At 71.7% G+C, this 55,872-nt stretch carries 55 protein-coding genes and 1 pseudogene (2 of these 56 running past the window's edge); 20 read left to right on the plus strand and 36 right to left on the minus strand.

Translation table 11 applies throughout. The features are described from left to right. From UW392_RS55790 to UW392_RS55805, 4 genes are all read right to left on the minus strand, one after another. Positions 1-78, minus strand: partial view of an Lrp/AsnC family transcriptional regulator gene (locus UW392_RS55790; RefSeq protein ID WP_320783153.1) — the 5' end (the start) only. The gene continues 378 nt to the left of window position 1, outside the view; only the first 78 of its 456 coding nucleotides appear in the window; its start codon is at positions 76-78; its stop codon lies beyond the left edge, outside the window. Between the two features lie 74 nt (positions 79-152). Continuing rightward, entirely contained in the window at positions 153-836 is a 684-nt protein-coding gene (locus UW392_RS55795; protein WP_320783154.1) for a UbiX family flavin prenyltransferase, read from the minus strand. Positions 837-894: 58 nt separating this feature from the next. After that, complete coding sequence (mqnP, locus tag UW392_RS55800) at positions 895-1,800, minus strand: menaquinone biosynthesis prenyltransferase MqnP (RefSeq protein WP_320783155.1); 906 nt, start codon at positions 1,798-1,800, stop codon at positions 895-897. Beyond that, the gene (locus tag UW392_RS55805; RefSeq protein WP_320783156.1) at positions 1,797-3,248 is read right to left on the minus strand and encodes a menaquinone biosynthesis decarboxylase; all 1,452 of its coding nucleotides are present in this window, start codon (positions 3,246-3,248) and stop codon (positions 1,797-1,799) included. Before UW392_RS55805 ends, mqnP begins: the two co-directional genes overlap by 4 nt. Before the next feature lie 68 nt (positions 3,249-3,316). On the opposite strand from UW392_RS55805, the gene UW392_RS55810 reads away from it, so the two are divergent. Beyond that, the gene (locus UW392_RS55810) at positions 3,317-3,634 is read left to right on the plus strand and encodes a PLD nuclease N-terminal domain-containing protein (protein WP_320783157.1); all 318 of its coding nucleotides are present in this window, start codon (positions 3,317-3,319) and stop codon (positions 3,632-3,634) included. Between the two features lie 47 nt (positions 3,635-3,681). On the opposite strand, the gene UW392_RS55815 is transcribed toward UW392_RS55810, so the two are convergent. Next, complete coding sequence (locus UW392_RS55815; protein WP_320783158.1) at positions 3,682-5,568, minus strand: protein kinase domain-containing protein; 1,887 nt, start codon at positions 5,566-5,568, stop codon at positions 3,682-3,684. A gap of 130 nt (positions 5,569-5,698) precedes the next feature. Here UW392_RS55815 and UW392_RS55820 point away from each other — a divergent pair, with 130 nt between their 5' ends. Further along, a complete protein-coding gene (locus tag UW392_RS55820) occupies positions 5,699-6,193 on the plus strand; it encodes a hypothetical protein (protein WP_320783159.1) in 495 nt (164 codons plus the stop codon). Between the two features lie 15 nt (positions 6,194-6,208). Here UW392_RS55820 and ccsB read toward each other — a convergent pair whose 3' ends face one another. From ccsB to hemL, 7 genes are all read right to left on the minus strand, one after another. Next, complete coding sequence (ccsB, locus tag UW392_RS55825) at positions 6,209-7,309, minus strand: c-type cytochrome biogenesis protein CcsB (protein ID WP_320783160.1); 1,101 nt, start codon at positions 7,307-7,309, stop codon at positions 6,209-6,211. After that, positions 7,306-9,045: a cytochrome c biogenesis protein ResB gene (locus UW392_RS55830; protein ID WP_320783161.1), complete on the minus strand. Its 1,740-nt coding sequence runs from the start codon at positions 9,043-9,045 to the stop codon at positions 7,306-7,308. The genes ccsB and UW392_RS55830 overlap by 4 nt, the downstream gene beginning before the upstream one ends. Before the next feature lie 4 nt (positions 9,046-9,049). Then, complete coding sequence (locus UW392_RS55835; protein ID WP_320783162.1) at positions 9,050-9,826, minus strand: cytochrome c biogenesis CcdA family protein; 777 nt, start codon at positions 9,824-9,826, stop codon at positions 9,050-9,052. Between the two features lies 1 nt (position 9,827). After that, a complete protein-coding gene (locus UW392_RS55840; protein WP_320783163.1) occupies positions 9,828-10,460 on the minus strand; it encodes a TlpA disulfide reductase family protein in 633 nt (210 codons plus the stop codon). A 77-nt stretch (positions 10,461-10,537) separates the two neighbouring features. Beyond that, positions 10,538-11,821: a hypothetical protein gene (locus tag UW392_RS55845; protein ID WP_320783164.1), complete on the minus strand. Its 1,284-nt coding sequence runs from the start codon at positions 11,819-11,821 to the stop codon at positions 10,538-10,540. A 155-nt stretch (positions 11,822-11,976) separates the two neighbouring features. Next, positions 11,977-12,675, minus strand: a complete 699-nt coding sequence (locus tag UW392_RS55850) for a histidine phosphatase family protein (protein WP_320783165.1) — start codon at positions 12,673-12,675, stop codon at positions 11,977-11,979. Continuing rightward, on the minus strand, positions 12,672-13,991 hold the full coding sequence (hemL, locus tag UW392_RS55855) for a glutamate-1-semialdehyde 2,1-aminomutase (RefSeq protein WP_320783166.1): 1,320 nt from the start codon (positions 13,989-13,991) through the stop codon (positions 12,672-12,674). Before hemL ends, UW392_RS55850 begins: the two co-directional genes overlap by 4 nt. A 625-nt stretch (positions 13,992-14,616) precedes the next feature. Here hemL and UW392_RS55860 point away from each other — a divergent pair. Next, positions 14,617-15,054, plus strand: a complete 438-nt coding sequence (locus tag UW392_RS55860) for a hypothetical protein (protein WP_320783167.1) — start codon at positions 14,617-14,619, stop codon at positions 15,052-15,054. A gap of 470 nt (positions 15,055-15,524) precedes the next feature. Here the strand turns inward: UW392_RS55860 and UW392_RS55865 are convergent, their stop codons facing one another. The 4 genes from UW392_RS55865 to UW392_RS55880 all read right to left on the minus strand — a co-directional run bounded on the left by UW392_RS55865 (position 15,525) and on the right by UW392_RS55880 (position 19,598). Then, positions 15,525-16,952 carry a HAMP domain-containing sensor histidine kinase gene (locus tag UW392_RS55865; RefSeq protein WP_320783168.1) on the minus strand — a complete coding sequence of 476 codons (1,428 nt, stop codon included), beginning with the start codon at positions 16,950-16,952 and terminating at the stop codon, positions 15,525-15,527. 3 nt (positions 16,953-16,955) lie between these two features. Then, positions 16,956-17,687, minus strand: coding sequence for a response regulator transcription factor (locus tag UW392_RS55870; RefSeq protein ID WP_320783210.1), 732 nt, complete (start codon positions 17,685-17,687; stop codon positions 16,956-16,958). A gap of 175 nt (positions 17,688-17,862) precedes the next feature. Next, positions 17,863-18,489, minus strand: a complete 627-nt coding sequence (locus tag UW392_RS55875; RefSeq protein WP_320783169.1) for an FMN reductase — start codon at positions 18,487-18,489, stop codon at positions 17,863-17,865. Continuing rightward, positions 18,486-19,598, minus strand: a complete 1,113-nt coding sequence (locus UW392_RS55880) for an LLM class flavin-dependent oxidoreductase (protein WP_320783170.1) — start codon at positions 19,596-19,598, stop codon at positions 18,486-18,488. The genes UW392_RS55875 and UW392_RS55880 overlap by 4 nt, the downstream gene beginning before the upstream one ends. A gap of 190 nt (positions 19,599-19,788) precedes the next feature. Between UW392_RS55880 and UW392_RS55885 the strand changes: the two genes are divergently transcribed. Continuing rightward, positions 19,789-20,124, plus strand: coding sequence for a YnfA family protein (locus tag UW392_RS55885; protein ID WP_320783171.1), 336 nt, complete (start codon positions 19,789-19,791; stop codon positions 20,122-20,124). A 205-nt stretch (positions 20,125-20,329) separates the two neighbouring features. Further along, positions 20,330-21,091 (plus strand): SDR family NAD(P)-dependent oxidoreductase, encoded by a 762-nt coding sequence (locus UW392_RS55890; RefSeq protein WP_320783172.1) that lies wholly within the window; start codon positions 20,330-20,332, stop codon positions 21,089-21,091. A gap of 25 nt (positions 21,092-21,116) precedes the next feature. Here the strand turns inward: UW392_RS55890 and UW392_RS55895 are convergent, their stop codons facing one another. Then, on the minus strand, positions 21,117-22,310 hold the full coding sequence (locus UW392_RS55895) for an RtcB family protein (protein WP_320783173.1): 1,194 nt from the start codon (positions 22,308-22,310) through the stop codon (positions 21,117-21,119). A 217-nt stretch (positions 22,311-22,527) separates the two neighbouring features. Here UW392_RS55895 and UW392_RS55900 point away from each other — a divergent pair, with 217 nt between their 5' ends. The 3 genes from UW392_RS55900 (at position 22,528) to UW392_RS55910 (ending at position 25,799) form a co-directional block, all read left to right on the plus strand. Continuing rightward, on the plus strand, positions 22,528-23,409 hold the full coding sequence (locus UW392_RS55900; protein ID WP_320783211.1) for a DUF3558 domain-containing protein: 882 nt from the start codon (positions 22,528-22,530) through the stop codon (positions 23,407-23,409). Positions 23,410-23,526: 117 nt separating this feature from the next. Continuing rightward, positions 23,527-24,366, plus strand: coding sequence for a DUF3558 family protein (locus UW392_RS55905; protein WP_320783174.1), 840 nt, complete (start codon positions 23,527-23,529; stop codon positions 24,364-24,366). Positions 24,367-24,503: 137 nt separating this feature from the next. Further along, entirely contained in the window at positions 24,504-25,799 is a 1,296-nt protein-coding gene (locus UW392_RS55910; RefSeq protein WP_320783175.1) for a DUF2637 domain-containing protein, read from the plus strand. Between the two features lie 106 nt (positions 25,800-25,905). Here the strand turns inward: UW392_RS55910 and lysS are convergent, their stop codons facing one another. Continuing rightward, on the minus strand, positions 25,906-27,729 hold the full coding sequence (lysS, locus tag UW392_RS55915) for a lysine--tRNA ligase (RefSeq protein WP_320783176.1): 1,824 nt from the start codon (positions 27,727-27,729) through the stop codon (positions 25,906-25,908). 102 nt (positions 27,730-27,831) lie between these two features. Between lysS and argS the strand changes: the two genes are divergently transcribed. Then, positions 27,832-29,592: an arginine--tRNA ligase gene (gene argS / locus UW392_RS55920; protein ID WP_320783177.1), complete on the plus strand. Its 1,761-nt coding sequence runs from the start codon at positions 27,832-27,834 to the stop codon at positions 29,590-29,592. A 75-nt stretch (positions 29,593-29,667) separates the two neighbouring features. Here argS and UW392_RS55925 read toward each other — a convergent pair whose 3' ends face one another. After that, complete coding sequence (locus UW392_RS55925; RefSeq protein ID WP_320783178.1) at positions 29,668-30,633, minus strand: hypothetical protein; 966 nt, start codon at positions 30,631-30,633, stop codon at positions 29,668-29,670. A gap of 112 nt (positions 30,634-30,745) precedes the next feature. After that, complete coding sequence (locus tag UW392_RS55930; RefSeq protein WP_320783179.1) at positions 30,746-31,180, minus strand: peptidoglycan-binding domain-containing protein; 435 nt, start codon at positions 31,178-31,180, stop codon at positions 30,746-30,748. A gap of 213 nt (positions 31,181-31,393) precedes the next feature. Between UW392_RS55930 and UW392_RS55935 the strand changes: the two genes are divergently transcribed. The 3 genes and pseudogenes from UW392_RS55935 to UW392_RS55945 all read left to right on the plus strand — a co-directional run bounded on the left by UW392_RS55935 (position 31,394) and on the right by UW392_RS55945 (position 33,168). Continuing rightward, positions 31,394-32,206, plus strand: coding sequence for a peptidoglycan-binding protein (locus UW392_RS55935; protein WP_320783180.1), 813 nt, complete (start codon positions 31,394-31,396; stop codon positions 32,204-32,206). Continuing rightward, positions 32,203-32,388 (plus strand): annotated as a pseudogene (locus UW392_RS55940) (helix-turn-helix domain-containing protein); the annotation flags it as partial. The gene UW392_RS55935 and the pseudogene UW392_RS55940, both read left to right, overlap by 4 nt. Positions 32,389-32,658: 270 nt before the next feature. Next, positions 32,659-33,168, plus strand: a complete 510-nt coding sequence (locus UW392_RS55945) for a DUF2690 domain-containing protein (protein WP_320783212.1) — start codon at positions 32,659-32,661, stop codon at positions 33,166-33,168. On the opposite strand, the gene UW392_RS55950 is transcribed toward UW392_RS55945, so the two are convergent. From UW392_RS55950 to UW392_RS55960, 3 genes are all read right to left on the minus strand, one after another. Continuing rightward, complete coding sequence (locus UW392_RS55950; RefSeq protein WP_414497575.1) at positions 33,125-34,414, minus strand: PLP-dependent aminotransferase family protein; 1,290 nt, start codon at positions 34,412-34,414, stop codon at positions 33,125-33,127. The genes UW392_RS55945 and UW392_RS55950 overlap by 44 nt on opposite strands. Positions 34,415-34,490: 76 nt before the next feature. Then, positions 34,491-35,393 (minus strand): SAM-dependent methyltransferase, encoded by a 903-nt coding sequence (locus UW392_RS55955; RefSeq protein ID WP_320783214.1) that lies wholly within the window; start codon positions 35,391-35,393, stop codon positions 34,491-34,493. A 95-nt stretch (positions 35,394-35,488) separates the two neighbouring features. Then, complete coding sequence (locus UW392_RS55960; protein ID WP_320783181.1) at positions 35,489-36,829, minus strand: helix-turn-helix transcriptional regulator; 1,341 nt, start codon at positions 36,827-36,829, stop codon at positions 35,489-35,491. A gap of 209 nt (positions 36,830-37,038) precedes the next feature. Here UW392_RS55960 and UW392_RS55965 point away from each other — a divergent pair, with 209 nt between their 5' ends. Next, positions 37,039-37,719 (plus strand): DUF4232 domain-containing protein, encoded by a 681-nt coding sequence (locus UW392_RS55965; RefSeq protein ID WP_320783182.1) that lies wholly within the window; start codon positions 37,039-37,041, stop codon positions 37,717-37,719. A gap of 4 nt (positions 37,720-37,723) precedes the next feature. On the opposite strand, the gene hemB is transcribed toward UW392_RS55965, so the two are convergent. Continuing rightward, positions 37,724-38,719, minus strand: a complete 996-nt coding sequence (gene hemB, locus UW392_RS55970; RefSeq protein WP_320783183.1) for a porphobilinogen synthase — start codon at positions 38,717-38,719, stop codon at positions 37,724-37,726. 221 nt (positions 38,720-38,940) lie between these two features. Continuing rightward, entirely contained in the window at positions 38,941-39,369 is a 429-nt protein-coding gene (locus tag UW392_RS55975) for an ATP-binding protein (RefSeq protein ID WP_320783184.1), read from the minus strand. A 97-nt stretch (positions 39,370-39,466) separates the two neighbouring features. Here UW392_RS55975 and UW392_RS55980 point away from each other — a divergent pair, with 97 nt between their 5' ends. Next, positions 39,467-40,309: a helix-turn-helix transcriptional regulator gene (locus tag UW392_RS55980; RefSeq protein ID WP_320783185.1), complete on the plus strand. Its 843-nt coding sequence runs from the start codon at positions 39,467-39,469 to the stop codon at positions 40,307-40,309. Continuing rightward, on the plus strand, positions 40,306-40,509 hold the full coding sequence (locus tag UW392_RS55985) for a DUF397 domain-containing protein (protein ID WP_320783186.1): 204 nt from the start codon (positions 40,306-40,308) through the stop codon (positions 40,507-40,509). Before UW392_RS55980 ends, UW392_RS55985 begins: the two co-directional genes overlap by 4 nt. Before the next feature lie 37 nt (positions 40,510-40,546). Here UW392_RS55985 and UW392_RS55990 read toward each other — a convergent pair whose 3' ends face one another. Continuing rightward, positions 40,547-41,281 carry a TetR/AcrR family transcriptional regulator gene (locus UW392_RS55990; protein WP_320783187.1) on the minus strand — a complete coding sequence of 245 codons (735 nt, stop codon included), beginning with the start codon at positions 41,279-41,281 and terminating at the stop codon, positions 40,547-40,549. Between the two features lie 105 nt (positions 41,282-41,386). Here UW392_RS55990 and UW392_RS55995 point away from each other — a divergent pair, with 105 nt between their 5' ends. Together UW392_RS55995 and UW392_RS56000 are read left to right on the plus strand one after the other, a co-directional pair. Further along, the gene (locus UW392_RS55995) at positions 41,387-42,247 is read left to right on the plus strand and encodes an SDR family oxidoreductase (protein ID WP_320783188.1); all 861 of its coding nucleotides are present in this window, start codon (positions 41,387-41,389) and stop codon (positions 42,245-42,247) included. 103 nt (positions 42,248-42,350) lie between these two features. After that, complete coding sequence (locus tag UW392_RS56000; RefSeq protein ID WP_320783189.1) at positions 42,351-42,860, plus strand: excalibur calcium-binding domain-containing protein; 510 nt, start codon at positions 42,351-42,353, stop codon at positions 42,858-42,860. A gap of 61 nt (positions 42,861-42,921) precedes the next feature. On the opposite strand, the gene UW392_RS56005 is transcribed toward UW392_RS56000, so the two are convergent. From UW392_RS56005 to UW392_RS56025, 5 genes are all read right to left on the minus strand, one after another. Then, a complete protein-coding gene (locus UW392_RS56005; RefSeq protein WP_320783190.1) occupies positions 42,922-44,634 on the minus strand; it encodes a bifunctional uroporphyrinogen-III C-methyltransferase/uroporphyrinogen-III synthase in 1,713 nt (570 codons plus the stop codon). Then, on the minus strand, positions 44,631-45,590 hold the full coding sequence (gene hemC, locus UW392_RS56010) for a hydroxymethylbilane synthase (RefSeq protein ID WP_320783191.1): 960 nt from the start codon (positions 45,588-45,590) through the stop codon (positions 44,631-44,633). The genes UW392_RS56005 and hemC overlap by 4 nt, the downstream gene beginning before the upstream one ends. Next, a complete protein-coding gene (locus UW392_RS56015; protein ID WP_320783192.1) occupies positions 45,587-47,278 on the minus strand; it encodes a glutamyl-tRNA reductase in 1,692 nt (563 codons plus the stop codon). The genes hemC and UW392_RS56015 overlap by 4 nt, the downstream gene beginning before the upstream one ends. After that, entirely contained in the window at positions 47,275-48,036 is a 762-nt protein-coding gene (locus UW392_RS56020) for a redox-sensing transcriptional repressor Rex (RefSeq protein ID WP_320783193.1), read from the minus strand. The genes UW392_RS56015 and UW392_RS56020 overlap by 4 nt, the downstream gene beginning before the upstream one ends. A gap of 311 nt (positions 48,037-48,347) precedes the next feature. Further along, on the minus strand, positions 48,348-48,635 hold the full coding sequence (locus UW392_RS56025; RefSeq protein WP_320783194.1) for a glutaredoxin family protein: 288 nt from the start codon (positions 48,633-48,635) through the stop codon (positions 48,348-48,350). Positions 48,636-48,818: 183 nt separating this feature from the next. On the opposite strand from UW392_RS56025, the gene UW392_RS56030 reads away from it, so the two are divergent. The 3 genes from UW392_RS56030 to UW392_RS56040 all read left to right on the plus strand — a co-directional run bounded on the left by UW392_RS56030 (position 48,819) and on the right by UW392_RS56040 (position 52,312). Beyond that, positions 48,819-49,742 (plus strand): HAD-IB family hydrolase, encoded by a 924-nt coding sequence (locus tag UW392_RS56030; protein ID WP_320783195.1) that lies wholly within the window; start codon positions 48,819-48,821, stop codon positions 49,740-49,742. Positions 49,743-50,073: 331 nt separating this feature from the next. Beyond that, complete coding sequence (locus UW392_RS56035) at positions 50,074-50,853, plus strand: ECF subfamily RNA polymerase sigma factor, BldN family (protein WP_320783196.1); 780 nt, start codon at positions 50,074-50,076, stop codon at positions 50,851-50,853. Positions 50,854-51,073: 220 nt separating this feature from the next. Beyond that, the gene (locus UW392_RS56040) at positions 51,074-52,312 is read left to right on the plus strand and encodes a DUF5667 domain-containing protein (RefSeq protein WP_320783197.1); all 1,239 of its coding nucleotides are present in this window, start codon (positions 51,074-51,076) and stop codon (positions 52,310-52,312) included. Positions 52,313-52,424: 112 nt separating this feature from the next. On the opposite strand, the gene UW392_RS56045 is transcribed toward UW392_RS56040, so the two are convergent. The 5 genes from UW392_RS56045 to UW392_RS56065 form a co-directional block, all read right to left on the minus strand. After that, positions 52,425-53,480 carry a lysophospholipid acyltransferase family protein gene (locus tag UW392_RS56045; RefSeq protein ID WP_320783198.1) on the minus strand — a complete coding sequence of 352 codons (1,056 nt, stop codon included), beginning with the start codon at positions 53,478-53,480 and terminating at the stop codon, positions 52,425-52,427. 14 nt (positions 53,481-53,494) lie between these two features. Continuing rightward, on the minus strand, positions 53,495-54,556 hold the full coding sequence (locus tag UW392_RS56050; protein WP_320783199.1) for an NAD-dependent epimerase/dehydratase family protein: 1,062 nt from the start codon (positions 54,554-54,556) through the stop codon (positions 53,495-53,497). A 214-nt stretch (positions 54,557-54,770) separates the two neighbouring features. Beyond that, the gene (locus tag UW392_RS56055) at positions 54,771-54,869 is read right to left on the minus strand and encodes a 30S ribosomal protein bS22 (RefSeq protein ID WP_003948845.1); all 99 of its coding nucleotides are present in this window, start codon (positions 54,867-54,869) and stop codon (positions 54,771-54,773) included. 155 nt (positions 54,870-55,024) lie between these two features. After that, on the minus strand, positions 55,025-55,234 hold the full coding sequence (locus UW392_RS56060; RefSeq protein ID WP_320783200.1) for a helix-turn-helix domain-containing protein: 210 nt from the start codon (positions 55,232-55,234) through the stop codon (positions 55,025-55,027). 129 nt (positions 55,235-55,363) lie between these two features. Next, positions 55,364-55,872: the 3' portion of a phosphatase gene (locus UW392_RS56065; RefSeq protein WP_320783201.1), read on the minus strand. Its footprint extends 289 nt past the window's final position; 509 of the gene's 798 nt are visible here — the last part of the coding sequence; its start codon lies beyond the right edge, outside the window — the gene reads right to left on this strand; its stop codon occupies positions 55,364-55,366.

Consider the following 55,872-nt stretch of genomic DNA (forward strand, 5'->3'; position numbering starts at 1 on the left):
GAGGCGCCCCAGCTCGGCGTAGGAGGCCCGGCCGTTCTCCCGCAGGGCCTGGATGAGCTGCCTGTCCACCGCGTCCATGGATCGAAGCCTTCCGCTAAAAAGTCTGAACAAGGGAAAGTGAGGGTGGGGGACCTCGGAGTGAGGGCGGGCCCTCAGTCGGTGCGGGCGCCGCCGCCCAGCTCGCCCGACCAGCGGCGGTAGAGGCGGTGCGGCACGCCCGCCGCGTCGAGGACCCGGCCGGCGACGAAGTCCACCAGGTCCTGGATGTGGGTGGCGCCCGCGTAGAAGGCGGGCGAGGCGGGCACCACGACGGCGCCCGCGTCGTCCAGGGCGACCAGCTGTCTGAGGGTCTGCCCGCTCAGCGGGGCCTCGCGCACGGCCACGACCAGCCGCCGGCCCTCCTTCAGGGTGACGCTCGCCGTCCGTTGCAGCAGGTCCTTCGACAGGCCGAGGGCGACCCCGGCGACGCACGCCGTCGACGCCGGCACGATCAGCATGCCCTTGGTGGCGTACGACCCCGAGGAGGGTCCGGCCGCGAGGTCGCCCGCGCTCCAGTGCCGTACGCCGCTCAGGTCGACGCCGAAGGTGTCCGGCTTGCCGTCGGCGCCGCGGGCGAGCCACTCCCCCAGGTCGTCCCGCCAGTGGCCGTCCCGGAACGAGATGCCGGTCTCGTCCAGCAGGGTGAGCCGCGAGGCCCGGCTGACCACCAGGTCGACCGCTTCGCCGGCGGCGATCAGGGCCCGCAGGACAGCGGCGGCGTACGGGGTGCCGGAGGCGCCCGACACCCCTACGATCCAAGGCGTACGCGCCGTCTCTCCTGGCTTGGCTGGGTTCACGTCCCCGAGCCTAGCGGCATCGGCGGGGTGGGAACCTGAGCGGTCCCCCGCGCTCCGCTCAGACCGTCAGCCCCCGCACCAGGAGGTCCAGCAGCGCGCACACGAACAGCGCGATGCCGATGAACCCGTTGACGCTGAAGAACGCGCGGTTGAGGCGGGTCAGGTCGTTCGGGCGGACGATGGTGTGCTCGTAGAGGAACGCGCCCGCGACGATCAGCAGGCCCAGCCAGAAGAAGACGCCGGCGTCGGTGGCCAGCGCGTACCAGACGAAGAGGGCCGTGGTCACGGTGTGGCAGGCGCGGGCGCCCCAGATGGCGGCCGGGATGCCGAAGCGGGCCGGGACCGAGCGGACGCCGACCTGCCGGTCGGTCTCGACATCCTGGCAGGCGTAGATCAGGTCGAAGCCGCCGATCCAGATGCCGACCGCGAGGCCGAGGATCACCGCCTCCCAGGACCACTCGCCGCTGATCGCCAGCCAGCCGCCGATCGGGCCGATCGCCTGGGCGAGACCGAGGATGGCCTGCGGGAAGTTCGTGAACCGCTTGCCGTAGGGGTAGACCACCATCGGGATCACCGCGACGGGCGCGAGGGCGAGGCAGAGCGGGTTGAGCAGCGCCGCCGAGCCCAGGAAGATCACGACGGCGACGATCGCGCCGGTCCACGCGTGCTTCACCGACATGGCGCCGGTGACCAGCTCGCGGTGGGCGGTGCGCGGGTTCCGGGCGTCGATCTCCCGGTCGATGATCCGGTTGACGGCCATCGCGAAGGTGCGCAGGCCCACCATGCAGACGGTCACCAGGAGCAGCCGGCCCCAGTGGATGTTCTCGTCCCACATGTACATCGCGGTGAGCGAGGCGATGTAGGCGAAGGGCAGCGCGAACACGGAGTGCTCGATCATCACCAGGCGCAGGAACGCCTTGGTGCGCCCAGGCTGCCGCGGCAGCGCGGCGGAAGCCGACGTCACAGTCCGTACTCCTTCCAGCGGCGGTCGACCTTCGCCGCCGTCTCCGGGTCGGACAGCACCATGTCCGGCCAGCCCCCGTCCCGGGTGTACCCCTCCTCGGGAAGCTTCCTCGTCGCGTCGATGCCGGCCTTGCCGCCCCAGAACTGCTGGTAGGAGGCGTGGTCGAGGTGGTCGACCGGGCCTTCCACGACGGTGAGGTCGCGGGCGTAGTCCGTGTTGCCGAGCGCCCGCCAGGCGACCTCGTGCAGATCGTGGACGTCGCAGTCGGAGTCGACGACGACGATCAGCTTGGTCAGCGACATCATGTGCGCGCCCCAGATGGCGTGCATCACCTTCTGGGCGTGTTTGGGGTACTTCTTGTCAATGGAAACGATCGCACAGTTGTGGAAACCGCCCGCCTCCGGGAGGTGGTAGTCCACGATGTCCGGCACGATGATCTTCAGAAGCGGCAGGAAGAAACGCTCCGTCGCGCGGCCCAGCGGGCCGTCCTCGGTCGGCGGCCGGCCGACCACGATCGACTGGAGCAGCGGGCGCTTCCGCATCGTCACGCAGTCGATCTTCAGAGCGGGGAACGGTTCCTGCGGCGTGTAGAAGCCGGTGTGGTCGCCGAAGGGCCCCTCGGGGAGCATCTCGCCGGGCTCCAGCCAGCCCTCGATGACGACCTCGGCCTGCGCCGGCACCTGGAGCGGCACGGTCTTGCAGTCGACCATCTCGATCCGCTTGCCCTGGAGGAACCCGGCGAACAGGTACTCGTCGATGTCACCGGGGAGCGGCGCGGTCGAGGCGTACGTCACGGCCGGCGGACACCCGAAGGCGATGGCGACGGGGAGCCGCTCACCGCGCCGGGCCGCCACCTGGTAGTGGTTCCGGCTGTCCTTGTGGATCTGCCAGTGCATGCCGATGGTGCGCTTGTCGTGGCGCTGGAGGCGGTAGAGGCCGAGGTTGCGGACGCCGGTCTCGGGGTCCTTGGTGTGGGTGAGGCCGAGGTTGAAGAAGGAGCCGCCGTCCTGCGGCCAGGTGAAGAGGGCGGGCAGCCGGTCGAGGTCGACGTCGTCGCCGGTGAGCACGGTCTCCTGGACCGGCGCCTCCTTGACCTTCTTCGGCGGTACGTGCGTCATCGCGCCGAGCTTGCCGAACGCCTCGCGCACGCCGACGAACCCGTGCGGCAGCTCGGGCCGCAGCAGCCCGCCGATCTTCTCGGAGATGTCGGCGTACGACTTCAGGCCGAGCGCCTTGAGCAGCCGGCGGTCGGTGCCGAAGACGTTCATCGCCAACGGCATGTCCGAGCCCTTGACGTTCTCGAAGAGCAGGGCGGGGCCGCCGGCCTTGTTCACCCGGTCGACGATCTCCCCGACCTCCAGGTGAGGATCGACCTCGGCCTTGACACGCTTGAGGTCGCCCTCGCGTTCCAGTGCCCTGAGCAGGGAGCGAAGATCGTCGTAAGCCATGCCGTCCAGTATCCCCGAGCGGCTACGCTGGCCCCGTACCGCCCACCGCTTTCGCTGGAGAGGCCCCCATGCTGCGGGTGTTGATGTTCCTCGTGCCACTGGCGTTGAGCGTCTACGCGTTCATCGACTGCATCAGCACGAAGGACGCGGACGTCCGGCACATGCCCAAGGCGCTGTGGGCGATCCTCGTACTCCTCTTCCCGCTGGCCGGGTCCATCTCGTGGATCATCGCGGGCAAGAAGCGGCAGCCCGCCGCCGGGCCGGGACGGTTCCAGGCGGGCGGCGGCCGGTGGGTCGCCCCCGACGACAACCCCGACTTCCTGAACTCCCTCGACGAGAACAAGCGCGACCGGCGCGACCGGGACGAGGACCCCAAGGGCGACTGAGGCCCGGTCCCGCAGCGGGTTCCAGCGGGTTCTTGAGCGGCCCGGTCTCACAGCAGGCTTCTGATACGGGCGGGCACGAGCGCCCGGTCGAAGACCCGTACGTCCCGGACGGCGCCGGGGAAGAAGTCCCGCGGCTCGCCCTCCCAGGACGCCCGGCCGATCGCGAGTACCCCGTCGGCGGCGGTGGGGGCGGTGTCCTCCACCTCCGCCTCCTGGACGCCGTCGACGTAGAGCCGCAGCCTGCGGCCGGGGCCGTCGCAGACGCCGGTCAGGTGGGTCCAGACGCCCTGGGCGGGTTCGCTGCCGCCGAGGGCGCGCAGGCCGGGGCGGGAGAACGCCCAGCGCCGGTCGGCGCTTGAGTACTGCAGGTAAAAGCCGCTGGCGTTGGCGGCGTCCTGGCTGACGGCGGTCGCGAAGGTGCCGGGGACGGTGGCCAGCCGGACCCAGGCCGCGACGGTGAAGCTCTGTCCCTCGCCGGTCCTCAGCACGGGCCCGGCGGTGACGATCTGGCCGGTGGTCCCGTCGAAGGCCGCGCCGCCGCCGTCCTCGGCCAGCCAGGTGACGCCGGTCGCGGTGGCGTCGTGGCCGCCGGTGGCGTCCCGCGCGACCGTGCCCGTCGTCTCGTCCAGGGGCCAGTGCCCGACCAGTCCGGGCGGCGTCGCGGACGCGGTGGGCGAGGGGGTGGCCGTGGGCGACGTCCCGCCCCCGGCGCGGTCGTCGTCCGTGGCGGCCGACCGGTTGAGCCAGAACCCGGTGCCGACGCCCAGCGCGGCGAGCGCACCGGCCCCGGAGAGCAGGAAGGCCCGCCGGCTCCGGTCGGACCCGCCACCGCGCGCCCGCCGACGGCCGGACGACCGCGCGGGCGGCGGCGCGGGAGCGACCCTGGTACCCGGGTCGGCCGGCGCCACAGCAGTCGCAGGAGCCACAGGAGCGACGGAAGCCACGGGAGCCGCAGGACCCACGGGAGCCACCATCGTCGGCTGATGGTCGGCCTGCGGCGGCAGCGGCACGCCCGTCGACCGGTTGGCCGGCTGTTCCGGGGCTCCCCGGCCCGCGTACGACAGGACCGTCGGCGCCGCCGGTCCCGGCGGCCGCTGTCCGCCGTACGACAGGACCGTCGCGCTCTCGCCGCCCTGCGGGCCGAGGCGGGCGAGGATGGCGCGCGGGGTGGGGCGGGCCGCCGGGTCCTTGGCGAGACAGTCGGCGACGAGGGCGCGCAGCGCCGGGTCGCCGACGGCGGTGACGTCGGGGGCGCTGTGCACGACGCGGTAGAGCAGGGCGGGGGTCGGGCCGCCGCCGAAGGGGTTCCGGCCGGTCGCCGCGAACGCCAGCACCGCGCCGAGGCAGAAGACGTCGCTGGCGACGGTCACCTCGTCGCCGTTGACCTGCTCCGGGGACATGAACCCCGGGGAGCCGGCGACCTGGCCGGTCATGGTGATCGAGTCGGCCTCGACGCTGCGGACGATGCCGAAGTCGATGACGCGGGGGCCGTCCTCGGCGAGGAGCACGTTGGAGGGCTTGAGGTCGCGGTGGACCAGGTGCGCGCCGTGGATCGAGGTGAGCGCCTCGGCCAGTCCGGCGGCGAGGGCGGTCACCTCCCGGGCGTCCAGCGGCCCCCGCTCGGCGACCGCCTGCTCCAGCGACGGCCCGGCGATGTAGCTGGTGACCAGGTACGGCAGCGGCGCGTCGGGGTCGGCGTCGATGACCGGGGCGGTGAACGCGCCGCTGACCAGGCGGGCCGCCCGCACCTCGCGGCGGAACCGGTCGCGGAACTCGGGCCGGGCGACCAGTCCCGCGTGCACGAGCTTCACCGCGACGAGCCGGCCGCCCGGCGAACGCCCGAGGAAGACCTGTCCCATTCCGCCCGAGCCCAGTCGGCCCAGCAGCCGGTACTCCCCGACGGAGCGCGGATCGTCCGGCTCCAGCGCTGACACACATGCCTCCCCTGCCCTGCCGGGCAGGCCCAGCATAGGGGCTCCCACGAACCGTCCGCCCTCCCGCACTGTTACGGGCGCGATCTCTGGGCAACTCTCTGTGCACGAGGCGTTACAGAAGGAGCACGGAATGGAACCGGGATCGCTCGTCTACGACCTGCGGACGCACAGGGTCGGTGAGTACCGGGCGCGGGTGGGCCCGTACGTGCTGTTGCGCCCGGTCGGCGGTGGCCGGGAGTGGGAGGCCGATCCGGCGGAGGTCCGGGCGGCGACGCCGGAGGAGCGGCTGAGCGCGGGGGTGCGGGCGGCCAACGACCGGTCGGCCGCCGAGATCGCGGCGGCGGGGTTGCCGGTCGGGCACCGGGACGCCCGGTGGGCGCCGTTCACGATCGTGCCGGACGCGTCGGCGCGGCCGGAGTACGAGGCGCGCTGCGTCTCCGGGGAGGAGGCGGACTGCGGCGCGGGCTCGGGTGCCCGCCACAGTCCCTCGGACGTCGAGGAGTGGCAGCGGCGGCACACGCAGGAGACCCGGCACACCCGCTACCGCCGCAGCTTCGCGGACTACACGGTGCTGGAGGCGGACCGGCCGCCGGCCGGCGCGGACCGTACGGTGCCGCGCCGGTGACCGGTGCGGGAGCGGTCAGACCCCCGCGTAGGAGTGCTTGCCGGAGACGAAGATGTTGACGCCGTAGTAGTTGAACAGCCAGCAGCCGAAGGCGAGGAGGGCGATGTACGCGGCCTTGCGGCCCTTCCAGCCGGCCGTGGCGCGGGCGTGCAGGTAACCGGCGTAGGCGACCCAGGTGATGAAGGACCAGACCTCCTTGGGGTCCCAGCCCCAGTAGCGGCCCCAGGCGTCGCCCGCCCAGATGGCGCCCGCGATGATCGTGAACGTCCACAGCGGGAAGACGGCGGCGTTGACGCGGTAGGAGAACTTGTCCAGGGAGGAGGCGGCGGGCAGCCGGTCCAGGACCGAGACGGCGAAGCGGCCGGGGGTCCCGCCGGTGGCCAGCTTGTTCTCGTAGGAGTCCTTGAACAGGTAGAGGATCGTGCCGACCGCGCCGACGTAGAAGACCGCGCCGCAGAAGATGGCCGTGGAGACGTGGATGTACAGCCAGTACGAGTGCAGGGCGGGGACCAGCTGGTCGCTGGCGGTGTAGAGGACCGTGACGGCGAGGCCGAGGTCGAGCAGGACCGTGGTGATCAGCGGCAGGCCGAGCCAGCGGACGTTCTTCTTCAGCGCCAGCAGCACCAGGTAGACACCGACGGCGACCGTGCCGAAGGTGATGCTGAACTCGTACATGTTGCCCCACGGCGCCCGCCGCACGGACAGCGCGCGGGCGAGGACGCCGCCGAACGCGACGAGGAAACCGAGGACGGTGAGCGAGACGGCGATGCGGCCGTAGAGGTCGCCCTTCTCCGTGCCGCCGTGCGCGCCGGGGCCGTCGGGCACGTCGCGGGCGCCGGCCGCGGCCCGGACGACGACCTTCGGCCGCTCCAGTACGGCGGTGGAGCCGGCCTTGTTGACGGTGACGGCCGGGCCGGACTTCGCCTCGGCGCCCTCCTCGGTCAGCGCGGCGGCCGTCCGGCCGACCTTGCTGCGGCTGCCGAGGATCCACTCGGCGATGTAGGCGAAGAAGGCCAGGGTGTAGACGGCCATCGCGCAGTAGATCAGCGTGTTGCTGGTGCTCGCGAGGTTCTCGTTGGTCTCGGCGGCCAGCGTGGTCGCGTCGGCGAGAGTCACTTCTTCTCAGCCCTCTCGGCAGGTACGGCTGGGGTGTCGGGAGTGTCAGGGGTGTCGGGGGTGTCGGACGGTCGGGGTTCTTCCGGGGCCGCGGGCGCCCGGTCGTACAGGACCCCGGCGAGGTCGCCGAGTTCCTCGGGGAGCTTCGCGGACTCGCTGCGGCCGAGGCCGGCCATCTCCACGACGGTGACGCCGTCGGCGCCGCGCACGGCCCGCACCCACACCCGGCGGCGCTGGATGAACAGCGAGCCGGCCAGGCCGAAGATGGCGCCGACCGCGCCGACCAGTGCCCAGACGCTGCCGGGCTGCTCGGTGATCTGGAAGCCGGCCCACTCCTGGACGCCCTCGAAGGTGACCGACCCGGCGCCGTCCGGCAGGGTCATGGTCTGGCCGACGGAGAGCCGCTTCGCGAAGGGTTCGCCGTCGCTGTCCTCGTACTGCTCCAGATTGCTGGTGTCGAGCTGGTAGACGCTCTGCGGGATGCCGGAGTCGACGCCGAGGTCGCCGTGGTAGGCGTTGAGCGCGAGCCGGGGGTTCAGCAGGGCGGGGAACTGGGAGAACATCGTGCCCTCGCCCTCGCCTGCGAAGGTCGGCACGAACACGGCCGACAGGCCCAGCTGCTCCTTCTTGCCCTGGGCGTCGCGGTAGCCGTCCATGACCTTGATGGCGCCGGCGGAGGTCACGTTGTTGTCCTGGGGCAGCAGCGCGACGGCCTCGTGGTCCATCACGACCTTGCCCCGGCCGTCCTTGACTGTGACGACGGGCGCGTAGCCGTGGCTGACGAGGTACACCTTCGAGCCGTCGATGACCAGCGGCTCGTTGACCTTGATCGTGGTCTCCCGGTCCTTGCCGTAGGCGCCGACGCTGTAGTCGACGGTCGCCTGGTAGGTGCGGGGGGTGCCCTTGTTGGGGCCAGACGTCTCGTAGGTCCCCTTGAAATCCTTCAGGCTGAAGCTGAACGGGGCGAGGTTGTCCTGCGACCAGAGGCTGCCGGACTTGTAGTCGTCGTACTGGGTGAGGGTGTTGGAGAAGCCGTCGCCCTCCAGGACCAGCTTGTTGCCCTCGAACTTGAAGAGCTGGCCCCAGGCGAAGGCGATCAGCATCACGATCAGCGCGATGTGGAAGAGGAGGTTGCCGGTCTCGCGCAGATAGCCCTTCTCGGCGGCGACGGCGTCCCCGGAGACATGGGCGCGGAAGCGCCGCTTTTTGAGCAGCTTCAGCGCCTCTTCGCGGACCTGCTCGGGGTCGGCCCCGGTCCGCCAGGTGGTGTAGGCGGGCAGCCGGGTCAGCCGGCGGGGCGCGCGGGGCGGCCGGCCGCGGAGCTGGCCCACGAACTGCCAGGTGCGCGGGACGATGCAGCCGATGAGGGAGACGAACAGCAGGATGTAGATCGCGGAGAACCACACCGAGCTGTAGACGTGGAAGAGGCCGAGCTTGTCGTAGACGGGCGCGAGCGTCGTGTGGTCGCTGTGGAACTGCTCGACCTTGGTGGCGTCGATGCCGCTCTGCGGGATCAGCGAACCGGGGATCGAGCCCAGCGACAGCAGCAGGAGCAGCAGCAGCGCGACCCGCATCGAGGTGAGCTGCCGCCAGAACCAGCGGGCCCAGCCGATGACGCCGAGGGAGGGCAGGTTCGGCGCGTCCTCCTTGGGCGCGGTGGAGAGCTGGGAACCGGCGGCGCCGAGTTCCTGTTCCTCACCGGCCTGCCCGGCCTGGTCGGTGGTCGTCTTGCTCATCGCGTCAGATCCCTACAGTGAAGCCGTTGGACCAGGTCTGCATCTGCTGCACGATGCTGTCCCACGCGCCGGTCAGCAGCAGCAGCCCGGTCGCGATCATCATGGTGCCGCCGATCCGCATCACCCAGACGTAGTGGCGCTTGACCCAGCCGAACGCGCCGAGCGCCTTGCGGAAGGCGATCGCGGCGAGCACGAAGGGCACGCCGAGGCCGACGCAGTAGGCCACGGTCAGTATGGCGCCGCGCCCGGCGCTGGCCTGGCTGGAGGAGAGCGCGAGGACCGAGGCGAGGGTCGGGCCGATGCACGGCGTCCAGCCGATGCCGAAGAGCGCGCCGAGCAGCGGGGCGCCGATCAGTCCGGTCGCGGGCCTCTTGTGGAAGCGGAACTCGCGCTGGGTGAGCCAGGGCATCAGCCCCATGAAGAAGACGCCGAGGACGACCATGAGGACGCCCAGCACCTTGGTGAGGACGTCCCGCTCCTCCTGGAGCGTCTGGCCGAAGTAGCCGAAGAGCGCCCCGCCCGAGACGAAGACGACGGTGAAGCCGAGGACGAACAGGGAGGCGCCGATCGCCATCCGGCCGCGCCGGGCGTCGGCGAGGTCGGTGCCGGTGACGCCGGTCACGTAGGAGAGGTAGCCGGGGACCAGGGGCAGTACGCACGGCGAGAAGAAGGAGACGAGGCCGCCGAGGAGGGCGATCGGCAGGGCGAGCAGCAGCGCGCCGCTGCGTACGGTCTCGCCGGGGTCGGCGGCGAGCGTGGCGAGGGTGGCCGCTGGGGTCACGTCACTTCTCCGCCAGGACAGGCTTGATCATCTTGCGCAGCTTCTCCTCGCTGAGTGCCTGGAGGGTGCGCGCGGCGATCCTGCCCTCGCGGTCTATGACGAGGGTGGAGGGGATGGCCTGTGGGTTGAGGGTGCCCTTCTCGAAGCGGAGCATCAGCTTGCCCGTCGGGTCGTACAGGCTCGGGTAGCTGATCCCGTACTCCTTCTCGAAGGCCTTGGCCGGGCCGGTGGAGGTGTCGCGGGTGTTGATGCCGACGAACTGGACGCCCTCGTCCTTGACGTCGCCGTAGACCTTCTCGAAGTTCTTGGCCTCGGCGCGGCAGGGCGGGCACCAGGAGCCCCAGACGTTGAGGACGACGACCTTGCCCTTGTAGTCGGCGATGTCGAGCTGCCCGCCGTCGACGGTCTTGCCGGAGAGGTCGGGGACGTCGGCACGGTCGCCCTTGTCTACGGCGGCGATGCCGTTGGCGCCGGTGACGTAGTTGGTGTCGCCGCCGCCGCCCGAGGTCCCGCTGGAGCCGCACGCGGAGACGAGCAGCGCGCCGGCGACGGCGCCGACGGTCAGGGCGGCGCGGCGGCGGGCGCGGGCGGTGGTGCGGTTCGAGCGCAGGGGGGCTCTGCGGGCGGCACTCATGTGAAAAGTTTCGCATGTCCGTTCCGAGGATCTTGCGCACCCCCCTGGCACGGGCCCCGCCACCCCGAACCCGCACTTCAGGCCGTGGTCGGCGTGGCCTTGAGGAAGGTCTTCCAGCCGTCGGCCGGGGCGGTGCCGACCTCCAGGGTGCGCAGCCGCTCCAGCACCTCGGGCCGCTGCGCGTCGAGCCAGTCGGTGAACTGCCGGAAGGAGACCAGCCGTATGTCGCCGCCCTTCTCCCGCTCCCGCGCGATGTGCTTCAGCGCCTCCTCGACGGCGTCCATGTAGATGCCGCCGTTCCACTCCTCGAAGTGGTTGCCGACGAAGAACGGCGCCCGGTTGGTCTCGTACGCCCGCTTGAAGCCGGATATGTACGACTGGGCGGCCTGCTCACGCCACCCCGGGTAGTTGTGGGCGGGCGCCTTGGTGGAGTTGACGGACTGATTGGCGAGCATGTTGTAGTCCATCGACAGCACTTCGAACGAGTGCCCGGGGAAAGGTATCTGCTGGAGCGGCAGATCCCATATGCCGTTCTTCTTCACGGGCCACACCTGTCGCCCGCCGGGCGAGGAGGCGTCGTAGCGCCAGCCCAGCTCGCGGGCGGTGGGCAGCAGGTTCTCCTGGCCGAGCAGGCAGGGCGTGCGCCCGCCGACCAGTTCCTTGTCGTAGTCGAAGGGCAGGGCGGGCAGATCGGTCCACCCCGTGTGGGTCCGCCACTCGGTGACGAACTTCTTCGCCTGGTCGATCTCGCTGCGCCACTGCGCCGGCGTCCAGTCGGCGACCGAGCCGGACCCCGCGCAGAAGTGCCCGTTGAAGTGGGTGCCGATCTCGTGCCCGTCCAGCCAGGCGCGGCGGACGTTCTTCAGCGTCTCCTTGATGTGGCCGTCGGTGAGGTAGCCGATGTCGGAGGCGCCGCGCGGGTTGTTCGGCGGCTCGTACAGCCGCTGCTTCGACTCCGGCAGCAGGTACAGCCCGGAGAGGAAGAAGGTCATGTGCGCGTCGTGCTGCCCGGCGAGGTCGAGGAAGCGGGGGAAGAGGCCGTTGCCGACCTCGCCGGCCCCGTCCCAGGAGAAGACGACGAACTGCGGCGGCGCCTGGCCGGGCTCCAGCGGCTCGGCCGCTCCGGGCTGGTGCGGCTGCTTGCCGGTGTACTCCGTGGAGCCGTCCCCGATGGGGCGGACGGTCACGGTCGGCTTCGGTTCCGCGCTGCCGCCGGAGCCGGCCTCCGGCTTCAGCCCGTCCGCGTGGAGGGAGCCGCCGCCGCAGGCGGTCAGTCCGGCGGCCGCCGCGGCGCCCGCGCCGAGCCCGAGGGCTCCCCGCCGGGAGAAGGTACGGGTGAAGGTACGGGTGGAAGCAGGCATGACGGCCCCGTTCGTCGTTCGTCACGTTCTCTGTGGTCACCCGGTCAGAGGACGTGACGAACGGACGGGTTCCGGAAATACGTGCGGATAACGTAATGAACGTCACGAACCGCGACGTACGGAGCGAGGGGGCCGGGAGCGAGGAAGCCGGAGGTTCAGGCCCCGAACGCCTTGCCCTGCCCCTTCACCGGCTTGGCACCGGCGAGCAGGTGGGCGGGGACGAGATCGCGGGCCGGCTCCGAATAGCCGACGGAGACGATCTGGTCGCCCCGGTAGGTGAACGTCGTCAGCGACGCCAGCGTGCACTGCCGCTTGCGCGGGTCGTGCCAGAGGCGGCGCCGCTCGATGTACGACCGCACGATCCAGATCGGCAGCTGGTGGCTGACGACGACGGCCTCGTGCCCGCGGGCCCGGTCCTTGGCCGCGTCCAGCGCCGCCTTCATCCGGACGACCTGGTCGATGTACGGCTCGCCCCAGGACGGCTTGAACGGGTTGACGACGTGCTTCCAGTTGGCGGGCCGCCGCAGCGCGCCGTCGCCGATGCCGAAGGTCTTGCCCTGGAAGACGTTGTCGGCCTCGATGAGCCGCTCGTCGGTGCCGAGGTCGAGCCCGTGCTCCTTGGCGACCGGCGTCGCCGTCTCCTGCGCCCGCTCCAGCGGGGAGGCCACGACGTACGTCACGTCGCGCGGGGCGAGGTGCTCGGCGACCCGGTCGGCCATCCGCCGGCCCAGCTCGGAGAGGTGGTAGCCGGGGAGGCGCCCGTAGAGGACACCGGTGGGGTTGTCGACCTCGCCGTGCCGCATGAGATGCACGACGGTGATGTCACTGCTGTTGCTGCTGTTCACGTCGCTCATGCGCTGGTCGCCTCCGCCGCCGCGCGGGCCGCCGCCGGGAGGGCGTCGGCGATCCGCTGCACGGCCTGCTCGTCGTGGGCCGTCGAGACGAACCACGCCTCGAAGGAGGAGGGCGGCAGGCTGACGCCGCGCTCCAGCATGGCGTGGAAGAAGGCGGTGAAGCGGAAGGACTCCTGCGCCTTGGCGTCCTCGTAGTTCCGCACGGGCCGGTCGCTGAAGAAGACGGAGAACATGTTGGAGGCCGTCTGCACCTGGTGGGCGACGCCCTCCTTGGTGAGCGCCTGGCTCACGAGCCCTTGGAGCTGCTTCGAGACGGCGTCGATCGTGTCGTACGCCGCCTGGTCGAGGAGCCGGAGCTGGGCGAGTCCGGCGGCGGTGGCGACCGGGTTCCCGGAGAGGGTGCCGGCCTGGTAGACGGGACCGGCCGGGGCGAGGTGCCCCATGACGTCGGCGCGTCCGCCGAACGCGGCCGCGGGGAAGCCGCCGCCCATCACCTTGCCGAAGGTCATCAGGTCGGGGACGACGCCCTCGACCCCGTACCACCCGGCGCGGCTGGTCCGGAAGCCGGTCATGACCTCGTCGGAGACGAACAGCGCGCCGTTCGCGGCGCACAGGTCCTTCAGCCCCTGGTTGAAGCCGGGCAGCGGCGGTACGACGCCCATGTTGCCGGGCGAGGCCTCGGTGATGACACAGGCGATCTCGTCGGGGTGCGCGGCGAAGGCGGCGCGTACGGCGTCGAGGTCGTTGTACGGCAGGACGATGGTGTCGCTCGCCTGGGCGCCGGTGACGCCGGGCGTGTCCGGCAGGGCGAAGGTGGCGAGCCCGGAGCCCGCCGAGGCCAGCAGGGAGTCGACGTGACCGTGGTAACACCCGGCGAACTTGATCACCTTGGTGCGCCGCGTGAAGCCGCGGGCGAGCCGGATGGCGGACATGGTCGCCTCGGTGCCGCTCGACACCAGCCGCACCTGCTCCAGCGGCGCGACCCGCTCCACCATGGCCTCGGCGAGCGCGACCTCGCCCTCGGCGGGCGCCCCGAACGAGGTGCCGCGCGCGACCGCCTCCTGGACGGCGGCGATGACCTCGGGGTGGGCGTGGCCGAGGATCATCGGCCCCCAGGAGCAGATGAGGTCCACGTACTCGCGGCCGTCGGCGTCGGTCAGGTACGGGCCGGAGCCGGACACCATGAACCGCGGCGTGCCGCCCACCGCGCCGAAGGCCCGCACGGGGGAGTTCACGCCGCCCGGCGTGACGGCCGCCGCACGGTCGAACAGCGCCTGCGAGGCCGGTGCTTCGTATGGATATGCCAGTTCGCTCATGACCTGCGACTTCTCCGACCTTCTCGACCTTCTCCGACTTCTCGGACTCCGGCTGTGGGGGTGACCTCCTCAGGGTAGGCCAGCGGGCGGGGAGCGCCGGGAGGGGGAGTGAGCAGGGCGGGGCCTCCGCGACGTAAGAGGAGGTGCACGAGACGGAAGCGAAGCGTCGACGGGACGGACAAGGATGACCGATGATCGGACAACCGGTACCGCAGCTGTGACGTCTGCAAGACTGGGAGCGGACCGGAGCAGGCCGGAAGCCGGATAGGCCCAGTTCACACAGGGCGCGGGGACGGGGGCGGCCGGCCCCCTGCGGACAGATGTTTCACCGCACGTTTCGGCGGGCGGCCGTGGGGGAGGTCACTGACACGATGATCGGGTTGCGCGGCTGGGGCCACGCGTCCTAGAAAAGCAGTCGGGTGGAGATATGCATCGCGGTGGCGGACTGGGCGAGGGGACCGACGACCTGGGTCCTCGACGCGCCCGGCGGGGAAGGCACCGACGCGAGGCGGAGGAAACGACCGAAGCACGTCAGTCGCACGAGGCCCACGGCGGGCCGAACGAACCCGACCGGCTCGACCGCGGGGTCGGCCGGCCCGGGGCCGGGAGCAGGAATGGTGGTCGGGTGGGGGTGACGTACAAGTACTTCGGCGCGCCCGACGGCGCGACCGCGGCCCGCGTCCCGATCTCCATGCGCCCCGAGGAACTCGGCGGCGACGAGCTGGGCATGAACGGCATGTTCACGAAGATCAAGCCGGAGACGATGGCGGCGATGGTCCTCACCGGCATCGAGGGCGTCCCCCTGCACCGCGTCCCCCCGCTGGAGCTGGTCGTCCTCCACCCCGACTACGCGGTCGTCAAACTCCCGATGACGGTCGTCGACCCCCTGCGCGGCATCGGCGAGGAGGCCGTCGGCGCGGCGGCGTTCATCTGGTCGACGGTCCCGGACCGGGGCGGCCCGCGGGACGCGTTCAACGTCTACCAACTGCTCCACGAGTGGCAGGACTTCAGCCACCGGCTGCACGAGGCGGGACATCAGGCGTACTGCCTGGTGTGGCCCTGAGCCACCCGCCGGGCGCGGTCAGCCGCCCTGGCCGGCGCACCGCCCCCGCAGCCGGGCCGTCAGCCACGGCGCGTACCGCCGGTACAGCTCCTCGAAGGTGCGCCGGTCACCGCGACGGTGCGGTCGGGGTCGCCGTCGATGGTGTGGTCCATCGCCGTGATCTCCAGCTCGTCGGTACGGCAGCCGTCGGCCCCGTCGGTGCCGCCCTCCGGGCCGGAGCCGCTGCCCCCGGCCGCCCCCTGCTCGCCGCCGTCCTGACCGGAGCCGCTGCCCGCTCCCGCGCCGCTGTCGTCGGCGGAGGAGGCGGTGGACGCGGCCGACGGGTCGCTCTGTGCCGACGTACCGCCGTCGTCGCCGTCTGCGCGCTCCCCTCGGCTCAGCGGGTGCCGGAAGCGAGCGGACGAGGCGACGAGGCAGGAGGGGACGAGGCAGGAGGGGACGAGTGGCCGAGGTGGCGAGCGGAGGAGGCGTTACGCCGGCCCCCGGCCTACCGTGAAGCCGATCACCGAACCCCCGCCCTCCCGCCGGTACGCGAACGGCGCCCCGTCGTGGGCCAGCGCCACCTCCCGCACGATCGACAGGCCCAGCCCCGAACCGGGCCGGGAGCGGGCGTCGGCGGCGCGGTAGAAGCGGTCGAAGACCCGGCTCAGATCGTCGGCGGAGATCCCCGGCCCCCGGTCCAGGACCTCCACGCGGACGGTGCCCGGCCGGGCCGGTCCCGCGACGACGAGTTCGATCGGGGCGACCCCGTCCGGGTCGAACTTCGCGGCGTTCTCGACCAGGTTCGACAGCGCCCGCGCCAGCATCGCGGGCCGCCCCTGCGTGGTGGTGTCGCCGCAGGTCCGCACCGTGATCTTCCGGCCGGTACGGCGCCGGGCCGGCCCCGCGGCGTCGTACGCGATCTCCGCGACGTCGACACGCTGCGGCGGCTCGGCGTCGGACTGCCCGGCGGCGAGGTCGACCAGCTCGTTGACCAGGTCGGTCAGTTCCCGGGCCTCCTGGCCGAGGTCGGCGACCAGTTCCTCGCGGGCCGCCGGGGGCAGTTCGTCGATCCGCCGCAGCAGGGAGATGTTGGTCCGGAGCGACGTCAGCGGGGTGCGCAGTTCGTGACCGGCGTCCTGGACCAGCCGGCGCTGGTCCTCCTCGGACTGGGCGAGGCGGCCCAGCATCCGGTCGAAGGCGCGGCCGAGCCGGCCCACCTCGTCGAGGCCGTTCACCGGCACCTGGATGCCGAGCCGCCGGGTGCGGGCGACGTTCTCGGCGGCCGAGGTCAGCGCCACCAGCCGCCAGGTGATGCGCCGGGCCAGCCACCAGCCGAACAGGCCCGCGAGAGCCACCACCACGGCCATCAGGATCAGCGACTGGCGCTGGAGGGACCGCAGCAGGTCCTCGGTGTCGCTGAACTCCTGCGCCACCTGCACCGCGCCCCGGCCGTCGCCCAGGGCGACGGTGGCGATGCGGAACACGTCGTCGCCGACGTCGATGTCGTCGTGCTCGACCATCCGCCCGGCGCGCGCCGCACCGGCCGTCTCCCGGTCCGTGCCGGTGACCGGCAGCCGGGGCTCGGACGGGTCGGTGACGGCCCCGTCCGACCCGAGGACCTGCACGTCCGTACGGGCCGGGCGGACGATGTCGTGGCCGGGCGCGGCGGACGAGAAGTCCTCGGGGGTCATCCGCTGCTGCCGTACCTCGTCCCGCAGGTCCTGCACGACCTGGTCGAAGACGGTCTCCTGGTCCACGCGGACCAGCCGGGCGGCGGCGTTGTACGACAGCACGCCGACGAGGACCGTGACGACGGCCGTCACCGTCGCGAACGACACGGCGAAGGTGGTGCGCAGCGACGTCAGCCGGGGCCGCCGCCCGGCCCCGGCCGGCCGCGGCGGTTCCTCCTGGGCCACGGCTCAGTTCTCCCGCAGCACGTAACCCACGCCGCGCACGGTCTGGATGAGCTGCGGCGCGTCCGGCTCGTCGAGCTTGCGGCGCAGGTAACCGACGTAGACGGCGAGGTTCTTGGAGCCGGGACCGAAGTCGTAGCCCCAGATCCGGTCGTAGATGGTGGCGTGGTCGAGGACGACGCCGGCGTTGCGGACCAGCAGTTCCAGCAGCTCGAACTCGGTCCTCGTCAGCTCCAGCTCCCGCTCGCCGCGCCAGGCGCGGCGGGCCTGCGGGTCCATGCGCAGGCCGAGCGCCTCGATGTGGCGCTCGGTTCCGTCCGGCCCGCTCCCGCCGGGGTTCGGGGACGGTACGGGTTCCTCCGCGTACCCCTTGGCCGGTGCGGCGCCCGTACGCCGGAGCAGCGCCCGCAGCCGGGCGAAGACCTCCTCGACGTCGAAAGGTTTGACGACGTAGTCGTCGGCGCCCGCGTCGAGGCCGGCGATCCGGTCGGCGGTCTCCACCAGCGCGGTCAGCATGAGGATGGGGGTCGCGTCCCCCTCGGCGCGCAGCGCCCGGCAGACCTGGAGGCCGTCGATGCCGGGCATCATCACGTCCAGGACCAGGACGTCCGGCCGGCCCCGGTGGGCCTGCGCCAGCGCCTCGGCGCCGTCGGCGACCGCGGTGACGCGGTAGCCCTCCAGGGTGAGGGCGCGCTCCAGGGCGTTGCGGATGGCGCGGTCGTCTTCGGCGAGCAGCAGTGTCGGGGGCGATGTCGGGGGCACGCGACCAGTCTGCCAAGTCCGCGCGCCCCCGGCCGCGCCCGTACGCCTTCTTACCGGGCTCTCACCCGGGCTCTCACCCGAGCCGGTGCCCGCTTTCACCCGGGCCGGTGCCCGCCGCGCCCGAGCCGGTGGCGCGTTGCCCGGTCGGCGCTCACTCGCCGCCGCGCAGCGCCGCCAGCCGCTCCTCGAACGGGACGACCTCCTCGAAGGAGTCCCGGCGGGGCCGCCGCGGGGCCGCCGACAGCCCCGCCATCAGCGCGGCCAGTTCCTCCCCGGCCCGCTCGACGCGCCCGTCGAGTCCGGCGGCGCCCCAGTCCTCGGAGGCGGCGAAGACACCGGTCGGGACGACGACCGCCTTCAGGTAGGCGAAGAGCGGCCGCAGCGCGTGGTCGAGGACCATGGAGTGCCGGGCGGTGCCGCCGGTCGCGGCGATCAGCACCGGCTTGCCGGTCAGCGCGTCGGCGTCGGTGACGCTCAGCGCGTCGAAGAAGGACTTGAACAGTCCGCTGTACGACGCCGAGAACGTCGGGGTGACGACGATCAGGCCGTCCGCCCCGGCCACCGCGTCGAACGCGTCCGCCAGTTCCTGCTCGGGGAACCCGCTGGTGAACGTGTGCGCGATCGGCACGGCGAGGTCGCGCAGCTCGATCACCTGGACGTCGGCCGGCTGCGGCTCGGGCGCGGTGGCCGCCGGCGCGGCGACCGCGGCCAGGCGGTCGCCGAGCAGCCGGGTGGAGGACGGGACACTCAGTCCCGCGGAGACGACGACGAGCTTCACGCGTCCGCTCCTTCCTTGGCTTCCTTGGTCTTGCCGTCTGCGGCGGCGGCCAGCAGGGACGCGTGGTTCGGCGCGTCCGGCACGTTCGCGGGGCGGTCCTTGGCGAATTCCTTCCGCAGCACCGGCACGACCTCCTCGCCGAGCAGGTCGAGCTGTTCCAGGACGGTCTTCAGCGGCAGACCGGCGTGGTCCATCAGGAAGAGCTGGCGCTGGTAGTCACCGGCGTAGTTCCGGAAGCTCAGCGTCTTCTCGATGACCTGCTGCGGGGAGCCGACGGTCAGCGGCGTCTGCGCGGTGAACTCCTCCAGGGAGGGCCCGTGCCCGTACACCGGCGCGACGTCGAAGTACGGCCGGAACTCCTTCACCGCGTCCTGGCTGTTCTTCCGCATGAACACCTGGCCGCCGAGGCCGACGATCGCCTGCTCCGGGGTGCCGTGCCCGTAGTGGGCGTAGCGGTTGCGGTACAGCTCGATCATCCGCTTGGTGTGGTCGGCCGGCCAGAAGATGTTGTTGTGGAAGAAGCCGTCGCCGTAGTACGCGGCCTGCTCGGCGATCTCCGGGGAGCGGATGGAGCCGTGCCAGACGAACGGCGCGACGCCGTCCAGCGGGCGCGGCGTGGACGTGAACTGCTGGAGCGGCGTACGGAACTTGCCCTGCCAGGTCACGACGTCCTCGCGCCACAGGCGGTGGAGCAGGGCGTAGTTCTCGATGGCGAGGTTGATGCCCTCGCGGATGTCCTTGCCGAACCAGGGGTAGACCGGGCCGGTGTTGCCGCGGCCCATCATCACGTCCACCCGGCCGTCGGCCAGGTGCTGGAGCATCGCGAAGTCCTCGGCGATCTTCACCGGGTCGTTCGTGGTGATCAGCGTGGTCGAGGTGGAGAGGATCAGCCGCTCGGTGCGGGCGGCGATGTAGCCGAGCATGGTCGTCGGGGAGGACGGCACGAAGGGCGGGTTGTGGTGCTCGCCGGTGGCGAAGACGTCGAGGCCGACCTCCTCGGCCTTCTGCGCGATGGCGACCATGGCCTTGATCCGCTCACGCTCGGTAGGCGTCCGGCCGGTGGTCGGGTCGGGGGTGACATCGCCGACGGTGAAGATGCCGAACTGCATGGTCGCTCAACCTCCAAGTTGTTGACCGTTCAACTATAGCGGTGAACGACTGAGCCCACGACGTTATTCCGCCACTCCCAGCATGGCCGACGGCCGCCGGTGGCCGCGCCCCCGAGCGCCCGGCGGCTTGCCCGAGCGTGCACGGCAGGCGCACGCTCCCGCGCGCGGCGGTGATGGGAAGCTGGGCGGCATGCTGATCATCCGCTCCGCCGCCCTGTTCGCCGTCGCCGCGCTGTTCGAGATCGGCGGCGCGTGGCTGGTCTGGCAGGGCGTACGGGAGAACCGCGGCTGGCTGTGGGCGGCGGGCGGCGTCCTGGCGCTCGGGGCGTACGGGTTCGTCGCGACGTTCCAGCCCGACGCGCACTTCGGCCGCATCCTCGCGGCGTACGGCGGCATCTTCGTGGCCGGCTCGATCGCGTGGGGGGCGGTGGCGGACGGCTACCGCCCCGACCGATGGGACATCGCGGGGGCGGTGGTCTGCCTCGCGGGCATGGCATTGATCATGTACGCGCCGCGGGGGGAGTGACCTGCGGTCGGGGCGCACTCAGCAGGTCGGGAGCGCGTGCGGCGGATCGAGGGCGCGCGTACAAGATCGCGCAGTTCCCCGCGCCCCTGAAAGGGGCGCGGGGAACTGCGCGAGCAACCACGACGCACCCGCACTCGGGGCCGAAGCGCACCCCTCCTATCCTGACGAAACCCCTGCCCGCCCACCCCTCCCAGGAGCCCCTCCCATGCCCACCCCCTCCAAGATCGCCGTCGTGACGGGCGCGAGCAGTGGGATCGGTGCCGCCACGGCCCGGCAGCTCGCCGCCGCCGGCTACCGCGTCGTCCTGACCGCCCGCCGCAAGGACCGCATCGAGGCCCTGGCCGAAGAGATCACCGCGGCCGGCCACTCGGCGACGGCGTACCCGCTCGACGTCACCGACCGCGCCGCCGTCGACGAGTTCGCCTCCGCCTTCAGGACGGTCGGCGTCCTCGTGAACAACGCGGGCGGCGCACTCGGCGCCGACCCCGTGGCCACCGGCGACCCCGCGGACTGGCGCCGTATGTACGAGACGAACGTCATCGGCACCCTCAACCTCACCCAGGCGCTCCTCCCCCGCCTGGAGGCGAGCGGCGACGGCACGATCGTGATCGTCTCCTCCACCGCCGGCCACGGCACCTACGAGGGCGGCGCGGGCTACGTCGCCGCCAAGCACGGCGAGCACGTCCTCGCCGAGACCCTCCGCCTGGAGATCGTCGGCCGCCCGGTCCGCGTCATCGAGATCGCCCCCGGCATGGTGAAGACGGACGAGTTCGCCCTGACCCGCTTCGGCGGCGACACGGAGAAGGCGGCCAAGGTCTACGAGGGCGTCGCCGAACCCCTGACCGCCGACGACGTCGCCGACACCATCACCTGGGCCGTCACCCGCCCGCCCCACGTCAACATCGACCTGATGCTGATCCGCCCCCGCGCCCAGGCGTCGAACACGAAGGTGCACCGCGAGGCATGAGCAGGCCGGGCGCGCGCGGCGGGCGTCAGCCCTTCACGCAGACGACCTGCTTCAGCTTCGCCACGACCTCCACGAGGTCCCGCTGCTGCTCGATGACCTGCTCGATCGGTTTGTACGCACCCGGGATCTCGTCCACGACGCCGGAGTCCTTGCGGCACTCCACGCCCCGCGTCTGCTCCTCCAGATCCGCGGTGGAGAACCGGCGCTTGGCCGCGTTGCGGCTCATGCGCCGGCCGGCGCCGTGGGAGGCGGAGTTGAAGGACGCCTCGTTCCCGAGGCCCTTCACGATGTACGACCCCGTGCCCATCGAGCCGGGGATGATCCCGTAGTCACCGCTGCCCGCGCGGATCGCGCCCTTGCGGGTCACCAGCAGGTCCATCCCCTGGTACCGCTCCTCGGCCACGTAGTTGTGGTGGCAGGAGATCTCGGACTCGAAGACCGGCTTGGCCTTCTTGAACTCCTTGCGGACCACGTCCTTCAGGAGCGCCATCATGATCGAGCGGTTGTGCTTGGCGTACTCCTGCGCCCAGAACAGGTCGTTGCGGTACGCCGCCATCTGCGGCGTGTCCGCCACGAAGACGGCGAGGTCCCGGTCGATCAGGCCCTGATTGTGCGGCAGCTTCTGCGCGACGCCGATGTGGTGCTCGGCCAGTTCCTTGCCGATGTTCCGCGAACCGGAGTGCAGCATCAGCCAGACAGAACCGTCCGAATCAGTACATACTTCGACGAAGTGGTTGCCCCCGCCGAGCGTCCCCATCTGCTTCCCCGCCCGCTCCTGGCGGAACCTGACCGCCTCGGCGACCCCGTCGAACCGGTCCCAGAAGCCGTCCCAGCCGCCCGTCGCGAAGCCGTGCAGCCGACCCGGGTCCACGGGGTCGTCGTGCATGCCCCGGCCCACCGGGATCGCCTGCTCGATCTTCGAGCGCAGGCGGGAGAGGTCGCCGGGGAGGTCGTTCGCCGTAAGGGACGTCTTCACCGCCGACATGCCGCAGCCGATGTCCACCCCCACCGCCGCCGGGCACACCGCACCCCGCATCGCGATCACGGACCCGACCGTCGCGCCCTTGCCGTAGTGCACGTCCGGCATGACGGCCAGCCCCTTGATCCAGGGCAGCGTCGCGACGTTCCACAGCTGCTGCATCGCACCGCCCTCGACCGTCGCCGGGTCGGCCCACATCCGGATCGGCACCTTCGCGCCCGGCACTTCCACGTACGACATAACGACCCCATTCCCGCGGAACCACAACAGAAAGAAGAAAGCGCAAAAACTGGAGCCAGTGCTAACGAAAGGGATATCGGACCGGCATCCGCGGCAGCGCGTGCGATAGACATTGTCTCCAGCAGGGCCCCCCGCGCGGCAAGCGATTAACCAGCGGGGACACTGGACCACCGGCCGCATGGACCGGCCGCACGCCCCCGTCGAGAGGAGCCTGACCGTGCAGCGGAAGGCGTACGTATCCGGCACCGCCGCCCTCCTCGCGGCACTGCTGGCCGGCTGCACCGGAGGTTCCGGCGACGGCACGACGGACGACTCCAACCCGGACGGTTCCGGCACCACCTCGGCCGCGGCCCAGCCCGGCAAGTACCGCACCCTCCCCGAGCCCTGCGGCGTCGTCGGCAAGGACTCCCTCGACTCCCTCCTGCCCGGCATCCGGCAGCTCACGGACGAGGAGCAGCGCGCCAAGGCGTACGAGGGCGAGGCCACGCCCGCCTACGACAACGACCGCAAGGTCGGCTGCCGCTGGAAGGTCGACTCGGTGGACGCCACCGACCACCTCTTCGTCGACTTCGAGCGCGTCGTGTCGTACGACAACGCGGTCAGCGACGACAGCCAGGCGGAGCAGCTCTTCGCGACCAAGGAGGAGGACGCCGACCTCCCCGAGCCGACCGTCTCCGAGACCAAGCCGGTCGAGGAGTCGGTGGAGGAGTCCGTCAGCGCCTCCGGCAGCGACACGCCCACCGGTTCTCCCTCCTCGCCCCCCTCCGGGTCCGCCGGTTCTGCCGGTTCCTCTTCCCCGTCGGACGCCGCGTCCGGTTCCGCCTCGCCCGGCACGACCCCCGGCGCCACCCCCACCGACCTGCAACCCCGCCTCCTCGACGGCCTCGGCGACGAGGCGTTCCTCGACGACGCGCTCAACGACTCGGGTTCGACGGCCAAGCGCCGCACGGTGACTGTGGCGTTTCGCACGTCGAACGTCATCGTGACCATCGAGTACACCGAGCAGTCGGCCACGGTCGGAACCGTCCCCGACAGCAAGGAAATGCAGGACAGGGCCCGGAAACTCGCCTCCCGGCTGGCCGATTCGCTCAGCGGCTGACGCCCGGCCGCCCGTTCCCGCGCGCGTTCGTGAAGCTTTCGAAGAGGGACCGCACGGTTTCGCCACCGCGTACCGTGGCCCACCGGACCCGTTCCGAACGCCAAGTACACAAGTCTCATGAGTGAAGGAACCATGGAGCGACGAGTGCAGCGAGACCAGCGTGACGACCGACAGGCACAGCGTCTGAGCCGCGTTCTTGTCGGCGCGGCCGTCGTCCCCGTGATGCTGGTCGCCGCCGGCTGCTCCTCCGACTCCGGCTCCGGCTCCGGCTCCGGCTCGGACGAGTCCAAGTCCGCGGGCAAGGACGCCTCCGCCTCTGCGTCGGCGAGCCCGTCCCCCACCGTGCAGGCGGCGGCGTACGCCGAACTGCCGGACCCCTGCAAGGTGCTGTCGAAGAAGACGCTGAAGGACCTGCTGCCCAAGGGCGACTCAGGCAAGGAGGGTTCGTCCTCCGACACCGAGACGCGCGGCAGCTGCTCCTGGGACAGCCTCGACAACAACGGGGTCAAGGGCTCACAGTTCCGCTGGCTGAACGTCTCGACGCTGCGCTTCGAGTCGGACACCGCGCGCGGCGCCGCCGACGACCTGGCGCACACGTACTACGAGAAGCAGATCAAGGACGCCCAGAACACCGACGGCGCGAAGAAGGTCAAGAGCGACCTGTTCGCCGGGGCGGGCGACGAGGCGGCACTCGTCCAGTACGAGCTGAAGAAGAAGGAAGGCACCTTCAAGCAGCAGACCGTCGTCGCCCGCGTCGAGAACGTCGTCGTCACCCTCGACTACAACGGCGCCGGCCTGGCCGGAGACGAGTCCCCGGACGCCAAGGGCCTGGTGACGGACGCGAAGAAGGCGGCCAAGGAGGTCGTGGCCGCGGTGTCGGCCGCCAACGGCGACGGCGCCTCCGCGAGCGCGTCCCCCTCCACGTCCCCCTCCGAGTCCTCCACCAAAAAGGACTGAGCAAGGACCGACGAAGGACCGATAAGAAGCACCGGCGAAGGACCCGCAACGGGCGCTTCCCGCACCGGCCACCCGCCCTCCCGCACACATGTGCCACCCTGTAGCGCGCAACAACAGGCAACGGGAGGGGAACACGGGTGGCCGCGCCACTTCAGCTGACACGGATGCACCGAATCCTCATCGGGGTCGTTGTCTTCGGTGCCGTCATCATCGCCGGCATCGGCTTCGCCGGCTCCTACGCGGCCGTGCTCGACCTGGCCATGGAGAAGGGCTTCGGGAAGTTCAGCTACGTCTTCCCGATCGGCATCGACGCCGGCATCTGCGTCCTGCTCGCCCTGGACCTGCTGCTGACCTGGATCCGCATCCCCTTCCCGCTGCTGCGGCAGACGGCGTGGGTGCTGACGGCCGCGACGATCGCGTTCAACGGCGCGGCGGCCTGGCCGGACCCGCTGGGCGTCGGCATGCACGCGGTGATCCCGATCCTGTTCGTGGTGGCCGTCGAGGCCGCCCGGCACGCCATCGGCCGCATCGCGGACATCACCGCCGACAAGCACATGGAGGGCGTCCGCCTCACCCGCTGGCTGCTCTCACCGGTCCCGACCTTCCTCCTGTGGCGCCGGATGAAGCTGTGGGAGCTGCGCTCCTACGACCAGGTCATCAAGCTGGAGCAGGAGCGCCTCGTCTACCAGGCCCGGCTCCGCTCCCGCTTCGGCCGTGCGTGGCGCCGCAAGGCCCCGGTCGAGTCCCTGATGCCGCTCCGCCTGGCCCGTTACGGCGTACCCCTCGCCGAGACGGCCCCCTCGGGCCTCGCCGCGGCGGGCATCGAACCGGCCCTGCTGCCCCCGGCGCCCGCGCGGCGACAGCAGCAGTCCGCGCAGACCCCGGCGGCACCGGCCGCCGAGCAGCGCCGTGAGCTGGCCGGTCCGGGCGGAGCGCCCGGACCGGCCGGACCTGCCGGCCCCGCGGAGCAGCAGCCGCCCGTGGCGGACGAGGACAGCCCCTGGTTCAAGGCCCCGCTCCAGAAGGACTACCAGGGCGGCTACGACCCGACCTACGACCCGGCCGAGCAGTACGCGCAGTGGTACGAGGAGCAGGAGCAGGCGGACGAGTACCGGGAGCAGTTCGAGGAGGAGCCGCCCCCGCTCGAACCCTCGCCGGAGGAGACCGGCAGCTTCCCGATCCCGGTGTCGCCGGGCCGCACCCGCGAGCTGGGCGACGGTGGCGGCAACCCGGCCGAGGAGCCGACCGAGGAGGACTACTACCAGGTCTTCAAGAAGTCGATCTCCGGCAGCGGTTACCCGACGGAGCGGGAGTTCGGCGAGAACGTCGAGGCCGAGTTCGGCGTCGGGATCGCCCCGGAAGAGGCCAAGCGCATGGTCAACCGCTTCACCAACCGCTACAACGCGGAGCTGGAGGAGGACCACATCGCCTGACCGCGGTGCCTGACCGCAACACGGCACGCCGCGCCGCGGCACGGACATGGAGAGGGGGGCCTCCGAGGAGGCCCCCCTCTCCGTACGGTCGCCACGGCCGGTCAGGTCACTCCCCGAGCAGCACCCGCACCCGCTCCTGCCCCACCGCGAGCAGCAGCGTGGGCAGCCGGGGCCCGGTGTCGCGGCCGACGAGCAGCTTGTAGAGCAGCGCGAAGAACGTCCGCTGGGCCGTCTTGATCTCCGGCGGCAGCTCCTTGGGCGTGGCGTCGGCGGAGAACCCGGCCTGGACCTTGGGCACGCCGTACACGAGGTGGGTGAGCCCGTCCAGGGACCAGTGGTCGGCGAGGCCGTCGAGCAGCAGCCGTACGGACCGCGCCGACGCCTCGTCGAGGGAGTCGAGCAGCTCGGTGTCGGGCTTCTCCCGGACGATGGTCCGCTGGTCGGCGGGGACGTGGGTGTTGATCCACGCCTCGGCCTTGTCGTACCGGGGCCGGGCCTCGTCCAGCGAGGTCAGCGGGTCGGCCGGGTCCAGCTCGCTGAGGATGCGCAGCGCCTGGTCGGCGTGGCCGGCGGTGATGTCGGCGACGGAGGCGAGGGTGCGGTACGGCAGCGGCCGGGGCGTGCGCGGCAGGTCACCGGCGGCGGTGCGCACCGCACGGCCGTGCGCGGAGACGTCGGCGGGCAGCGCGCTGCCGTCGGCCACCTTCGCGTCGAGGCGGTCCCACTCGTCGTAGAGCCGCTGGATCTCCTGGTCGAAGGCGATCTTGAAGGACTGGTTGGGGCGGCGGCGGGCGTAGAGCCAGCGCAGCAGCTGCGGCTCCATGATCTGGAGCGCGTCGCCGGGGGTCGGGACGCCGCCCTTGCTCGACGACATCTTCGCCATGCCGCTGATGCCGACGAAGGCGTACATCGGGCCGATGGGCTGCTTGCCGCCGAAGATGCCGACGATCTGACCGCCGACCTGGAACGACGACCCGGGCGAGGAGTGGTCGACGCCGCTGGGCTCGAAGATCACGCCCTCGTAGGCCCAGCGCATGGGCCAGTCGACCTTCCAGACCAGCTTGCCGCGGTTGAACTCGTTCAGCCGGACGGTCTCGGAGAAACCGCAGACCGTGCAGGAGTACGTCAGCTCGGTGGTGTCGTCGTCGTAGGCGGTGACGGTGGTGAGGTCCTTCTCGCAGTTGCCGCAGTACGGCTTGTACGGGAAGTACCCGGCGGAGCCGGAGCCGCCGTCGTCCTCGGACGCCGCGCCGGAGCCCTCCTCGGCCTCCAGCTCGGCCGCGTCGACGGCCTTCTGCTGGGGCTTCTTGCCGGGCTTCTGCTTGGTCCGGTACTGGTCGAGGATCGCGTCGATGTCCGCGCGGTGCCGCATGGCGTGCAGAACCTGCTCGCGGTACACGCCGGAGGTGTACTGGGCGGTCTGGCTGATGCCGTCGAACTCCACGCCCAGCTCGCCGAGGGCGGCGACCATCGCGGCCTTGAAGTGCTCGGCCCAGTTCGGGTACGCCGAGCCCTCCGGGGCCGGGACGGAGGTCAGCGGCTTGCCGATGTGCTCGGCCCAGGTGTCGTCGACGCCGGGGACGCCGGCCGGGACCTTGCGGTAGCGGTCGTAGTCGTCCCAGGAGATCAGGTGCCGGACCTCGTGGCCGCGGCGCCGGATCTCGTCGGCGACCAGGTGCGGGGTCATGACCTCGCGGAGGTTGCCCAGGTGGATGGGGCCGGACGGGGAGAGGCCGGAGGCGACGACGATCACCGGAGCGGTGGCGGCCGGCGTTTTCGCGCCGGGGGCTCGGCGCTCCGATTCGGCGATGACCTCGTCCGCGAAACGGGAGACCCAGTCGGAGGTCTCGGTGCTCTGAGCCACGATCGGCCGTCCTTCTCTCTGCACAGGCTGCACGCGTGTCCGCACGGGGTGCGCGCGGGGTGACATTCCATTCTCACAGACCGGGTCGCGCTCGGGAAAACCGCTTTACCCCCCGTGAGAGACTGGACGGGTCTATCGATCCCCACGAGGAGAACGGCACACCTACCTATGGCTTCGGTCACGTCCCTCAGCGACTCCGTCCAGCAGCAGCTCAGCGCCGCCCTCTCCGCCGTCCGGCCGGAGGCGGCCGGCGCGGACCCGCTGCTGCGACGTAGCGACCGGGCGGACTACCAGGCCAACGGCATCCTCGCGCTGGCCAAGAAGGCGAAGGCGAACCCGCGGGAGCTGGCCGCCGAGGTCGTCTCCCACATCACCACCGGTGAGCCGATCGCGGACGTCGAGGTCTCGGGTCCGGGCTTCTTGAACATCACGGTCGCCGACCGGGCGATCACCGAGAACCTCGCCGCGCGGTACGCGGACGGCGACCGGCTCGGCGTACCGCTCAAGGACGACCCGGGCACCACCGTCATCGACTACGCCCAGCCGAACGTGGCCAAGGAGATGCACGTCGGCCACCTGCGGTCGGCGGTGATCGGCGACGCGGTCCGCGCGATCCTGGAGTTCACCGGCGAGACGGTCGTCCGGCGCCACCACATCGGCGACTGGGGCACCCAGTTCGGCATGCTCATCCAGTACCTGGACGAGCACCCGCACGAGCTGGACCACAGCGCCGGTGAGGTCTCCGGTGAGGAGGCCATGTCCAACCTGGACCGCCTCTACAAGGCCGCGCGGGTGCTCTTCGACTCCGACGAGGAGTTCAGGACCAGGGCCCGGCGCCGGGTGGTCGACCTCCAGGCCGGGGACGAGCGCACCCTCGCCATGTGGCAGAAGTTCGTGGACGAGTCGAAGATCTACTTCTTCTCCGTCTTCGAGAAGCTGGACATGGAGGTCCGCGACGCGGACATCGTCGGCGAGTCCGGTTACAACGACATGCTCGCGGAGACCTGCCGCCTCCTGGAGGAGTCCGGCGTCGCCGTCCGCTCCGAGGGCGCGCTCTGCGTCTTCTTCGACGACATCAAGGGCCCCGACGGCAACCAGGTCCCGCTGATCGTGCAGAAGTCGGACGGCGGCTACGGCTACGCGGCCACCGACCTCTCCGCGATCCGCAACCGCGTCTTCGACCTGAAGGCGGACACCCTCCTGTACGTGGTGGACGCGCGGCAGTCCCTGCACTTCAAGATGGTCTTCGAGACCGCCCGCAAGGCCGGCTGGCTGAACGAGGACGTCCGCGCCCACCACCTCGCCTTCGGTACGGTCCTGGGCGCGGACGGCAAGCCGTTCAAGACCCGGTCGGGCGAGACGATCCGCCTGGTCGACCTCCTCGACGAGGCCGTCGACCGCGCCTCCGCCGTCGTCCGGGAGAAGGCGCAGGACCTCTCCGAGCAGGAGATCACCGAGCGCGGCACCCAGGTGGGCATCGGCGCGGTGAAGTACGCGGACCTGTCGACGTCGGCGAACCGGGACTACAAGTTCGACCTGGACCAGATGCTGTCGCTCAACGGCGACACGTCCGTCTACCTCCAGTACGCCTACGCCCGTATCCGCTCGATCCTCCGCAAGGCCGGCGAGGCCCGCCCCGCCGCCCACCCGGAGCTGACCCTGACCCCGGCCGAGCGCGCCCTCGGCCTGCACCTGGACTCCTTCGCGGAGACGGTGGCGGAGTCGGCGGCCGAGTACGCCCCGCACAAGCTGGCCGCGTACCTCTTCCAGCTCGCCTCGCTCTACACGTCCTTCTACGACAAGTGCCCGGTCCTGAAGGCGGACTCGCCGGAGCAGGTGGAGAACCGCCTGTTCCTCTGCGACGTCACGGCGAACACGCTGCACCGGGGCATGGAACTGCTGGGCATCCGGACGCCCGAGCGGCTCTGACCCTCCTGCCGGACTGCCGGACAGCCGGACGCGCCCGCCGAGCGGCCCTCTTGGCCGCTCGGCGGGCGCGGTGGCTCAGGCGTAGTACCGGATCGTCCCCCGCATCCCCGCCACACTGCTCCCGCAGTGCTGCTCGTACTTCGCGGCGAAGTTCGTGACGACACCCGCGTCGTCCCGGACCAGCTTCAGGACCGTCAGCGTGCCGGTGGTGTCGGAGCAGGCGCGGCCGTTGCCCGCGACGCTGAAGCCGGCCACGCCCTCGCCGTCGGTGTTGGCGATGGGGTAGGTCCGTCCCGCCTCGAACTGCTCACCGGTGGGCGGGGTCATGAGGGCGGAGTAGCTCTCGCGGTTGCCCTCGACGTTGTACTGCAGGCCCCGGCCGCCGGCCCAGGGCCGCAGCCCGAAGATGCTCGTCGCCCCGGTGTGCCGCCCGCTCGCGCCCCGGCCGACGAAGTCGTCGGGGTCGCTGTCGTAGCTGTAGGACAGCGGCAGGGCGTTGTACTTGACGACACCCTTCAGCGCCGGCGCGGTCGCGCTGTCGCAGCGCTGCGTGTAGGCGGCGTCGAGAACGGTGACCTTCCCCGCCTCGTCGGTCTCGATCTGGTTGACCGAGAACCGGCCGTAGACGTCGTCGCAGTAACGGCCCTCGCCCGAGACGTCCAGCCCCGGGGCGCGACCGGTGCGGAGCGGGGCGCTCTCGACGTCCCGGTAGACACCCGGGCGCAGTTCCTCCCCCTTCGGCGCGGCGAGCGTCACCTCCCACCAGGTGACGTCCCCCTCGCTCTCCGCCCAGACCCGCAGCCGGAGTTCCTCGGCGTCACCGATGACCGTGATCTCCGCCGTGCCGGACGTGTAGGCGGCCGTGCCGCCCTGCCCGACGGAGTCACCGGCCTCGCTGGTGTGGCTGTACTTCGTCACGGCGACCGGTTGCCCGCCGGCCGCCCGCGCGGGTACGGAACCGGCCGCGGTGAGCGCGATCGTCGCGGTCAGCCCGGCCAGTCCGCCGAGGACCGCGTGTCTCCATCCGGTGCGAGTACGCACGGGTGGTTCCCCCTCCGTGAGACGGGCGCCCCTGACGGAGCGCCCGAACTGGTGTGTCACAACGACCAGTTGGCTATCCCACGTTTCTTCACACAAACCTCTGGAGTCGCCCTCAGCACACGTCGCGGTACAGATTGGCGAATTTCGCGAACGCCGCCTGCGTCGCCGGCCCGGCGACCCCGTCGACGTCGAGGCCCGCCTTGAGGTTCACGTTCAGCATCCGCTGCAACCCCATGACCGTGTTGGGGCCGACGATCCCGTCGATGTCGTCGTTGTACCAGTTGTGGTCGCGGAAGAACCGCTGCGCCGCCTTCCAGCTGTCGGAGCCGAGCAGCCCGTCGATCGTGCCCACCCGGTAGCCAAGGCCGCGCAACGCGCACTGCCAGTCCTTGGCCTGCGCCTTGCTGAGCCCCAGGTTGACCACCGCCAGCGGCGCCACCTGCGCACTCCCCGACTGCTGGACCGCCGTGGGCGCCGCCACCGCCGCGCCCACCGGCCCACCGGCGGCGATCCCGACTGCCGCGGTGACACCGACCAACGCCTTCACGAGAACTCGCATACTGTTCCGTTTCCCTCCGTACGACGTGCACTGGCCGGAACGAGACTGCCGGTCCCCCGCACCGTGCGACCACGGCCGGCGTCGATGTGACGGCATCCCGGGACGTCCCACCCACTGACCTGCTGGGACGCGGGAGGCCGAGTCGCTACCGTGGGACGCACAGCAGCGTCCGGTGGGGCAGCAGCGTCCGGTGGGGGAGACATGTCGCGTTGGAAGTCACTGCCCGCCGAACTCCACCCGCGGATACGCGCCTTGATCGCGCGGCTGCGCGCGGCCAAGGACCGTGGCGGACTGAGCACGCGCCGACTCGCCGCCGAGACCGGCTACAGCGCCCGCTCGTGGCAGCGCTACCTGAACGGCGGGTCACTGCCGCCCGCAGCGGCCGTCGAGGCACTGGCCCGGGTCACCGGCGACGACCCGGTCCGGCTGCTGGCGCTGCGCGAGGCCGCCGCCGAGCACTGGACGCGGGGGCGGCCGCTCCCCGCCGGTCCTGACGCCCAGGACGACCCGGCGGTCCCGCCCCCGCCCCCGCCCACCGAGCGCTTCGTGTACGGGCGTTACCCGCGGGCCCTGGTCACCGCGGGAGCCGCGGCCCTGGTGCTCTCCGTCTCGCTGGCGCTCGTGCTGGCCGTACGGCTCGCCGACACCCGCGAGCAACTCGCGCACGCGCGCGCCGACACGGTCGCGGCGGCCCCGGCCACCGTGTCGGCGTCCCTCGTCCCGGTCGTCTACCCCTGCCGCCCACGACGCGACGCCGACGGCGACGGCACCTGGTACGCCGGACTGAGCCGCACCAGCACCGCCATCCTCGCGTACACCCACGTCGGACCCGAGGTGGCCGAGGCGCAGTGCCTGCTGCGCCGGACGGGCATCCCGCCGGGAGACATCGACGGTGTCTTCGGCCCGAAGACGCAGCGCGCGGTCGAGCGCGTCCAGCGGCGTGAAGGGCTGGTCGTGGACGGCGTCATCGGCCCGCACACCTGGAAGGCCCTGCGGGAGGCGGACGCCGAGTGAGCGCGGACCGGACACCGCCGCACACCCCCCTGGTCGCGGCGCTGCGGGAACTGAGAGCCCGCACGGGGCTGAGCCTGGCGGCGCTGGCGCAGCGGACGCCGTACAGCAAGTCCTCCTGGGAGCGTTATCTCAACGGCAGGACCCTGCCCCCTCGGGGGGCCGTCCAGGAGCTGTGCCGGATCGCGGACGAGCCCGGCGGACGGCTGCTGGCCCTCTGGGAGATCGCCGAGTCGGAGGCGAGCGGACGCGCGGCGGTCCTCGCCCCCGCCGACGCGGAGCCACCCCGACCAGCGACAGAACGACCCGCGACACCACGGCCAGCGACACCACGGCCAGCGACAGAACGACCAGCGACACCGCGACCGACGACACCACCGCCGCCCGCGCCGGGGCCGCCCTCGCCGGGGCCGCCCGCGCCGGAGCGTACGCGGGCTCGCCGCCGCACCCGGCTGATGACCGCACTGGCGGCGGCGTACGTCCTGCTCGCCGGCGGCATCGCCCTGGCGCTCCTCCTGCTGCCGGGCCGGGACCCGGCGGACGACGGTCCGCTGCCGGCCTCCGCCCCCGCCCCGTACTCCACCGGCCCGCAGTGCCGCGGCGCCGCCTGCGAGGGCCTGGACCCGCTCCGCCTGATCTGCGGTATCGACCCCGAGACCCTCACCACGTACCGCACCGCCACCGGAGCCCACGTCGAACTGCGCCACAGCGCCAAGTGCGGCGCGGCCTGGGCCCGGACGTGGGGCACCAGCACCGGCGACCGCCTCGACCTCACGGTGGCCGGTCCGACCCACACCGCGCGCGTCAGGAACGCGGACGACGCCGCCGCCTACGTCTACACCGCCATGGCCGCGGCCGGCCCCGGCTCCGCGGTCCGGGCCTGTTTCCGGTCCGCGTCGGCGGCCGGCGGACCGGAGTGCGTCACCGCCCGCGTCGCCCCCGCCCGGTCGCCCTCACCGCGGTAGCGGGCAGCAGGGCGGCCCCCAGCCGCCGCAGCCCCTCGCCGATCTCCTCCGGCGTCTGCGTCACGAAGCACAGCCGCATCGTCGACCGGTCCGGCGCACCGGCGTAAAAGGGGGCGCCGGGCACGTACGCCACGTCGTGCCGGACCACCTCCGGCAGCAGCTCCGCCGTGTCGTACGCCGCCGGCAGCCGGACCCACAGGAACATCCCGCCCTCCGGCCGCGTCCACCGCGACCCGGCGGGCAGCGCGTCCGCCAGCCCGGCGAGCATGGCGTCGCGGCGCTCCCGGTACGCTCCCGCGACCCGGCGGACGTGCGCGTCCAGATCCCGGTCGGCCAGGTAGCGGGCCGCGGCGAGCTGGTTGACGGTGGGGGTGTGCAGGTCGGCGGCCTGCTTGGCCACCGTGCAGGCCCGGCGCAGCGCGGCGGGTGCGCGCAGCCAGCCGAGCCGCAGCCCCGGCGCCATCACCTTGGAGAAGGAACCGAGCAGCACGGTCCGGTCCCGGGCCCCCTCCCGCGCGGCGATCCACGGCACCCGCTCGCCCTCGAACCGCAGTTCGCCGTACGGGTCGTCCTCGACGATCCACAGCCCGCACCGCCCCGCGACCTCGGCCACGGCGATCCGGCGCGCGGCGGACATGGTGCGTCCGGTCGGGTTCTGGAAGGTGGGGACGGTGTAGAACAGCTTGGGCCGTTCGCGTACGACCAGTTCCTCCAGCGCCCGCGGGTCGGGTCCGTCCCCGTCCCCGGGCACGGCGATCACCCGTGCCCCCGCCAGCCCGAACGCCTGGAGCGCCGCCAGATAGCAGGGGTCCTCGACCAGGACGGTGTCCCCGGGTTCGAGCAGGGCGGTGGCCAGCAGTGAAAGCGCCTGCTGGGAGCCGGTGGTGACGAGGAGGTCGTCCGCCTCCGTCGCCAGTCCGCGCGCGGTGGTGCGCTCCGCGAGCGCGGCGCGCAGCGCGGGTTCCCCCTCGGTGGTGGCGTACTGGAGGGCCTGTCCGGGCACCTCGGCGAGGACCGCCCGGTACGCGGCGGCGATCCCCTCGGCGTCGAACAGCTCCGGGGCCGGCAGCCCGCCCGCGAAGTTGATCACCTCGGGGCGGGCCGTGACGGCGAGGATGTCCCGTACCGGCGACCCCCCGGCCGACCGTACCCGCGCGGCGAGCGGGGGCACGGGGGCGGTCGGCACGGACACGGGGGCGGCGGGCACGGGGGCGGCGGGCACGGGGGCGGGCGCGGCAAGGGTCATGCCCGCACCCTAGGGAGACGCGTGCCCTCTACACCGGCATTTCCGGGATGCGGACGTCTTCCCGTGGGGCGGACGCTCAGCCCTTCCGCCCGACTCCGGCGTACACGTTGATGTCCGCGTCCGTCACATCGTTGATGTCCCGGTACCGGACCTTCTCGATGTCCTCCAGACCGGCCAGGTAGGCCGGCTCCGGCTGCTCGGGAACGGGCGCGGCGTCGTCCGCGCGCCAGTGGTGCACCGGCACGACGCCCGGCTCGACCGGCTCCAGCCCGTTCTCCGTGAAGAACCGCTCGACGTCCGCCTTCGACCGCAGTACGAACGTGAACCCCCGCTCGGTGTACGTCCGCTGCACCGCCCGGATGTTCTCCGGGTTGAGGTCCTCGGTGAGGTGGCTCAGGACGATCCGGCTCCCCGACGGCAGCGCGTCGATCAGCTCCCGCACGATCGGGTACGCCTCCTCGTCCTCCACGAAGTGCAGGATGGCGACCAGGCACAGCGCGATCGGCTGGTCGAAGTCGAGTGTCTTCGCCGCCTGTTCGAGGATGTGCGCCGGGTTCTTCAGGTCGGCGTCGATGTAGTCGGTCCGCCCCTCGGGCCCGCTGGTGAGCAGCGCGCGGGCGTGCGCGAGGACGACGGGGTCGTTGTCGACGTACACCACCCGCGACTCGGGCGCGGTGCGCTGGGCGATCTGGTGGACGTTCTCCGCGGTGGGCAGGCCGGTGCCGATGTCCAGGTACTGCCGGATGCCGTCCTCCCGGGACAGCGCGGTCACCGCGCGCCGCAGGAAGTCGCGGTTGTGCCGGACGTCCAGGTAGCCGCGCGGGTTGGCGGCGAGCCCGGCCGCCGCCGCGTTCCGGTCCGCGGGGTAGTGGTCCTTGCCGCCGAGGAAGACGTCGTAGACGCGGGCGGGGTGCGCCTTGCTGCTGTCGATCCTCCTCCGCAGCTCCGCGGGGTCCTGGCTGAGGGCGTCACCGGGCATGGCGTACTCCGAGATCTCACGATGGGTCACGAGGGCCGAGGGGGGTGCAATCACCTTACGCGGCACGCCTGTTGACCGTTCACCGACCCTTCGCCTCACCCCTTCGAGTACTGCTCCCACTTGTCGCCGCCCAGCGGGTAGCCGTAGTAGTCGGTCTGCCCGGCGCTGGTCCGGAACGGCGTCCCGCCGTTGTCGATCGTGACCGTGCCCTTGCGGGCCCCGCTGGACCAGTCCAGCTCCAGCTGCCAGCGCACGTCGTGCCCGCTGGTGTGCGCGGTGACGTAGAAGACCTCGGGGTCGCTCTCGCTCACCTTGTACGGGAAGCCCTTCTGCCCGTTGACGGGCGTGGCCAGCGGATTGCCGAGGTCCAGCGAGATGTCGAACGACTTCGTCCCGACGCCGCCTCCGCAGCCGACGCCCATCGCGTACTCGTCCCAGGTGAGCGGCGCGGCGCTGCCGACGACCCGGACGTGCAGCGCCTCCAGGACCACCGTCTCCTCGCCCGTCCCCTGCACGGTGAGGGCGACCTGCTGCCGGTCGGCGGCGACGGCACCGAGGGTCTTGAGCCAGCCGTTCGCGTCCTGCTGCGGGGGCGGCTCGGAGACGTTGCCAGGACTGCGGTCGATGAGGAAACTCTGCTCGCAGGGCACGTCCCAGTAGTACGGGGTGGTCTGCACGGTGACCGGGACGGCGCCGACGGCCGCACCGGCGCCGGCGGAGGCACCCCCGCCCTGGTCCGCCGTGGCCCGCGCGCTCGCCTCCTCCTTCTCCCCCTTCTTCGACTTCTCCGACTCCTCCGACGCGGTGGCGCTCGGGCTTCCGCTCGGGGACGCCGACGACGTGCCGGAGGCCGAGGGACCGACGGACCGTGCGTCGGGCGACCCGGTCGAGGAGACGGTCGCCCCGGCGGCGTCGGCGTCCTCCGGTCCGCCGTCCCCGTCCGGGAGCAGCGCGAACACGAGCGCCGCGGCGGCGACGAGGCCGGCACCGGTCCCGGCGTACACCGCGCGCCGGGACCGTTTCCCGGTTGCGGTGGCGGTGGGAGCGGGGGCATCTCCTACGACGGTGACGCCGGCGGACTCCTCGTCGGCCCCGGCGGGGAGAGCCTCATCCGCAGCCGCCTCCTCCGAAGCAGCCCCCTCCGAAGCAGTCCCCTCCGAAGCAGCCTCCGCCAAGACCGGCTGCTCCTCCTTCACCCCCCGCAGCGCGTCGGCCCGAATCCACCGCCGATGGAGTTCCAGAAGCTCCTCGGGGGTCGCCCGGCACAGGCGGGCCAGCCGTTCGACGGGGGCGAACTCCGTCGGTACGACCTCCCCCTTCACGTACCGGTGCAGCGTCGACGCGCTCATGTGCAGCCGCTTGCCGAGTGCCCCGTAACTGAGTCCGGACCGTTCCTTCAGCTCACGCAGAAGTCCCGCGAAATCGTCCGCCGCCACCGTTTCTCCCGCTCCCCTTGTCCCCGCACCGCATCCCAGACCAAGGACGTTCCTCCAGGTCAGGGTGGTTCCACCCGTCCCAGCGTCCCGCATGTTCCGCCATGGCTGGCGGCCGGGACGGACGCTGCCGCAGGCTGTGATCAGTCAAGCAGCCGCTCCCGGCAACGGTCGAAGCGGCGCACTCCCACCAGCCTGTGAAGGGGCTCATCATGTCCGCTCGCACCACCCGTGTCCGCCTGTTCGCCGCCACCACCGTCGCGCTGGCCGCGCTCTCCCTGACGGCATGCGAGGACGGAACGGCCACGGGCCTGCGTACGTCGTCCTCGTCCTCGTCCTCGTCCTCGTCGTCGGAGCAGCCGGCGGGGTCCACCACGGCGGAGACCGGCGGCAGCACGGCCGCCCCCGAGGAGGAGCCGTCGGCCGGCACGGACACGACCGGCGGCAAGGACGCGGCCGGCTCCACGGACGGTGATTCCTCGTCCGCCCCCGGCGACTGCTCCGCCTCGGACGTACGGATCACCGCGACCGAGGTCCCCCGCCCGATCAACCATCTCCTGCTGACGGCCACCAACACCGGCTCGCAGACCTGCGCCCTGCCGACGTACCCGGCGGCCCGGTTCGGCGAGGCGCAGTCCGTGCCGCCGGTGGTGGAGAACAGCAAGCCGCAGTCGCTGACGATGCTGGAGCCGGGCGGTGCCGGTTACGCGGGTGTGCTGCTCTCGTCGGGCGACGGCAGCGCCGACAACGGCACCACGGCGACGTCGCTGACGATCCCGTTCGACGACGGTTCCGTGGCCACGGTGACGCTGCCGTCGGACGGGGTGTACATCGACGACTCCCTGAAGGTCACCTACTGGCTGACCGACCAGGACACGGCCCTGACCTACTGACGGCTCACTGATGCAGGCCGCGGGCCACCTCGGTGGCCCAGTACGTGAGGATGTTGCGCGCACCGGCCCGCTTGATGCCGGTCAGCGCCTCCAGGATGGCCTGGTCCCGGTCGATCCAGCCCCGCTGGGCGGCGGCCTCGATCATCGAGTACTCGCCGGAGATCTGGTAGGCGGCGACCGGTACGTCGGAGACCTCCGCGACCTTCGCGAGGATGTCGAGGTAGGGCCCGGCCGGCTTGACCATCACCATGTCGGCGCCCTCCTCCAGGTCCAGCGCCAGCTCCCGCAGGGCGTCGCCGATGTTGGCACCGTCCTGCTGGTAGGTCTTGCGGTCCCCCTTCAGGGACGACCCCACGGCCTCACGGAACGGCCCGTAGAAGGCGGACGCGTACTTGACGGTGTAGGCGAGGATCGCGACGTCCTCCCGGCCGATCTGGTCGAGCGCGTCCCGGATGACCCCGATCTGCCCGTCCATCATCCCGCTGGGTCCGACGACGTGGGCGCCGGCGTCGGCCTGCACCTGGGCCATCTCGGCGTACCGCTCAAGGGTGGCGTCGTTGTCGACGCGCCCCTCGCTGTCCAGCACCCCGCAGTGCCCGTGATCGGTGAACTCGTCGAGACAGAGATCCGACATGACGAGCAACTCGTCCCCGACCTCGGCCCGTACGTCCGCGAGGGCGACCTGCAGAATCCCGTCGGGGTCGGTACCGGCGGACCCGAGGGCGTCCTTCTTCTCGTCCTCCGGCACGCCGAACAGCATGATCCCGGAGATTCCGGCCGCGACCGCCTCGGCGGCGGCCTTCTTCAGACTGTCCCGGGTGTGCTGCACGACCCCGGGCATCGCGTCGATCGGCACCGGCTCGCTCACGCCCTCGCGCACGAAGGCGGGGAGGATGAAGTCGGCGGGATGCAGCCGCGTCTCGGCGACCATCCGACGCATGACGGGAGTGGACCGCAGCCGCCGGGGCCGCGCACCGGGAAAGGAACCGTACGTCGACATACCGTCCACGCTACGCCCGCCCCGCCCATGCCTTTGCCGACGATCAGTCGGCCCGGCAGTCCCGGCACACCGATCCCTCGGGCGCGCGGATCGCCCGCCCGCAGTCGCCCGCGCAGTTCGTGAGGGGCAGCCTTCTGGGAGGCGGCTCGACGACCACCGAAAGCGCCCGCACCGCCGACGCCCGCTCCACCGGAGCCCGTGTTTCCGGGCTCCGGTGAGACTCACTGATCGCACACGCGATCGATCTCCGCCCATACGGTCTTGCACGGCACCGGCCCGCTGCTGACCCCCCACCGGTCCGCCAACTCCTCCACGAGCAGCAGCCCGTACCCGGACTCCGCGATGGCCTTCGGCCCCCGGACCGGCAGGCACTCCCCGCGCGTGTCGGTCACCTCGATGCGCAGGGCGCCGGACGCGGTGACGGACAGGTCGAGCCGGAAACCCCGTCCGGACACGTGCCCGTGCAGCGCGGCGTTGGCCGCCAGCTCGGCCACCACGAGGCGAGCGGGGTCCAAGGGCAGGCCCCATTGGCGCAGTTGCTCGACCGCGAGCAGCCTCGCGAGACGGGCGCCACGGCGGGTGGCGGAGAGGGGGACGGTGAAGTGCCGGGTACGGGTGATGTTTCGGTTCACGTCACAGAGAGTGTCCATACGTACGTACTCTGTGAAGGGCATCGCCCCGTGCGGACCAGGGCTGTCCAGATGGCGGCCGGTTCCGTCCGGAACGTACGGCGGGAGGGCTGTAGGCATGAGCGGCGAGTGGGACGCGGGTCCGGAGGACGACGAGGCCGCGGGCGTGATCAGGACGGTCGCCCGGCAATTGAAACTGTGGCGCGAGTCGGCCGGCCTCACCCAGCCGGAGTTCGGAGCGGCCATCGGGTACGGGGAGGAACTGGTCTCGTCCGTCGAACGGATGCGGCGGATTCCTCGTCCCGAGTATCTGGAGAAGGCGGACGAGGTCCTCAACGCGGGTGGCAAGATCGCGGCGCTGAAGAAGGATGTGGCGGAGGTCCGGTACCCGAAGAAGGTACGTGATCTGAAGCGCATCGAGACGGAAGCGGTTGAGCTGTGCGCTTACAACAACTCGGTCGTCCACGGGCTGTTGCAGACAGAGGAGTACGCCAGGGCTGTCTTCGACGCCCGTCGGCCAGCGCTGACCGAGGATGAAGTCCAGCAGCACGTCGCGGCCCGCATGGCGCGTCAGGAGGTCCTGGACCTACTGACCGGGCGGCGCGTTTTCAGCTTCGTTCAGTGTGAGTCGACGCTGCGCAGAAGCATCGGGGGCAGGATTGTGTTGCGACGACAGCTCGAACGGCTGTTGGAGGTGGGCCAGCGGCGTAACGTCGACCTCCAGGTCCTGCCACTTGACCGCGCGGAGAACTCGGGACTCGACGGTGCCTTCCGGCTCCTCAAGCTCGCTGACGGGAACACGGTCGCCTTCAGCGAGGCTCCACTCACCAGCCGAGTGACGACCGACCCCAAGGAAACGACGGCCCTCGACATCCGCTACGGAGCGATCCGGGCTCAAGCGCTGAGCCCTCACGAGTCGTTGGCCTTCATCGAGAAAGTACTGGGAGACAGCAGAACATGACGCTCACGACATCCGCAGCCGCCACCGCCCTGGAATGGATAAAAAGCAGCTACAGCACGTCTGACGGGCCGGACTGCGTCGAGGTGGCCGCCCTTCAACAGGTTGGGGTCCTGGTCCGTGACTCGAAGGACCCCCTCCGAGGCCACCTCACCCTCACTCCCGCCACCTGGGCGGCCTTCCTCCCCCACGCCTCCACCTGACCCACCCCCCTCCCAAAGTCCCGCCGCCCGCGCGTGATCACGCACGCGACGCACCACCACCACCCGCCGCCGCCAGGCGCGTGAGCCACTCACGCAGCAGCCGCTGCTCGGCGTCGGTCAGGACGTCCGCGTCGTCGGGGAGGGCGGCGCGCAGCGCGCGGGCCGCCGCGGCGGGACCCGGCTCCGCGGCGGACGTCACCGGCTCGGCGCCGGTGATGGCCGCGATCATGGATTCGCGCAGCGCGGTCAGCAGCGCCGGGTCGCGGCGGTCCGCGGGGGTGGAGTGCCAGGTGACGACCGCGCCCTGGCCGGTCGCCTGGATGATCTGGGCGGCCAGTTCCTCGGAGACCCGCAGCCATCCCCCGGCCGCCAGTCGGCGCACCCGCCCCTGGAGGATCTCCAGACCCGCGCGGTGCGCGGTGTCCGAACCCCGGACGGCGGCCCGGTTCATCACCGCGAACAGTTCGGGACGGGAGACGCCGAACCCGACCACCATGTCCCAGCCACGGCGCAGTTCCTCCACGGGGTCCTGCGGGGCGGGGTCGAACTGCTCGCGCTTCCGCTCCAGGAACTGGGCGTAGCCGTGCTCGGCGACGGCTTCCAGGAGCCCTTCCTTGTCGCCGAAGAGGCGGTAGATCGCCGGTGGCTGCGTACCGGCCGCGGCGGCGACCGCGCGGGTGCTCACCGCGCCGGGGCCTCCGCTCTCCAGCAGCTCGACGGCCGCCTCGACGATGCGGCGGCGAGGACTGTCGATGGAATCGCGCGTAACCATGAACCAATGTTACCGGCTATCCGATAACAACGATACTTCCAGTGTTATCGTCGAACTGTTTCCACCGGAAACAGCAAGAGGCAGAGACCAGTGTCGGGAGTACGAATGATCATCGTGACCGGAGCCACCGGAAAGCTCGGCCGCCGTGTTGTCGAGCGCCTTCTGGAGCGCGTTCCCGCAGCTCAAGTCGGCGTCAGCGTCCGCGATCCCCGCCGGGCCCAGGACCTCGCCGACCTCGGCATCCGCGTACGGCAGGGCAGCTTCGACGACCCCGCCTCGCTCGTGCACTCCTTCGAGGGTGCGGGGCAACTGCTCCTCGTCTCCCTCGACCGCACCGGCCAGGAGTGCGTCAGCGGCCACCGCACCGCCATCGACGCCGCCGTGCGGGCCGGCGTCGGCCGCATCCTCTACACCAGCCAGATGGGCGCGTCCCACGACGCCCGCTTCCAGGCATGCCGCGACCACGCCGAGACCGAGGATCTGCTGCGCGGCACCGGTCTGCCCTGGACCGCGCTGCGCAACGGCTTCTACGCCTCCAGCGCCGTGCAGTTTCTGGAGCACGCCCGCCGCACCGGCGACATAGCCCTCCCGGCCGACGGCCCCGTCGCCTGGACCGGCCATGACGACCTCGCCGAGGCCAGCGCGGCGATCCTCGCCGGAGAAGCCCGCTTCGAGGGCCCCACCCCGCCGCTCACCGGACCGGCGGCGCTCGACTTCGACACCATTGCCGCGATCGCGTCCCGGATCACCGGACGCCCCTTCACCCGCACCGTCGTCCCCGACGCCGCCTACCGCGACCAACTCCTGGCACACGGCGCCCCGGCCCCGATCGCCGACCTGATGCTCAGCATCTTCGACGCGGCCCGCAACGGCGAGTTCACCGCCGTCGACCCGACGCTGGCCAAGCTGATCGGGCGCGAGCCCGCCGTCTTCCGCACCGAACTGGAGTGCGCCTGGGCCGAGTGACCCGTAAGCGACACGTTCACATCACGAATCCACCACGCCACCTTCACACGTGAGGTTCCCGGTCATACCGTCACCCCCGCACGCACCACCGCAGGGGGGAACCATGACCAACCCGTACGGCCCGTACACCACACCGCCACCGCCGCCTCCGCCCCACATGCCGCCCGGCGTCACCCCGCCCGCCCCGAAGTGGGCCCGCAAGCGCTACGTACTGCCCGCGCTCGCGCTCGCCCTCTTCGTCGGCGTGGGCATAGGCACCGGCGGCGAGGACGGCACGAAGAGCGACGCGAAGACCACGGCCGCCGCACCCGGCCCGACCGTCACGACGACGAAGACGGTGACGGAGACCCCCGAACCCGAACCGGCCGAGACGGTGACCGCCGAGGAGACCGTCAAAGTGAAGGTGAAGGTCACGGTCACCGAGACGGTCACCGCCGAGGCCGCCGCAGCCGACAGCGACGACTCGGGCGATGCCGGCAGCGACGACGGCGGCTCGGTCTACTACCAGAACTGCGACGCCGCCCGAGCGGCGGGCGCCGCCCCCGTCCGCGTCGGCGACCCCGGCTACGGCCGCCACCTGGACCGCGACGGCGACGGCGTCGGCTGCGAGTAGCCCGGGGACAACGGGAGCAGCCCGTAAAGAAGAAGGGCGCCCCCCCGGGGGGCGCCCTTCCTCACGTGGTCGTGGTCGACCGGCGTCTCCGTGACCCCGGCCGCCGCTCGCTCGGCCGCGTCACCGGATCACCCGCGTCCACCGCCGCCGCCCGGCGCCGCGCGCCGAAGTCCGCGAGGGCCTCCGCCAGCTTCAGCACGGACGGTTCGGGGGCCATGACGTCGACCCGCAGCCCGTGCTCCTCGGCCGTCTTGGCGGTCGCCGGGCCGATGCACGCGATCACCGTGACGTTGTGCGGCTTGCCCGCGATGCCGACCAGGTTCCGGACCGTCGAGGACGACGTGAACAGCACCGCGTCGAAGCCACCGCCCTTGATCGCCTCGCGGGTCGTGGCCGGCGGCGGCGACGCGCGCACCGTCCGGTAGGCGGTGACGTCGTCCACCTCCCAGCCCAGCTCGATCAGCCCGGCGACCAGCGTCTCCGTGGCGATGTCGGCGCGCGGGAGGAACACCCGGTCGATCGGGTCGAAAACGGGGTCGTAGGGGGGCCAGTCCTCCAGCAGCCCCGCCGCCGACTGCTCACCGCTCGGCACCAGGTCCGGCTTCACGCCGAACGCGATCAGCGCCTTCGCGGTCTGCTCGCCGACCGCCGCGACCTTGATCCCGGCGAAGGCACGGGCGTCGAGCCCGTACTCCTCGAACTTCTCCCGGACCGCCTTCACCGCGTTGACCGAGGTGAACGCGATCCACTCGTACCGCCCCGTGACGAGCCCCTTCACGGCCCGCTCCATCTGCTGGGGCGTGCGCGGCGGCTCGACGGCGATGGTCGGCACCTCGCTCGGCACCGCCCCGTAGGAGCGCAGCTGGTCGGAGAGCGACGCCGCCTGCTCCTTCGTACGCGGTACGAGCACCTTCCAGCCGAACAGCGGCTTGGACTCGAACCAGGAGAGCTGGTCCCGCTGGGCGGGGGCGGAGCGCTCGCCGACCACGGCTATCACCGGCCGGCCGCCGTCCGGCGACGGCAGCACCTTCGCCTGCTTCAGCGTCTGCGCGATCGTGCCGAGCGTGGCGGACCAGGTGCGCTGCCGGGTCGTCGTACCGGCGACCGTCACCGTCATCGGGGTGTCCGGCTTGCGGCCCGCCGACACCAGCTCACCGGCCGCGGCGGCCACCGAGTCCAGCGACGTCGACACCACCACCGTGCCGTCGGACGCGCCGACCTCGGTCCAGCACCGGTCCGAGGCCGTACGGGCGTCCACGAACCGCACGTCCGCGCCCTCGGCGTCCCGCAGCGGCACACCGGCGTACGCGGGCACACCGACGGCCGAGGCGATACCGGGGACCACCTCGAACGGCACCCCCGCGGCGGCGCACGCCAGCATCTCCTCGGCGGCGTACGTGTCGAGCCCGGGGTCCCCGGACACCGCACGCACGACCCGCCTGCCGCCCCGCGCGGCCTCCATGACAAGATGTGCGGCATCCCGCACGGCGGGGACGCCCGCGGTGGTTGACGAGCCGTCAACTACCGCTAGCTGAGGCGTGCCTGTGCCCACTGCCGGACCTGCGGACGGGTCCGGGTCGGTGTGCACTTCGGCCACGCCGTGCCGGGCATGCGTACGTACGACGTCGAGCACCTCGTGCTCGGCGACGAGAACGTCCGCGTGCGCCAGCGCCTCCACGGCGCGCAGAGTCAGCAGTCCCGGATCTCCGGGTCCGGCACCGAGGAAGGTGACGTGCCCGTGGTCCGGACCGGCGGGAAGGGTGGTGGGGCTCAATGTGCTCGCTCCCCCATCAGACCGGCCGCGCCCTGGGCGAGCATCTCGGTGGCGAGTTCGCGACCGAGCGCCAGCGCCGCCTCGTGCGTCTCGGGCACGGGACCGGTGGTGGACAACTGCACCAGCGTCGAGCCGTCGGTCGTGCCGACGACGCCGCGCAGACGCATTTCCTTGACAGTCTGCCCGTCGGCCAGAAGGTCGGCCAGCGCCCCGACGGGTGCGCTGCAACCGGCCTCCAGGGCGGCGAGCAGTGAGCGCTCGGCCGTTACGGCGGCCCGCGTGAACGGGTCGTCGAGCTCGCCGAGCGCGGCGATCAGCTCCGCGTCGTGCGCGGAACATTCGATCGCCAGTGCCCCCTGGCCGGGGGCGGGCAGAACCGTGTCGACCGACAGGGAGTCGGTCACCTCGTCGTGCCGGCCGAGCCGGCTGAGCCCGGCGGCGGCGAGGACGACCGCGTCCAGCTCACCGCTACGGACGAACCCTATGCGGGTGTCGACGTTGCCGCGGATCGCGACCGTCTCTATCTCCATGCCGTGCGCGCGGGCGTACGCGTTCAGCTGCGCCATGCGCCGGGGGGCGCCGGTGCCGATGCGCGCGCCGCGCGGCAGGTCGGTGAACTTGAGGCCGTCCCGGGCGATCAGCACGTCCCGCGGGTCCTCCCGCTCGGGCACGGCCGCCAGGACCAGGCCGTCCGGCTGCGCGGTGGGCAGGTCCTTCAGCGAATGAACCGCGAAGTCGACCTCACCCCGCAGCAACGCCTCGCGCAGCGCCGCGACGAACACACCCGTGCCGCCGATCTGCGCGAGCTGCTCCCGCGACACATCGCCGTACGTGGTGATCTCGACCAGTTCGACGGGCCGTCCGGTCACCTGGCTCACGGCGTCCGCCACCTGCCCGGACTGGGCCATGGCGAGCTTGCTCCGCCTCGTCCCCAGTCTCAGTGCCTTCTCAGTCATGCCGGCCCTCGGTTCTTCTCATTGCTGTTTACGGCCCGGGAGACGGAGGCCACCGTCTCGGGGTCGAGGTCGAACAGGGTGCGCAGCGCGTCCGCGTACCCGGCGCCGCCGGGCTCGGCCGCGAGCTGCTTGACCCGCACGGTCGGCGCGTGCAGCAGCTTGTCCACCACACGCTTGACGGTCTGGGTGATCTCGGCCCGGTGCTTGTCGTCCAGGCCGGGCAGCCGGCCCTCCAGGCGGGCCACCTCGCTGGCGACGACCTCGGCGGCCATCGACCGCAGCGCCACGACGGTGGGGGTGATGGTCGCGGCCCGCTGCGCCGCGCCGAACGCCGCGACCTCGTCGCCGACGATCCGCCGCACCTGGTCCACGTCGGCCGCCATCGGAGCGTCGGCGGAGGCCTCGGCGAGCGACTCGATGTCGACGAGGCGCACCCCGGCGAGCCGGTGCGCGGCCGCGTCGATGTCACGCGGCATCGCGAGGTCGAGGAGGAAGAGGACGGGTTCCGGGCGCGGGACCTCGGCGACCGGCTCGGGGCGGCGCATCTCGGGCACCCGGCCCGCGACGGCCGCGGTGGCGGCGAGCGCCCCGATCAGCTCGGCGTCGGTATCGGAGAGACCGGCCGGGCGGGGCCGGTCCACGGCCGTGCCGCCCGCCACCCACGCGGCGTGCTGCTCCAGCGTCGCCGCGTCCATCCCGGCCACGGCGGCCTCCCCCATGACGGAGAAGCCGGGCTGTACGGCGGAGAGGTCCAGCGGGCAGCCGTCCTCACTGCCGACGCCGGCGGGCGGCAGCGGGGCCCCGGCGTCCGCGGGCTCCGCCGGGACGATCGCGACAGGTACGCCCGTACGTCCTTCCACCGCCGCCGTGACGGCGTCGGCGGTGAGCACCAGGCCCGTCGCGCCGGTACAGGAGACGGCGATGTCGGCACGTGTCAGCTCGGCCGGCACCGCGTCCATCGGTACCGCGCGGGCCAGCACGTCCGTGTCGTCGCCCTGGACCAGGATCCGCGCGAGGCGCTCGGCGCGCTCGAAGGTGCGGTTGGCGACCACGATCTCGCCGACCCCGGCGCGCGCGAGCGTCGCGGCGGCCAGCGAGGACATCGAACCGGCGCCGATGACCAGGGCCGTCTTCCCGGCGGCCCAGCCGGAGACGTCGGCGCCCGCGGCGAGCTGCTCCAGGCCGAAGGTGACCAGGGACTGCCCGGCGCGGTCGATGCCGGTCTCGGAGTGGGCGCGCTTGCCGACCCTGAGGGCCTGCTGGAAGAGGTCGTTGAGGAGCCGTCCGGCGGTGTGCAGGTCCTGGGCGCGCGCCAGGGAGTCCTTTATCTGCCCGAGGATCTGGCCCTCGCCGACGACCATCGAGTCCAGCCCGCACGCCACCGAGAACAGATGGTGGACGGCCCGGTCCTCGTAGTGCACGTAGAGATAGGGAGTCAGCTCGTCCAGGCCGACGCCGCTGTGCACGGCGAGCAGCGTGGACAGCTCGGCGACCCCGGCGTGGAACTTGTCCACGTCGGCGTAGAGCTCGATGCGGTTGCAGGTGGCCAGCACCGCGGCCTCGGCGGCCGGTTCGGCGGCGACCGTGTCCTGCAACAGCTTGACCTGCGCGTCCGCGGTGAGCGAGGCCCGCTCCAGGACGCTGACGGGAGCGCTGCGGTGGCTGAGTCCGACGACGAGGAGGCTCATGCCGGCATCACGGCGGGGACGTCCCCGTCGGGTCCCTTGTCGGCGGGCGCGCGGCGGGCGGCGGCGGGCGGCACCGGGCCCTCGGCCGCGGCCTCCTCACCGGCCTTGCGCTGCTCGTGGAAGGCGAGGATCTGCAGCTCGATGGAGAGGTCGACCTTGCGCACGTCGACGCCCTCGGGGACGTTCAGCACCGTCGGCGCGAAGTTCAGGATGGAGGTGACACCGGCCCCCACGAGCCGGTCGCAGACCTGCTGGGCGGCGCCGGCGGGCGTCGCGATCACGCCGATCGACACCCCGTTGTCCTGGATGATCGTCTCCAGCTCGTCGGTGTGCTGCACCGGGATGCCGGCGACGGGCTTCCCGGCCATCGCGGGATCCGCGTCTATCAGCGCGGCGACCCGGAAGCCACGGGAGGCGAACCCGCCGTAGTTGGCGAGCGCGGCCCCGAGGTTGCCGATGCCGACGATCACGACCGGCCAGTCCTGGGTGAGGCCGAGTTCGCGGGAGATCTGGTAGACGAGATACTCGACGTCGTAGCCGACGCCCCGGGTCCCGTAGGAGCCGAGGTAGGAGAAGTCCTTGCGCAGCTTCGCGGAGTTGACCCCCGCGGCGGCGGCCAGCTCTTCCGAGGAGACCGTGGGTACCGAGCGCTCCGACAGTGCGGTCAGCGCGCGGAGGTACAGCGGAAGCCTGGCGACGGTGGCCTCGGGAATCCCTCGGCTGCGGGTCGCCGGTCGGTGTGTTCGGCCAGTTGCCACGGTGCTCCTGCGGGTAGAGCGGGGCTGTAGGCGGTCATACGTCCCTACATGACCGCCCCGTCGAATGCAGGCTATGTCTTTGTGAACGCGTGCACAAAGATGGTGTCCGATTTGCCCGGCCAACGTGACCGGGGTCACGCGCCCCCGGCGCACGAACAGGGAACCGGCGCGCTCGCGCACTCGTTCCTCTCCTATTGGGGGCAAAGCCGTACACGCTCCTCACGATCAACGCCCCCGAGACCAAGTCGCCATCGATTTTAAGCGACCATCCGGTTTCACTCGGACTACTCGGACCACTTGGACCAGTCGGTCTACCCGTCCAGTGCCCTGCGCAGGCGCTCCTCGTTCACACGCCAGAAGGTGTGCTGCTCCCCGTCGACGAGGACGACCGGAATCTGCTCCCAGTAGGCGTCGTGGAGTTGGCGGTCCTCGGTGATGTCCTTCGGCTCCCACGGGACACCGAGGTCGCCGCAGACCTTCTCGACGACGAGCTGTGCGGCATCACACAGATGACAGCCGGGTTTGCGGATGAGGGTGACGTGATGGTTCTCAGGACGCTCGGGACGCGGCGGCGTCTTTCTGCGGAAGACGGGGCTCATGCCGGCCATTCTCGCGCGCCCGCGCGCCCCCGGGGACACCCCTCGGGCAAGCGCACCGCCTGCCCGCCGGACCCGCCGACGCGCCCGGCGGACGGCACCTTTAACGACACGGACGCCCAGAGTTCACAGCCTCCCAACCTCTCCACTCCGGAACACCCGAACAGACTGGCTATGCTCACGGGCATGGCCGCTCTCCGATGGCTCACTCCCCGTAGGCGCTCCGCCACGGCGCGCAGCGTGCTGGCCGGCGAGGCCTCGGCAGAGGCCGCCCGCAAGTCGACCCAGGACCTCCCCGCACCCGAGTCGGGCGGGGAACCGGACTTCCCGGTCCACGGCGACGACCGCGCCGCCGCCTTCTTCGACCTGGACAACACGGTGATGCAGGGCGCCGCCCTCTTCCACTTCGGCCGGGGTCTGTACAAGCGCAAATTCTTCGAGACCCGCGATCTGGCCCGCTTCGCCTGGCAGCAGGCGTGGTTCCGGCTGGCCGGCATCGAGGACCCCGAGCACATGCAAGACGCCCGCGACTCGGCCCTCTCCATCGTCAAGGGTCACCGCGTCTCCGAGCTGAGCACGATCGGCGAGGAGATCTACGACGAGTACATGGCCGAGCGCATCTGGCCCGGCACCCGCGCCCTCGCCCAGGCCCACCTCGACGCCGGCCAGAAGGTCTGGCTGGTCACGGCCGCGCCCGTGGAGATCGCCCAGGTCATCGCCCGCCGCCTCGGCCTGACCGGCGCGCTCGGCACCGTCGCGGAGTCCGTCGGCGGCGTCTACACCGGCAAACTCGTCGGCGAACCCCTGCACGGCCCCGCCAAGGCCGAGGCCGTCCGCGCCCTGGCCGCCGCCGAACGCCTGGACCTCACCCGCTGCGCCGCGTACAGCGACTCGCACAACGACATCCCGATGCTGTCCCTCGTCGGCCACCCCTACGCGATCAACCCGGACTCCAAGCTGCGCCGGCACGCCCGCGAACTGGACTGGCGGCTGCGGGACTACCGCACCGGCCGCAAGGCGGCGAAGGTCGGCATCCCCGCCGCGGCGGGCGTCGGCGCCGTCGCCGGCGGCACGGCCGCGGCGATCGCCCTGCACCGCCGCCGCCGGTGACGCCGTGACGCCGTGACGCCGTGACGCCGGCCAACCCGTCTGACGTACCCCCGGGACACTCCCTTCAGTCCCGCTTCACCCACCTGGGCACAACACGTTCCGTAGCTACGCGGAATACAGACCAACTCGATCAATAACCGATCACTCTCCGGCACTTGATCAGCCGTAATTCGGTTACGTAAGCGACGTAATCGATGATTTGAGCAACTGGGTGTAGCAGGGCCTGTACGAAGCGTTATTCTCCTCAGACGCATTCCGGTACCCCTCCGTCGCTACGACGGGTGAAAGGTCCCGCACTGCACGTGATGGAAGCTCTGCCTCTGGGAGTCCCGTGTACCCACACGTCGGGGTTGACGCCTCGGGCCTGGCTACGCTGCGCGCAACGGTCAAAACGATCCAAGACCGGTTGAGCGACTTCGTCCCCACCGCGTACGCCGTCCCCGCCCTCGCCGCGGCCACCGCACCCGTCGGCCCGTGCTACGCACTGGCCGACGGCAGCGCGGCCGTGGGCAGACGCGGGCGGCCGTCCGGGACGACGGCCCGCCGTCCTGCGGCGGACAGCGACAGTGCCCGGATGATGGACCTGGTCGAGCGCGCCCAGGCCGGTGAAGCCGACGCCTTCGGGCGTCTCTACGACCAGTACAGCGACACGGTGTACCGGTACATCTACTACCGCGTCGGCGGCAAAGCCACCGCCGAGGACCTGACCAGCGAGACCTTTCTGCGCGCCCTGCGCCGGATCGGCACCTTCACCTGGCAGGGCCGCGACTTCGGCGCCTGGCTGGTGACGATCGCCCGCAACCTCGTCGCCGACCACTTCAAGTCCAGCCGCTTCCGGCTGGAGGTCACCACCGGCGAGATGCTCGACGCCAACGAGGTCGAGCGCTCACCCGAGGACTCCGTCCTGGAGTCCCTCTCCAACGCCGCCCTGCTCGACGCCGTACGGCGGCTCAACCCCCAGCAGCAGGAGTGTGTGACCCTGCGCTTCCTCCAGGGCCTCTCGGTCGCCGAGACGGCCCGCGTGATGGGCAAGAACGAGGGTGCGATCAAGACCCTCCAGTACCGTGCCGTCCGCACCCTCGCCCGGCTGCTGCCGGACGACGCCCGCTGACCCGCCCCCAATTCACGCACGGTGGCAGCCCGTTGACTCGACGGTTCCGTCGCCCGCCGTCCGTAACCCAAGTGCCGCGCCGCTCGTTGTGCGGGATGCAGGCTCCCTGTGGTCACTCCCTGGCCGACTTCGATCACACGATCGTGTGGTTGTGGTCAGGGCGTGCAACCCTCAGGACCCCCTGGGGAGTCGACCGTCATGACGAGAGGAGGTGCCGCCAGTGATCGCGAACGTATCGGCACACCGGCGGGCGAACGCCTTCGCCCAGGCTCTGGAGGAGCAGTCCGAACGGGACGCGGCGGCCGATCGGTCCGAAGGACCGGAACCGGCCCAGGCCGCCGCGGACCGGACCGATCAGGACCACTTGCTGGCCCTGACCACCGGTCTCGACGCACTGCCCAAGCCCGAGCTGGACCCGGAGGTCAAGGTCGTCCAGCGGGCCCAGCTGGTCGCCGCGTTCGAGGCCATGCTCCAGGAAGGCGCTACGAGCGGCGAGGCAGACCCGTCGGTACCCGAGCAGCGCCGCGCCCGCGGCGCCCACCGGGCGGCACCGCTCAAGCGGTTCCGCCCCCGCAGCCGGCTGGCCAAGGGCCTCACCGCCGGCGGACTCAGCGTCGGCGTGGCCGCCGGAGCCTTCGGCGGAGTCGCCGCCGCCAGCTCCGACGCCCTGCCCGGCGACTCGCTCTACGGCCTCAAGCGCGGCATAGAGGACTTCAAGCTCGGCCTCGCCGAGGGCGACACCGAGCGCGGCAGCAGCTACCTCGACCGGGCCTCCACCCGGCTCAGCGAGGCCCGCCGGCTGATGGAGCGGGGCCGCAGCGGCCCCCTCGACCACGAGTCCCTCGGCGAGGTCCGCCGCGCCCTGTCCGGCATGCAGCACGACGCGGCCGAAGGCCACCGACTGCTCAGCGAGGCCTACGCCCGTGACCCCGACACGCTCAGCCCCATGCAGACGCTCTCCGCCTTCTCACGCTCCCACCGGGAAGCCTGGGGAGCCCTGCGCGAGCGGCTGCCCGTGCAGCTCGGCGACGTCAGCGAGCAGGTGTCGTCCGTCTTCGACGCCATAGACGAGGACGTGGCCCCGCTGCGCTCCCTGCTCCCCCAGCCCCCGGCCCCGGACGACACGGGCGGCGACGGACAGGGCGGCGGCACCGGCGCCGAGAGCACCGCACCGTCCCACACCGGCCGCTCGGCCCCGCCCAGCACCGGCCGGGACGACCCCGCCGAGAAGGACAGCACCGGCAGCGACAGTCCCAGCCAATCGGCCGACGCCGACAGCGACGACGACGGCCTGCTCGGCGGCAGCACGGGCGGCCTCCTCGACCCGCCGAAGGAGACCACGCCCACCTCCCCCTCGACCGGTGGCAAGACGCCCGTCCCCGAGCCGGACGTCACCCTCCCGCCGCTCCTCCCCGGCCTTCTCCCGGGCCTGGGCATCGAGGGCGAGGACGCCGACTAGACCGTTCGGACCGTACGGCGGTGGGGCACCCCCACCGCCGTACGCGCACGTCCAGAACACCGGTCCAGAAGAACACCGGCCCAGAAGAACACCGGTCCGGAGGGGCACCGGCCTAGAAGAACACCGACCGACGCTGCACCAGCAGCTTGTACAACGTGTGCTGGATCTCTTCCCTGACCTGGTCCGTCAGGTTGAACATCAGCATCGGGTCCTCCGCCGCGTCCTCCGGGTAACCGCTCGTCGGGATCGGCTCGCCGAACTGGATCGTCCACTTGGTGGGCAGTGGCACCGCGCCCAGCGGCCCGAGCCACGGGAACGTCGGCGTCAGCGGGAAGTACGGGAAACCCAGCAGCCGCGCCAGCGTCCGCGCGTTCCCGATCATCGGATAGATCTCCTCCGCCCCCACGATCGAGCACGGAATGATCGGCGTCCCCGCGCGCAGCGCCGTCGACACGAAGCCGCCCCGGCCGAACCGCTGCAACTTGTACCGGTCGCCGAAGGGCTTGCCGAGGCCTTTGAAGCCCTCCGGCATCACCCCGACCAGCTCGCCCTGGCCCAGCAGCCGCCCCGCGTCCTCCGCACAGGCCAGCGTGTGACCGAGCTTGCGGGCCAGCTCGTTGACGACCGGCAGCACGAAGACCAGGTCCGCCGCGAGCAGCCGCAGGTGCCGCCCCGCCGGATGGTTGTCGTGGACCGCGACCTGCATCATCAGGCCGTCCAGCGGCAACGTCCCGGAGTGGTTGGCGACGATCAGCGCACCGCCCTCGGACGGGATGTTCTCCACGCCCTTCACCTCGACCCGGAAGTACTTCTCGTACACCGGGCGCAGCACCGACATCAGCACCTGGTCGGTCAGCTCGGCGTCGTAGCCGAAGTCGTCGACCTCGTAATCACCGGTGAGCCGCCGGCGCAGGAAGGACAGACCGGCCGCGATCCGCCGCTCCAGCCCCCCGTCGTCCCCGCCCCGCTCCGCCACGGGCTCCTGCTCCGCCGCGGACCCCGGGTCCCCCGCGGTCTCCTCGACGGACAGGGACTGCACCTCACGGACCGTCGCGGGCTCCGCCGCCCCCTTGCGCCGGCTCCCCGGCACCCGGCGCCGCGCGGCGCGCTGCACGGCACCCCCGCGGGACCGGTCGTCGTCGAACGGAATGACCTTGGCATCAGCCATCGTTGATGCGCTCCTCAGTTGGCGCTCTGCGTCGGGGGGTGGCCGCCGTCCGCGAGGGACAGCGCGGCGATCCGGTCGACGGCCTTCGCGACGGCCTCCGGCGGGAGCAGCCCCGGCTCCCGGCTGCGCGCGAAGTCCGCGAACGTCTGCGCGGTCGTGTGTTTCGGCTGGAAACCCAGCGTCTCGCGCATCTGGGAGGTGTCCACGACCCGGCCGTGCGTCAGCAACCGGATCTGCTCGGGGGAGAAGTCCGTCACCCCCAGCGTACGCACCAGAGATCCGGCCCAGGTGACGACGGGCAGCAGCAGCGGCACCGTCGGCCGGCCGAGCCGCCGCGAACACTGGGAGAGCAGCAGGACACCGTCACCGGCGATGTTGAACGTGCCGCTGTTGAGCGTCCCCCGCTCCGGCTCGTGCGACGCGATCCGCAGCACCTCGATCACGTCGTCCTCGTGCGCGAACTGAAGCCGCGGGTCGTAACCGAACACCGTCGGCAGCACCGGCAGCGACAGGTACGAGGCCAGCGGGGTGTCCGTGGCCGGGCCCAGGATGTTGGCGAACCGCAGCACGCACACCGCGACATCGGGCCGCCGCCGCGCGAAGCCGCGCACGTACCCCTCGACCTCCACGGTGTCCTTCGCGAACCCACCGGTCGGCAGGGACTTCGCCGGCGTCGTCTCGGTACAGACCGCCGGGTCGCGCGGCGCGGACCCGTACACGTTCGTACTGGACTTCACCACGAGCCGCCGCACCGTCGGCGACTTCTGACAGGCGCCGAGCAGCTGCATCGTCCCGATGACGTTGGTCTCCTTGACCGACGTACGGCTGCCGCTGCCCAGCGGCGTCCCGGTGACGTCCATGTGGACCACCGTGTCCGCCCCGGTCTCGGCCAGCACCCGCCCGATGGTGGGCTGCCGGATGTCGGCCTGGACGAAGTCGGCGCCGCCCAGATGGTGCTCGGGCGGAACCGCGTCCACGCCGATGACCCGGTCCACCGCCGGGTCCCGCTGGATGCGGCGCACGAACCGGCCCCCCAGCTGACGGGCCACTCCGGTCACGAGCACGACCTTGCCCAAGATCAGTGCCTTCCTCTCGGTGCCTGTCGCGTTCCCCGTCCGCGGGCCAACTTAGCGGGTCGGTGTTGCGCTGTGATGACTGCCGGGTGCACCACGTGACGGAAAACGGCCGTACGGCCCCCTCTGCCTCCTGCCACCTCCCACGGATACGTCTGTGGCCCCCCACCGGCTCGGTGGGGGGCCACAGGACACGCTTCCGCGGCGGACGCGTCGCTTACTTCTTGTTGCGACGCTGCACGCGCGTGCGCTTGAGCAGCTTGCGGTGCTTCTTCTTGGCCATCCGCTTGCGCCGCTTCTTGATTACAGAGCCCACGACTACCCTCGCTCACTTCTCATCACTCGGTTGTTTGGGCGCCATGGGCCCACACGACCTACGAGGGGCTAGCCTACCCGCCCGAGCGCTGAGGTCGTAATCGAGGGACGGGAGGGGGCCCGGCAGCTCTGCGCGGGCCCCCTCCCGGACCGCCATTAGGCCGTGTCCACCCCCACGAAGCTCTCGCGGAGGTACTCGTGAACCGCATTCTCCGGGACGCGGAACGACCGTCCCACCCGGATCGCGGGCAGATGACCACTGTGCACCAGCCGGTACACGGTCATCTTCGACACTCGCATCACCGAGGCGACCTCCGCCACGGTAAGGAACTGAACCTCGCTCAGAGGCCTCTGGTCTGCAGCCATGACACACCTGAACCTTCCGCACTCGACGGCCACCGGCTTCCCCTTCCGGTGACTCTTCGTCGCTGCGTGCTCACTCCCCAATGTAGGGGCGGGTGATGCGAGTGGGGAAGAGGTGCACCCATCGGCGCCCTACTGGGACAGACACGCTCGTTTGAGTACGTAGCGGGTAAGCGGCAGGTAGTAATCGGACCGCACGCCGTCATCAAGTGGAACTACGAGGGACACGGTCCCCTCTGCCTCCCCCACGAAGAGCGCGGGGTCGTCCGTATCAGCAAGACCGATGGTCTCGAACCCCAGCTGACCTGCTCCGCAGACCCAGCCGTGGTCTCCGATCACCAGCTCCGGCAGCACCCCGCCGGCCTCCGCCGCACCGGCCAGCGCGGTACGAACCGGGAGGGGCGAGTGGGTGTGCGCGCCGGGCTCACAACCGGTGCGTTCCGCGCCGGGTTCTCGCACCAGCGCGACTCCTAGTACGTAGTCGAGGTTGTACGTACGTAGACCGAACCGGGTCGTTATGTCGACAGAGCGACCCTGCGCCGGGGTGAGGACGGCACATCCCGCCGCCGACAGGGCGTCCGCCAGAGCGGCGTAGAAACCGAGCAGCGGGTACGGGTGCCCGGTACCGAGGAGCACCGGAG

The sequence above is a fragment of the Streptomyces sp. CRN 30 genome (assembly GCF_034105845.1).

What these genes read in the sequence shown, in the direction of transcription:
- hemC (WP_320783191.1), bottom strand. Translation starts at nt 45,590, where the DNA reads ATGACTGAGAAGGCACTGAGACTGGGGACGAGGCGGAGCAAGCTCGCC.
- UW392_RS55935 (WP_320783180.1), top strand. Translation starts at nt 31,394, where the DNA reads ATGTCGCGTTGGAAGTCACTGCCCGCCGAACTCCACCCGCGGATACGC.
- UW392_RS55895 (WP_320783173.1), bottom strand. Translation starts at nt 22,310, where the DNA reads ATGTCGTACGTGGAAGTGCCGGGCGCGAAGGTGCCGATCCGGATGTGG.
- UW392_RS55885 (WP_320783171.1), top strand. Translation starts at nt 19,789, where the DNA reads ATGCTGATCATCCGCTCCGCCGCCCTGTTCGCCGTCGCCGCGCTGTTC.
- UW392_RS56045 (WP_320783198.1), bottom strand. Translation starts at nt 53,480, where the DNA reads ATGGCTGATGCCAAGGTCATTCCGTTCGACGACGACCGGTCCCGCGGG.
- UW392_RS55950 (WP_414497575.1), bottom strand. Translation starts at nt 34,414, where the DNA reads ATGACCCTTGCCGCGCCCGCCCCCGTGCCCGCCGCCCCCGTGCCCGCC.
- UW392_RS55995 (WP_320783188.1), top strand. Translation starts at nt 41,387, where the DNA reads ATGATCATCGTGACCGGAGCCACCGGAAAGCTCGGCCGCCGTGTTGTC.
- hemB (WP_320783183.1), bottom strand. Translation starts at nt 38,719, where the DNA reads ATGTCGACGTACGGTTCCTTTCCCGGTGCGCGGCCCCGGCGGCTGCGG.
- UW392_RS56015 (WP_320783192.1), bottom strand. Translation starts at nt 47,278, where the DNA reads ATGAGCCTCCTCGTCGTCGGACTCAGCCACCGCAGCGCTCCCGTCAGC.
- hemL (WP_320783166.1), bottom strand. Translation starts at nt 13,991, where the DNA reads ATGAGCGAACTGGCATATCCATACGAAGCACCGGCCTCGCAGGCGCTG.
- UW392_RS55810 (WP_320783157.1), top strand. Translation starts at nt 3,317, where the DNA reads ATGCTGCGGGTGTTGATGTTCCTCGTGCCACTGGCGTTGAGCGTCTAC.
- UW392_RS55955 (WP_320783214.1), bottom strand. Translation starts at nt 35,393, where the DNA reads ATGCCCGGTGACGCCCTCAGCCAGGACCCCGCGGAGCTGCGGAGGAGG.
- UW392_RS55965 (WP_320783182.1), top strand. Translation starts at nt 37,039, where the DNA reads ATGTCCGCTCGCACCACCCGTGTCCGCCTGTTCGCCGCCACCACCGTC.
- UW392_RS55945 (WP_320783212.1), top strand. Translation starts at nt 32,659, where the DNA reads ATGACCGCACTGGCGGCGGCGTACGTCCTGCTCGCCGGCGGCATCGCC.
- UW392_RS55840 (WP_320783163.1), bottom strand. Translation starts at nt 10,460, where the DNA reads ATGAGTGCCGCCCGCAGAGCCCCCCTGCGCTCGAACCGCACCACCGCC.
- UW392_RS55990 (WP_320783187.1), bottom strand. Translation starts at nt 41,281, where the DNA reads ATGGTTACGCGCGATTCCATCGACAGTCCTCGCCGCCGCATCGTCGAG.
- UW392_RS56025 (WP_320783194.1), bottom strand. Translation starts at nt 48,635, where the DNA reads ATGAGCCCCGTCTTCCGCAGAAAGACGCCGCCGCGTCCCGAGCGTCCT.
- UW392_RS55980 (WP_320783185.1), top strand. Translation starts at nt 39,467, where the DNA reads ATGAGCGGCGAGTGGGACGCGGGTCCGGAGGACGACGAGGCCGCGGGC.
- UW392_RS56030 (WP_320783195.1), top strand. Translation starts at nt 48,819, where the DNA reads ATGGCCGCTCTCCGATGGCTCACTCCCCGTAGGCGCTCCGCCACGGCG.
- UW392_RS55985 (WP_320783186.1), top strand. Translation starts at nt 40,306, where the DNA reads ATGACGCTCACGACATCCGCAGCCGCCACCGCCCTGGAATGGATAAAA.
- UW392_RS55845 (WP_320783164.1), bottom strand. Translation starts at nt 11,821, where the DNA reads ATGCCTGCTTCCACCCGTACCTTCACCCGTACCTTCTCCCGGCGGGGA.
- UW392_RS55880 (WP_320783170.1), bottom strand. Translation starts at nt 19,598, where the DNA reads ATGCAGTTCGGCATCTTCACCGTCGGCGATGTCACCCCCGACCCGACC.
- argS (WP_320783177.1), top strand. Translation starts at nt 27,832, where the DNA reads ATGGCTTCGGTCACGTCCCTCAGCGACTCCGTCCAGCAGCAGCTCAGC.
- UW392_RS55850 (WP_320783165.1), bottom strand. Translation starts at nt 12,675, where the DNA reads ATGAGCGACGTGAACAGCAGCAACAGCAGTGACATCACCGTCGTGCAT.
- UW392_RS56060 (WP_320783200.1), bottom strand. Translation starts at nt 55,234, where the DNA reads ATGGCTGCAGACCAGAGGCCTCTGAGCGAGGTTCAGTTCCTTACCGTG.
- UW392_RS55805 (WP_320783156.1), bottom strand. Translation starts at nt 3,248, where the DNA reads ATGGCTTACGACGATCTTCGCTCCCTGCTCAGGGCACTGGAACGCGAG.
- UW392_RS55820 (WP_320783159.1), top strand. Translation starts at nt 5,699, where the DNA reads ATGGAACCGGGATCGCTCGTCTACGACCTGCGGACGCACAGGGTCGGT.
- UW392_RS56000 (WP_320783189.1), top strand. Translation starts at nt 42,351, where the DNA reads ATGACCAACCCGTACGGCCCGTACACCACACCGCCACCGCCGCCTCCG.
- UW392_RS55905 (WP_320783174.1), top strand. Translation starts at nt 23,527, where the DNA reads ATGAGTGAAGGAACCATGGAGCGACGAGTGCAGCGAGACCAGCGTGAC.
- lysS (WP_320783176.1), bottom strand. Translation starts at nt 27,729, where the DNA reads ATGTCACCCCGCGCGCACCCCGTGCGGACACGCGTGCAGCCTGTGCAG.
- UW392_RS55975 (WP_320783184.1), bottom strand. Translation starts at nt 39,369, where the DNA reads ATGGACACTCTCTGTGACGTGAACCGAAACATCACCCGTACCCGGCAC.
- UW392_RS55890 (WP_320783172.1), top strand. Translation starts at nt 20,330, where the DNA reads ATGCCCACCCCCTCCAAGATCGCCGTCGTGACGGGCGCGAGCAGTGGG.
- UW392_RS55830 (WP_320783161.1), bottom strand. Translation starts at nt 9,045, where the DNA reads ATGAGCAAGACGACCACCGACCAGGCCGGGCAGGCCGGTGAGGAACAG.